The 57439-nt window shown below is 71.1% G+C and carries 47 protein-coding genes, 1 tRNA gene and 1 pseudogene (2 of these 49 running past the window's edge); 29 read left to right on the top strand and 20 right to left on the bottom strand.

Going from position 1 to position 57439, the window contains the following annotated elements:
- Positions 1-725: the 3' portion of a pentapeptide repeat-containing protein gene (locus tag ACZ56E_RS30095; protein WP_471218918.1), read on the top strand. 172 nt of this gene lie to the left of the window's left edge; only the last 725 of its 897 coding nucleotides appear in the window; its start codon lies off the left edge, out of view; the stop codon is at positions 723-725.
- 27 nt (positions 726-752) lie between these two features.
- Here ACZ56E_RS30095 and ACZ56E_RS30100 read toward each other — a convergent pair whose 3' ends face one another.
- The gene (locus tag ACZ56E_RS30100) at positions 753-1646 is read right to left on the bottom strand and encodes a zinc ribbon domain-containing protein (protein ID WP_362992299.1); all 894 of its coding nucleotides are present in this window, start codon (positions 1644-1646) and stop codon (positions 753-755) included.
- A 259-nt stretch (positions 1647-1905) separates the two neighbouring features.
- On the opposite strand from ACZ56E_RS30100, the gene ACZ56E_RS30105 reads away from it, so the two are divergent.
- Positions 1906-2682: a S1 family peptidase gene (locus tag ACZ56E_RS30105; RefSeq protein ID WP_471145205.1), complete on the top strand. Its 777-nt coding sequence runs from the start codon at positions 1906-1908 to the stop codon at positions 2680-2682.
- Between the two features lie 199 nt (positions 2683-2881).
- On the top strand, positions 2882-5986 hold the full coding sequence (locus ACZ56E_RS30110; protein ID WP_471218921.1) for an endo-alpha-N-acetylgalactosaminidase family protein: 3105 nt from the start codon (positions 2882-2884) through the stop codon (positions 5984-5986).
- A 40-nt stretch (positions 5987-6026) separates the two neighbouring features.
- Here ACZ56E_RS30110 and ACZ56E_RS30115 read toward each other — a convergent pair whose 3' ends face one another.
- On the bottom strand, positions 6027-7775 hold the full coding sequence (locus ACZ56E_RS30115; protein WP_471218923.1) for a glycoside hydrolase family 35 protein: 1749 nt from the start codon (positions 7773-7775) through the stop codon (positions 6027-6029).
- 187 nt (positions 7776-7962) lie between these two features.
- Here ACZ56E_RS30115 and ACZ56E_RS30120 point away from each other — a divergent pair, with 187 nt between their 5' ends.
- The 5 genes from ACZ56E_RS30120 to ACZ56E_RS30140 all read left to right on the top strand — a co-directional run bounded on the left by ACZ56E_RS30120 (position 7963) and on the right by ACZ56E_RS30140 (position 14904).
- Positions 7963-8871, top strand: a complete 909-nt coding sequence (locus tag ACZ56E_RS30120; RefSeq protein WP_468609768.1) for a helix-turn-helix domain-containing protein — start codon at positions 7963-7965, stop codon at positions 8869-8871.
- Positions 8872-8882: 11 nt separating this feature from the next.
- On the top strand, positions 8883-9254 hold the full coding sequence (locus ACZ56E_RS30125; protein ID WP_471218926.1) for a chorismate mutase: 372 nt from the start codon (positions 8883-8885) through the stop codon (positions 9252-9254).
- Between the two features lie 75 nt (positions 9255-9329).
- Positions 9330-11864 (top strand): aminopeptidase N, encoded by a 2535-nt coding sequence (gene pepN / locus ACZ56E_RS30130; protein ID WP_471218928.1) that lies wholly within the window; start codon positions 9330-9332, stop codon positions 11862-11864.
- A 185-nt stretch (positions 11865-12049) separates the two neighbouring features.
- Entirely contained in the window at positions 12050-13459 is a 1410-nt protein-coding gene (locus ACZ56E_RS30135) for a pyridoxal phosphate-dependent decarboxylase family protein (RefSeq protein ID WP_471218930.1), read from the top strand.
- Entirely contained in the window at positions 13456-14904 is a 1449-nt protein-coding gene (locus tag ACZ56E_RS30140; protein ID WP_471218932.1) for a lysine N(6)-hydroxylase/L-ornithine N(5)-oxygenase family protein, read from the top strand. Before ACZ56E_RS30135 ends, ACZ56E_RS30140 begins: the two co-directional genes overlap by 4 nt.
- An 8-nt stretch (positions 14905-14912) precedes the next feature.
- Here the strand turns inward: ACZ56E_RS30140 and ACZ56E_RS30145 are convergent, their stop codons facing one another.
- On the bottom strand, positions 14913-15143 hold the full coding sequence (locus ACZ56E_RS30145; RefSeq protein WP_471218935.1) for a hypothetical protein: 231 nt from the start codon (positions 15141-15143) through the stop codon (positions 14913-14915).
- A 115-nt stretch (positions 15144-15258) separates the two neighbouring features.
- On the opposite strand from ACZ56E_RS30145, the gene ACZ56E_RS30150 reads away from it, so the two are divergent.
- Positions 15259-16440 carry a GDSL-type esterase/lipase family protein gene (locus tag ACZ56E_RS30150; RefSeq protein WP_471218937.1) on the top strand — a complete coding sequence of 394 codons (1182 nt, stop codon included), beginning with the start codon at positions 15259-15261 and terminating at the stop codon, positions 16438-16440.
- On the opposite strand, the gene ACZ56E_RS30155 is transcribed toward ACZ56E_RS30150, so the two are convergent.
- Complete coding sequence (locus tag ACZ56E_RS30155) at positions 16437-18242, bottom strand: bifunctional metallophosphatase/5'-nucleotidase (RefSeq protein ID WP_471218939.1); 1806 nt, start codon at positions 18240-18242, stop codon at positions 16437-16439. The genes ACZ56E_RS30150 and ACZ56E_RS30155 overlap by 4 nt on opposite strands.
- 173 nt (positions 18243-18415) lie before the next feature.
- On the opposite strand from ACZ56E_RS30155, the gene ACZ56E_RS30160 reads away from it, so the two are divergent.
- Positions 18416-19144, top strand: coding sequence for an SIMPL domain-containing protein (locus tag ACZ56E_RS30160; RefSeq protein ID WP_471218941.1), 729 nt, complete (start codon positions 18416-18418; stop codon positions 19142-19144).
- 7 nt (positions 19145-19151) lie between these two features.
- Here the strand turns inward: ACZ56E_RS30160 and ACZ56E_RS30165 are convergent, their stop codons facing one another.
- Positions 19152-19964, bottom strand: a complete 813-nt coding sequence (locus ACZ56E_RS30165; protein WP_471219327.1) for an SDR family NAD(P)-dependent oxidoreductase — start codon at positions 19962-19964, stop codon at positions 19152-19154.
- Between the two features lie 123 nt (positions 19965-20087).
- Between ACZ56E_RS30165 and ACZ56E_RS30170 the strand changes: the two genes are divergently transcribed.
- Positions 20088-20948, top strand: a complete 861-nt coding sequence (locus ACZ56E_RS30170) for a helix-turn-helix transcriptional regulator (RefSeq protein WP_471218943.1) — start codon at positions 20088-20090, stop codon at positions 20946-20948.
- Between the two features lie 129 nt (positions 20949-21077).
- Positions 21078-22511: a pyruvate kinase gene (pyk, locus tag ACZ56E_RS30175; protein WP_468609750.1), complete on the top strand. Its 1434-nt coding sequence runs from the start codon at positions 21078-21080 to the stop codon at positions 22509-22511.
- A gap of 79 nt (positions 22512-22590) precedes the next feature.
- On the opposite strand, the gene ACZ56E_RS30180 is transcribed toward pyk, so the two are convergent.
- Positions 22591-22663: transfer RNA gene (locus tag ACZ56E_RS30180), tRNA-Leu, on the bottom strand.
- Between the two features lie 103 nt (positions 22664-22766).
- Between ACZ56E_RS30180 and ACZ56E_RS30185 the strand changes: the two genes are divergently transcribed.
- Positions 22767-23426 (top strand): ANTAR domain-containing response regulator, encoded by a 660-nt coding sequence (locus ACZ56E_RS30185; protein ID WP_365356649.1) that lies wholly within the window; start codon positions 22767-22769, stop codon positions 23424-23426.
- A 78-nt stretch (positions 23427-23504) separates the two neighbouring features.
- On the opposite strand, the gene ACZ56E_RS30190 is transcribed toward ACZ56E_RS30185, so the two are convergent.
- The 5 genes from ACZ56E_RS30190 to ACZ56E_RS30210 all read right to left on the bottom strand — a co-directional run bounded on the left by ACZ56E_RS30190 (position 23505) and on the right by ACZ56E_RS30210 (position 29172).
- Complete coding sequence (locus ACZ56E_RS30190; protein ID WP_468328134.1) at positions 23505-24221, bottom strand: ABC transporter ATP-binding protein; 717 nt, start codon at positions 24219-24221, stop codon at positions 23505-23507.
- Complete coding sequence (locus ACZ56E_RS30195; RefSeq protein ID WP_471218946.1) at positions 24218-25042, bottom strand: ABC transporter ATP-binding protein; 825 nt, start codon at positions 25040-25042, stop codon at positions 24218-24220. The genes ACZ56E_RS30190 and ACZ56E_RS30195 overlap by 4 nt, the downstream gene beginning before the upstream one ends.
- Before the next feature lie 3 nt (positions 25043-25045).
- Positions 25046-26884 carry a branched-chain amino acid ABC transporter permease gene (locus ACZ56E_RS30200; RefSeq protein ID WP_471218949.1) on the bottom strand — a complete coding sequence of 613 codons (1839 nt, stop codon included), beginning with the start codon at positions 26882-26884 and terminating at the stop codon, positions 25046-25048.
- Positions 26885-26889: 5 nt separating this feature from the next.
- Complete coding sequence (locus ACZ56E_RS30205) at positions 26890-27819, bottom strand: branched-chain amino acid ABC transporter permease (RefSeq protein WP_468609744.1); 930 nt, start codon at positions 27817-27819, stop codon at positions 26890-26892.
- A 102-nt stretch (positions 27820-27921) separates the two neighbouring features.
- Positions 27922-29172, bottom strand: coding sequence for a branched-chain amino acid ABC transporter substrate-binding protein (locus tag ACZ56E_RS30210; protein ID WP_471218952.1), 1251 nt, complete (start codon positions 29170-29172; stop codon positions 27922-27924).
- A 523-nt stretch (positions 29173-29695) separates the two neighbouring features.
- Between ACZ56E_RS30210 and ACZ56E_RS30215 the strand changes: the two genes are divergently transcribed.
- A complete protein-coding gene (locus ACZ56E_RS30215) occupies positions 29696-29899 on the top strand; it encodes a hypothetical protein (protein WP_471218954.1) in 204 nt (67 codons plus the stop codon).
- A gap of 154 nt (positions 29900-30053) precedes the next feature.
- Here the strand turns inward: ACZ56E_RS30215 and ACZ56E_RS30220 are convergent, their stop codons facing one another.
- From ACZ56E_RS30220 to ACZ56E_RS30230, 3 genes are all read right to left on the bottom strand, one after another.
- Entirely contained in the window at positions 30054-30497 is a 444-nt protein-coding gene (locus ACZ56E_RS30220) for a hypothetical protein (protein WP_471218956.1), read from the bottom strand.
- A gap of 628 nt (positions 30498-31125) precedes the next feature.
- Positions 31126-31605 (bottom strand): PaaI family thioesterase, encoded by a 480-nt coding sequence (locus tag ACZ56E_RS30225; RefSeq protein ID WP_468609736.1) that lies wholly within the window; start codon positions 31603-31605, stop codon positions 31126-31128.
- 56 nt (positions 31606-31661) lie between these two features.
- A complete protein-coding gene (locus ACZ56E_RS30230) occupies positions 31662-33941 on the bottom strand; it encodes an FdhF/YdeP family oxidoreductase (RefSeq protein WP_471218959.1) in 2280 nt (759 codons plus the stop codon).
- Between the two features lie 124 nt (positions 33942-34065).
- Between ACZ56E_RS30230 and polA the strand changes: the two genes are divergently transcribed.
- The 5 genes from polA to pgfA all read left to right on the top strand — a co-directional run bounded on the left by polA (position 34066) and on the right by pgfA (position 41838).
- The gene (gene polA, locus ACZ56E_RS30235) at positions 34066-36819 is read left to right on the top strand and encodes a DNA polymerase I (RefSeq protein ID WP_471218961.1); all 2754 of its coding nucleotides are present in this window, start codon (positions 34066-34068) and stop codon (positions 36817-36819) included.
- Between the two features lie 772 nt (positions 36820-37591).
- Positions 37592-38542, top strand: a complete 951-nt coding sequence (locus ACZ56E_RS30240) for a serine hydrolase (RefSeq protein ID WP_471218963.1) — start codon at positions 37592-37594, stop codon at positions 38540-38542.
- Between the two features lie 200 nt (positions 38543-38742).
- Positions 38743-40503, top strand: a complete 1761-nt coding sequence (locus ACZ56E_RS30245) for a lytic transglycosylase domain-containing protein (RefSeq protein WP_471218964.1) — start codon at positions 38743-38745, stop codon at positions 40501-40503.
- A gap of 156 nt (positions 40504-40659) precedes the next feature.
- The gene (locus ACZ56E_RS30250; RefSeq protein WP_471218966.1) at positions 40660-40794 is read left to right on the top strand and encodes an SPW_0924 family protein; all 135 of its coding nucleotides are present in this window, start codon (positions 40660-40662) and stop codon (positions 40792-40794) included.
- Positions 40795-40839: 45 nt separating this feature from the next.
- Complete coding sequence (gene pgfA / locus ACZ56E_RS30255) at positions 40840-41838, top strand: cell envelope lipid trafficking protein PgfA (RefSeq protein ID WP_471218968.1); 999 nt, start codon at positions 40840-40842, stop codon at positions 41836-41838.
- A 21-nt stretch (positions 41839-41859) separates the two neighbouring features.
- Here the strand turns inward: pgfA and hrpB are convergent, their stop codons facing one another.
- On the bottom strand, positions 41860-44397 hold the full coding sequence (gene hrpB, locus ACZ56E_RS30260) for an ATP-dependent helicase HrpB (protein ID WP_471218970.1): 2538 nt from the start codon (positions 44395-44397) through the stop codon (positions 41860-41862).
- 4 nt (positions 44398-44401) lie between these two features.
- Complete coding sequence (locus ACZ56E_RS30265) at positions 44402-45226, bottom strand: class I SAM-dependent methyltransferase (protein WP_471218972.1); 825 nt, start codon at positions 45224-45226, stop codon at positions 44402-44404.
- A 363-nt stretch (positions 45227-45589) separates the two neighbouring features.
- On the opposite strand from ACZ56E_RS30265, the gene rpsA reads away from it, so the two are divergent.
- Positions 45590-47101, top strand: a complete 1512-nt coding sequence (gene rpsA, locus ACZ56E_RS30270) for a 30S ribosomal protein S1 (RefSeq protein ID WP_358588030.1) — start codon at positions 45590-45592, stop codon at positions 47099-47101.
- 160 nt (positions 47102-47261) lie between these two features.
- Here the strand turns inward: rpsA and ACZ56E_RS30275 are convergent.
- Positions 47262-47798, bottom strand: a pseudogene (locus ACZ56E_RS30275) (right-handed parallel beta-helix repeat-containing protein); the annotation flags it as partial.
- Positions 47771-47896, bottom strand: coding sequence for a hypothetical protein (locus ACZ56E_RS30280; RefSeq protein ID WP_471218973.1), 126 nt, complete (start codon positions 47894-47896; stop codon positions 47771-47773). The gene ACZ56E_RS30280 and the pseudogene ACZ56E_RS30275, both read right to left, overlap by 28 nt.
- 226 nt (positions 47897-48122) lie before the next feature.
- On the opposite strand from ACZ56E_RS30280, the gene ACZ56E_RS30285 reads away from it, so the two are divergent.
- From ACZ56E_RS30285 to ACZ56E_RS30295, 3 genes are all read left to right on the top strand, one after another.
- Positions 48123-49061, top strand: a complete 939-nt coding sequence (locus ACZ56E_RS30285; RefSeq protein WP_468609717.1) for a PAC2 family protein — start codon at positions 48123-48125, stop codon at positions 49059-49061.
- A gap of 51 nt (positions 49062-49112) precedes the next feature.
- On the top strand, positions 49113-49712 hold the full coding sequence (gene coaE, locus ACZ56E_RS30290) for a dephospho-CoA kinase (protein ID WP_471218975.1): 600 nt from the start codon (positions 49113-49115) through the stop codon (positions 49710-49712).
- 222 nt (positions 49713-49934) lie between these two features.
- Positions 49935-50297: a tetratricopeptide repeat protein gene (locus tag ACZ56E_RS30295; RefSeq protein WP_468609713.1), complete on the top strand. Its 363-nt coding sequence runs from the start codon at positions 49935-49937 to the stop codon at positions 50295-50297.
- Positions 50298-50345: 48 nt separating this feature from the next.
- Here ACZ56E_RS30295 and ACZ56E_RS30300 read toward each other — a convergent pair whose 3' ends face one another.
- Positions 50346-50606: a DUF6343 family protein gene (locus ACZ56E_RS30300; protein ID WP_471219328.1), complete on the bottom strand. Its 261-nt coding sequence runs from the start codon at positions 50604-50606 to the stop codon at positions 50346-50348.
- Positions 50607-50735: 129 nt separating this feature from the next.
- Between ACZ56E_RS30300 and ACZ56E_RS30305 the strand changes: the two genes are divergently transcribed.
- The 3 genes from ACZ56E_RS30305 (at position 50736) to ACZ56E_RS30315 (ending at position 52976) form a co-directional block, all read left to right on the top strand.
- Positions 50736-51653: an acyltransferase domain-containing protein gene (locus ACZ56E_RS30305; protein WP_471219330.1), complete on the top strand. Its 918-nt coding sequence runs from the start codon at positions 50736-50738 to the stop codon at positions 51651-51653.
- 43 nt (positions 51654-51696) lie between these two features.
- Positions 51697-52401: a class I SAM-dependent methyltransferase gene (locus tag ACZ56E_RS30310; protein ID WP_471218978.1), complete on the top strand. Its 705-nt coding sequence runs from the start codon at positions 51697-51699 to the stop codon at positions 52399-52401.
- Positions 52402-52529: 128 nt separating this feature from the next.
- Positions 52530-52976, top strand: coding sequence for a DoxX family protein (locus tag ACZ56E_RS30315; protein WP_471218980.1), 447 nt, complete (start codon positions 52530-52532; stop codon positions 52974-52976).
- 152 nt (positions 52977-53128) lie between these two features.
- Here the strand turns inward: ACZ56E_RS30315 and ACZ56E_RS30320 are convergent, their stop codons facing one another.
- Positions 53129-53569, bottom strand: a complete 441-nt coding sequence (locus ACZ56E_RS30320; RefSeq protein WP_471218982.1) for an RNA-binding S4 domain-containing protein — start codon at positions 53567-53569, stop codon at positions 53129-53131.
- Positions 53570-53711: 142 nt separating this feature from the next.
- Here ACZ56E_RS30320 and ACZ56E_RS30325 point away from each other — a divergent pair, with 142 nt between their 5' ends.
- The 3 genes from ACZ56E_RS30325 to ACZ56E_RS30335 all read left to right on the top strand — a co-directional run.
- Positions 53712-55070, top strand: coding sequence for a M20/M25/M40 family metallo-hydrolase (locus ACZ56E_RS30325; RefSeq protein WP_471218984.1), 1359 nt, complete (start codon positions 53712-53714; stop codon positions 55068-55070).
- 86 nt (positions 55071-55156) lie between these two features.
- Positions 55157-56629: a YfcC family protein gene (locus ACZ56E_RS30330; RefSeq protein ID WP_471219332.1), complete on the top strand. Its 1473-nt coding sequence runs from the start codon at positions 55157-55159 to the stop codon at positions 56627-56629.
- Positions 56630-56746: 117 nt separating this feature from the next.
- A protein-coding gene (locus ACZ56E_RS30335; protein ID WP_468610055.1) for a uracil-DNA glycosylase crosses the window boundary here: on the top strand, positions 56747-57439 show its 5' portion. It continues 30 nt past the right edge of the window; only the first 693 of its 723 coding nucleotides appear in the window; the start codon lies at positions 56747-56749; the stop codon falls past the right edge of the window.

Raw genomic sequence — 57439 nt, forward strand, 5'->3', positions numbered from 1 at the left:
CCGACTTCCGCTGCGGCATCCACCGCGACCTCCGGGACAAGGGCTACCGGGGCTGCACGGTCTACGACTGCTTCGGGGCGGGGCAGCGCGTCTCCCAGGGCACCTTCGAGGGCCGCGACTGGCGTCGGGATCCGGCCACCGCGCGTCAGATGTTCGAGGTCTTCCCGGTCATGCGGCAGCTCCACGAACTGCTCTGGTACCTGACGGAGGCGCTGTCGTTCCCGCAGACCCGGCCGATCGCCGCCGACCTGGAGCGCGCGCTCGCCGAGACGGAGCGGCTGGCCACGGGCACCCCCGACGCCGTCGCCGGAGCCGACGTGGCCGGCCACCGCCAGGACGTCAACCTGCTCCTCCTGCGCACCAGCGAACTCGTCCGCGCCGAGCACCTCGGCCAGGACAGGGGGAAGGGCAAGGGCGGCAAGCGGGGCAAGGGCGGCGCGAAGAAGGACCGCCGCGGCGCCGACCTCATCGGCGCGCGGCTCCGGGGCGCCGACCTCAAGGGCGCCGACCTGCGCGGTTCGTATCTCATCGGCGCCGATCTGCGCGACGCGGACCTGCGGGCCGCCGACCTGATCGGCGCGGACCTCCGCGACACGGACCTGCGCGGCGCCGACCTGACCGGCGCGCTCTTCCTCACCCAGTCGCAGGTCAACGCGGCCAGGGGCGACGACCGCACGCAGCTGTCCGGCTCCCTCGACCGCCCCGCGCACTGGTCGCAGGACTGACCGGATGGCGGCCCCGGCCCGGGTCCGCTACGTATCGCACTCCGCCACCGTCCGGCACAGCGTGCACCGCACCCGCACGCGCCCCCGTGCCGGCACCCGGATGCGCTGGTGGCAGGTGGGGCAGGGGAACGTCACCCGCAGCGTCCCGGCGTCCAGCGAGAACGAGTAGGGCCCGCCCGCCTCGACCGCGCCGCGGTGGTCCCGCGCGTACCGCCGGTCCTTCGCGTACCGCCGCCGCCCCGCCCACCCCGCGGCCGTCAGCGGCGGCTGCTGCTCGTCACGGCGGGCCTGGGCGAGCCCCTTCGTGTACGCCGTGTACGCCTGCGCGCTGGTGAACCACGTCTCCGGGGCCTCGCCGAACGCCAGCGCCCGCTTGGCCAGGACGTAGCCGAACTCCTCCGGTGTGAGATAGCCGAGCTTCTGCGACGATGCGCCGTCCTCGCGGTAGGCGTCGAGCAGCAGCCAGCCCGCGCCCAGATAGGCGGTGGCGGTGTCGGTCAGGATCTCGTTGTCGCGCGTGCCGGGGAACGACAGGTCGAGCCGGTGCAGATACACATGCATGACCTCGTGGGCGAGGGCCGCGCCGATGTCCCTGCGATGCGTGCGGAAGCGGTCGTTCAGCTCGATGAAGTACTCGGGGCCCGCGGCCAGTTCGACGTACGCGGCATGCTCCATCTCGCGGAAGCTGACGATCATCCGCGCGTCGGGGAGCCGCAGGTGCCGCACCATCTCGCGCGCCACACGCTGCACGCCGAGGTACAGGTCGTCCTGGTCGCCGAAGGCCACGTCGGCGGGGGCGACGCTGGTCTCGAAGGTGTGCACGGTGTCGTACGAGAGGCGTCTGTAGAGCGCGGTGATGGCGGCACGCACGGTCTCCAGGTGGGGGTAGCCGTGCACGACTGGACCGCCGCCGACCGTCACGTCCGCACCTCCTGACGCCACCCACCGGGCCGCACAACTCCCTTCCACTGTACGGGCGCCGGCACCCCCCGGGGTGCTCCGGAAGAGGGCCGGACGCGGGCCGACGCGTCACGCCGTGGCCGGAAACCGCCCCTTGTCCTGAGCGGACACCGATCTCCATAATCCGGGGCAACGCTTTGGCGGGCTCATGCCAGCCATGCGTGAATCCCCCCACGAACCCCCCACGAAGGGAAGTCAGTTGAAGACCAAGCTGCGTGGAGTGAAGAGAGCCGCCACCCTCGGCGCCATCGCTCTGGCCACCGTCAGCCTTCAGCCCGTGGCCGCTCAGGCGGCTCCCCACCCGGGCCCGAAGCCGGGCGAGCGCGTTGTCGGCGGCACCCCCGCCGAACAGGGCGAGTTCCCGTTCATGGTCCGTCTCTCGATGGGCTGCGGCGGTGCGCTGTACGCCAAGGACATCGTGCTGACCGCCGCCCACTGCGTGGACGGCTCCGGTGACAACACCGGCATCACCGCCACCGCCGGCGTCGTGGACCTGGAGAGCCCCGACGCGATCGAGGTGAAGTCCGCCAAGGTCCTCCAGGCCCCCGGCTACAACGGCAAGGGCAAGGACTGGGCGCTCATCAAGCTCCAGAAGCCGATCGACCAGCCCACGCTGAAGATCGCCAAGGACACCAAGTACAACGAGGGCGAGTTCGACATCGCCGGCTGGGGTGCCGACAAGGAGGGCGGCGACCAGCAGCGCCACCTCCTCAAGGCGAAGGTCCCGTTCGTCAGCGACGCCGACTGCGAGGCCGCGTACGGCGCCGACCTCACGCCCGGCGAGGAGCTCTGCGCCGGCAAGCTGAACGTGGGCGGCACGGACACCTGCCAGGGCGACTCCGGCGGCCCCATGTTCCGCAAGGACGAGGCCGGCGAGTACGTCCAGGTGGGCATCGTCAGCTGGGGCAACGGCTGCGCGCAGCCGAAGTACCCCGGGGTCTACACCGAGGTGTCGACCTTCGCGGGCGACATAGAGAAGGCGGCGTCGGAGCTCTGATCCGGAGCTGATGCCGTGACGTTCCGGCGGGGGGTCCGCGGTCGCGGGCGCCCCGCTGCGGCATGCGGTGGCCCCGGCGGCGCCGTCCGGCGGTTAGTCCAACACCTGTCCCTCCTTTGTCCATGGGCGCGTTCACACCCCGGGGCGCATGGTGAGCGGCACGAATTCCGTCCGCCGTCGTCCCATGGAGGGGTGCCGCATGCCGCCGTCAGAGACATCCGGGCCGAGCCGCAGAGCAGTGGTCGCGACGGGCGCGATCGCCGGGTTGGGGGTCGCGGTGGGGGCGGGCGGCAGCGCCTTCGCCACGGGCGCCCAGGCCGGGCCCCGCGCCGACGAGGTGGTCCTGCGCTCGGCAGAGCTGGACGTGTGCGTCGCCACCGCCTTCCCGCGCGTCGTCTCGTACACAGACCGCGCGAGCGGCGCCGTGCTGCACGGCCGCGCGGACGCCGTCACCACCGTCCTGATCGACGAGACCGAGCACACGCCGAAGGTCACCGCCACGGCGGGCAGGACGCGCGTCGCGTACGTCCTCGCCTTCGACGGCGGCACCCGGATCGACGTCGAGATCTCCGTCGAGGGCCGGCGGGTCCACTGGCGCGTCACGCGGATCGCGGACACCGCCGCGCTGCGGGTCGGCACCCTGCGCGTCCCCGGGCTCGCCCTTCTCTCCGTACGCAGCGACCAGCCCGGCGCCGCACTCCTCGCCGCGAAGGTGCAGCTGGACAAGGCCAAGAGCGGCGACACCCTCGTCCGGCCGGCCGCCGACACCCCGGCCGAGCGGCCCACCGGCTGCGCGTACGCCGTCGTCGCGCACGACACACTCGGCGGCGCCATCGAGACGAACACCGTCTACGACAAGCCCACCTCCGAGGCGGGCACCACCTGGGAGAACGGCCGCCTGTGGCGCGAGACGGTGCGACCCACCGAAAACGCCGACTACGTAGAGGCCCGTTTGTCGCCCGGACAGTGGACCCACCGTGCCGCGACCTCACCCGTCGACGCCACCGAACCCCTCCCGTACGCCACCGTCGTCATCACCGGCGACCGCAACGGCGACGGCAAGGTCGACTGGCAGGACGCCGCGATCGCCTTCCGCGACATCATGGTGACCCCGCTCGGCGCCGACGAGCAGCATCTGCGGGTCGTCCCGCACATCCCCTTCAACTTCGCCTCGCAGGCCACCAACCCGTTCCTCGCCACGCTCGACAATGTCAAGCGGATCCACCTGGCGACCGACGGCCTGCGCCAGTACACCCTCCTCAAGGGCTACCAGTCCGAGGGCCACGACTCCGCCCACCCCGACTACGCGGACAACTACAACACGCGCGCGGGCGGCCTCGACGACCTCAACACCCTGGTCCGCGAGGGCAAGAAGTGGAACAGCGACTTCGGCGTGCACGTCAACGCCACCGAGTCCTACCCCGTCGCGAACGCCTTCTCCGAGAAGCTCGTCGACAAGAGCAACGAACAGTGGGACTGGCTCGACCAGAGCTACCGCATCGACCAGCGCCGCGACCTCGTCTCCGGAGACATCGTCAAACGCTTCGCCGACCTGCGCGCCCAGACCCACGACGGCCTGAACGCCCTCTACATCGACGTGTTCCGCGAGTCCGGCTGGACCTCCGACCGGCTCCAGCGCACCCTGCGCGAACAGGGCTGGACGGTCACCACGGAGTGGGGCCACGGCTTCGAGCGGTCGGCGGTCTGGTCGCACTGGGCCACCGAGCCCGACTACGGCGGCGACACATCGCGCGGCATCAACTCCCGCCACATCCGCTTCGTCCGCAACCACCAGAAGGACGTCTTCGCCGACAAGTGGCCCACCCTCCTCGGCATCGCCCGCATGGGCAACTTCGAGGGCTGGGTCGGCAAGACCGACTGGCACGCCTTCTACGACCTCATCTGGACCCACTCCCTGCCCGCCAAGTACCTCCAGGCGCACCCCATCAAGAGCTGGGACGAGCACGAGATCACCTTCTTCGGACGGACGCCGACGGCGGTGTCCGACGCCTCCGGCACGCGGCGCATCACCACCGACGGAAACGTCGTCTACGAAGACGGCCGTTACCTCCTCCCCTGGGAGCCCCGCAAGGCACACGATCCCGCCAAGCTGTACCACTACAACCCGACGGGCGGCAGCAGCAGTTGGCGGCTGCCGCGCGCGTGGGCACGCCGCTCCCGGGTGGCTCTCCACCGGCTCACCGACCAGGGCAGGGTCTTCGAGTCGTACGTCTCCGTAGTGGGCGGAAAAGTCACTCTCAAGGCGGAGCCGAAGCAGCCCTACGTCCTCTACCGCGAGCGCGCCGCGTCCCTGCCGGATCCGAAGTGGGGCCAGGGCACCCCGCTGCACGACCCGGGCTTCCACTCCGGCTCCCTCAAGGGCTGGCAGGTCAGCGGCCCCGCCGAAGTGAAGCTCAGCGCACTCGGCGACCACGAGCTGGTCATCGGCGCGGGCGGCGCCGCGTCCGTCGGGCAGCGCCTCGCCCGCCTGAAGGCCGGCACCTACGTCGCGTCCGTACAGGTGGAGGTCGGCGAGAAGCCGGGGGAGCGGCGCAAGGCCTCCCTGGAGGTGCGCACCGCCGACGGCATCACCGCCGCCACCTTCACCGAGACGTCCACCGCGGGCAACTACGTGGCCGCCGACCGCAAGCACGGCACCCGCTTCCAGCGCATGTTCACGTACTTCACCGTCCCCGACGGCGGCGGCACGGCCGAACTGACCCTGCGCGCCGGGCCGGGGGACGCGCGCGTGCGCTTCGACAACGTCCGCGTCGTCGCGACCCGCCGCCCCACCAGGCGCCCCCGCGCCACCCTCGTCCACGAGGACTTCGAACACGTCCCCCAGGGCTGGGGCCCCTTCGTGAAGGGCGACGCCGGCGGCGTCACCGACCCGCGCACCCACATAGCCCAGCGCCACGCCCCCTACACGCAGCGCGGCTGGAACGGCAAGGCGATCGACGACGTCGTCGACGGCACGAACTCCCTCAAGTCCCGGGGCGAGAACAAGGGCCTCGTCCACCGCACGGTCCCGCACACCGTCCGCTTCACCCCCGGCAAGCGGTACCGCGTCTCCTTCCGCTACGAGAACGAGAAGGCGGACCAGTACGCGTGGATCACCGCGGTCGACGAACCCGCGCCCCGCGAACTCGACCGCAAGACCCTCCCGGTCGCCACCGAACCCACCACCCTCACCTACGAGTTCACCGCCCCCGCGGAGGGCGAGGCCTGGATCGGCCTGCGCAAGACCGGCAGCGACGGAAAGGCGGAGTTCGTCCTCGACACCTTCGAAGTCAGCGAGGTGTGATTCGAAGACAGCGAGGTGTGAGGGGACTCCTGGGATCCCCTCACGCCAGGCCGACCCGCTCCCCGCCCGCCTCCAACTCCAGCACCCACACCTCGTTCGCCCCCGCCCGGAGCACAGGACCGGGCACGTACAGCGACGTCTGCGGGCCCGCCGACCAGTAGCGGCCCAGGTTGAAGCCGTTCACCCACACGAAGCCGCGTGTCCAGCCGGGCAGGTCCAGGGAGGCGTCGCCGGGGGAGCCGACCTCGATGACGCCCCGGTACAGGCCGGGGCGTCCCGAGCCCGCCTCCCCCGTCGACGGAACGGCCCCCACCGCCGAGGGCACGTCGAACGCGTCCAGACGCAGCCCCCGCGCGCGCACCCCGTGCAGGTACTGCCGCTCGTGCAGGATGCCGCCGGTGATGCCCTTCGGCTCGCCCGTGCGGGGGCCGTAGTTGACCCGGCCGAGCGACTCCACCCACAGCTCCACGCGCGCGTGCCCGGCGACCGGCGCGAGCAGGGTCGGGGTGCCCTCCGTGAGGACCCCCGCCCGGTCGCCGTCGACATACACCACCGCCCGGTCCCGAAGGCCCCGCACGCTCAGCGGGTACGGTTCGCGCGGGCCCGGCACCGTCACCGTGTAGCGGACCAGACCGCGGTCCACGTCCAGCTCCTCGAAGGTGGGCGGGACCGCGTGCTCCGACTCCGGGGTGCCCAGGAAGTCCAGGACCGCGTCCAGGGAGGACCAGGCCGGGAGGGCCGCTGACGCGGGCGCGCCCAGCGAAGGCGGCGGCGGGGGCGGCTCCGGCAGGGGAGCGGCCGCGTACTCGGCGAGGACCTTCCTGAACGCCCAGAACTTCGGCGTGGCACGGCCGGACTCGTCGACGGGCGCGTCGTAGTCGTACGACGTGACGTCCGGCTGCAGCTCCCCGTCGTGCAGCGAACCGCCGCCCCGGTTGGCGCCCGCCCAGCCCGCGAAGTTCGTGCCGCCGTGCGCCATGTACAGGTTCACCGACGCCCCGCACTCCAGGATCTCGCGCAGCGCCGCCGCCGCGTCGTCGGCGTCCCGTACGACATGCTCCGCGCCCCAGTGGTCGAACCAGCCGCACCAGAACTCCATGCACATCAGCGGCCCCCCGGGGCGGTGCGCGCGCAGCTTGTCGAACGCCGCACGCGCCCCCGACCCGAAGTTGGCGGTCGCCAGGACACCCGGGATCGAGCCGCCGGTCAGCATGTGGTCCTCGGGGCCGTCCGAGGTGAACAGCGGGACGCGTACGCCCTCGGAGCGGAGCAGGTCGGCCAGGTGGCGCAGGTACACGTGGTCCGAGCCGTAACTGCCGTACTCGTTCTCGACCTGCACCATGATCACGGGGCCGCCCCGGCTCTCCTGGCGCGCCACGACCTGCGGCAGCAACCGGTGGAACCAGCGGTTCACATGCCCGAGGTACTCCTCGTCCCTGGTCCGCGCGCGGGCCCCCACCGCGCCCGTCAGCCAGTGCGGCAGACCGCCGTTCTCCCACTCGGCGCAGATGTAGGGGCCGGGCCGGACGATCCCCCACAGGCCCGCATCGCGCACCGCGTCCAGGAAGCGGCCCACCGCCTCCACGTCGCGGTAGGTGCCCGGGCGCGGCTCGTGCAGGTTCCACGGGACGTACGTCTCCACGCAGTTGAGCCCCATCGCCCGCAGCATCGCGAGACGGTGACCCCACTGGGCCTCGTGCACCCGGAAGTAGTGCAGCGCGCCGGAGAGCAGCCGCACCGGGCGCCCGTCCAGCTCGAAATCGTCCTCGCCGACCCTGAACCCGTTCATCGCGTCCTCTCGCTCACGTCCCGCCCACGATCACCTCTGGCGGGCGACGGGGTCCATGGACAAAGATCGAGCCCGGTTGGACGCAAGGAGCGGGCCGCGCCCGTACGAAAGACGCGAGGAGCGGGCCAGCGCCCGTACGGAAGACGCGAGGAGCGGGCCAGCGCCCGTACGAAAGGGGCGGAAGCGGATGTACCACACGTGGATGCGGTATTTCACCCCGAGCCCGGCCCACCACAGACTCGGCCTCGCCTGCCTCGGCGTCGGCCTTCAGCACGGGCAGCTGCCCACCGTCGGCCCCCGCACCCTCGACCACCACGTCGCCGTCGTCATCAGCTCCGGCGGCGGCTGGTTCCGCGCCCCCGACGGACACCGCACCACCGTGACCGCGCCCGCTCTGATCTGGCTCACCCCGGGCGTACGCCACCACTACGGACCCGACCCCGACACCGGCTGGGACGAGTGCTTCGTCGACTTCACAGGACCCGCCACTGCCACGTACACCGAACTCGGCTACATCGAACCCACCCGCCCCGTCGTACCGCTCTCCGACGCCGCGGGCGCCCGCGGCGTCGTCGCCCGCATCGCCCGCGCGGCCCGCCGCGGCAACCCCCTCCTCGAAGTGGAGACCGGCGCCGCCGTCCACGAACTCCTCGTCGCGCTCCGCCGCGCCCGCGCCGACATCGCCCCCGACGGCGACCCCGTCCTCCAGTCCCTCGCCCGCGACGCCTTCCAGCCCCTGTCCGTCGCCGAGCACGCCGCCCGGCACGGCATGACCCCCGCCGAGCTGCGCACCGCCGTGCGGCGCGGCGCAGGCTGCAGCCCCAAGGACTACCTCCTCGGCATCCGCCTGGGCCGCGCCAAGGAACTCCTCGCCGCCACCGAGCTGCCCGTCGCCGCCGTCGCCCGCCGCGTCGGCTACGACGACCCGGCGTACTTTTCACGCCTTTTCACCCGCCGCGTCGGCATGGCCCCCGTCCGCTTCCGCGACCAGCAGGGAAGGGCCGTCCCCGGCGGCTGGTCGCACCGGATACCCGACCCCGACCACCCACCCGTTTTGCGCTCTTCCGCCGGTGGCGGCCCCGGAGCGGCAACGTAGGCTCGTGGACCATGACCACCAGCCACACCAGTGACGACAACAGCACCAACGGCACGCACCCCGCCCCGGCCCCGGCCCCCGCCACCGCCCCGGACGACGCCGTGCGCGCCGAGCTGTCCCGGCTGCGCGACAGCATCGACAACATCGACGCCGCCGTCGTCCACATGCTCGCCGAACGCTTCAAGTGCACCCAGCAGGTCGGCCACCTCAAGGCCCAGCACCACCTGCCGCCCGCCGATCCCGGCCGCGAGTCCCGTCAGATCGCCCGCCTGCGCGAACTCGCCGAGAACGCCAAGCTCGACCCCGCCTTCGCCGAGAAACTGCTCAACTTCATCATCGCCGAGGTCATCCGCCACCACGAGACGATCGCCAAGTCCGCCTAGGCCCGTCCGGCCGGCGGTGCGTGCCTGAGATGTGAGTCCTACGCCGATCCTCCCGGCATCGGGCAGCATGGGCCCATGCCCGTACTGACGCGCGACGAAGCGCAGACCCGTGCCCAGCTCATCGACGTCCACCGGTACACGGTCGAGCTCGATCTGTCCCGGGCGGCCGACCCCGCCCACGACACCTTCGACTCCCGGACCGTCATCCGGTTCAGCGCCCGCACCGAAGGCGCCACCTTCGTCGAGCTCAAGCCCGCCGAGCTGCGCTCCGTCACCCTCGACGGGCACCCGCTCGACCCGGCGGGCCTGACCGGCAACCGCCTCGCGCTCGACGGCCTCACCGCGGGCGAGCACGAACTCCGCGTCGACGCCGCGATGCGCTACTCCCGCACCGGCGAGGGCATGCACCGCTTCACCGACCCCACCGACGGCGAGACGTACACGTACACCCAGCTCTTCATGGAAGACGTGCAGCGCGTCTTCGCCGCCTTCGACCAGCCCGACCTGAAGGCCGTCTTCGAGCTGACCGTCACCGCCCCCGACAGCTGGACCGTCCTCGCCAACGGCGTCACCGAACACCTCGGCGGCGGCACCTGGCGGGCCGCGGCGACCCCGCTCATCTCCACCTACCTCGTCGCCGTCGCCGCGGGCCCCTGGCACTCCGTCCGCACCGAACACCGCGGGCTGCCCTTCGGCATCCACTGCCGCCGCTCCCTCGGCCCCGCCATGGACGCCGACGCCGACGAGATCCTCGACATCACCCGCGCCTGCTACGACCGCTACCACGAGAAGTTCGAGGAGCCCTACCCCTTCGACTCCTACGACCAGGCGTTCGTCCCCGAATTCAACGCGGGCGCGATGGAGAACCCCGGACTCGTCACCTTCCGCGACGAGTTCGTCTACCGCTCCGCCGTCACCGACACCGAGCGGCAGACCCGCGCCATGGTCATCGCCCACGAGATGGCCCACATGTGGTTCGGCGACCTCGTCACGCTGCGCTGGTGGGACGACATCTGGCTCAACGAGTCCTTCGCCGAGTACATGGGCTTCCAGACCACCGCCGAAGCCACCCGCTTCAAGGACCCCTGGACCGACTTCGGCGTCGCCCGCAAGTCCTGGGGATACGACGCCGATCAGCGCCCCTCCACCCACCCCGTCGCCCCCGACCCCGACGCCGTGCCCGACACCGCGTCCGCGATGCTCAACTTCGACGGCATCTCGTACGCCAAGGGAGCCAGCGCCCTGCGCCAGCTCGTCGCCTGGCTCGGCGAGAAGGACTTCCTCGCCGGCATCAACACCCACTTCGCCCGCCACAAGTTCGGCAACGCCACCCTCGCCGACTTCATCGACTCCCTCGCCCACGCCACCGACCGCGACGTCCACGCCTGGGCCGAGGCCTGGCTGCGCACCACCGGCGTCGACACCCTCACCTCCAAGGTCACCCACGCCGGACGCGAGTGGACCCTCACCGTCGACGGCGACGGCGGCCGGGGCCGGGAAAGCGGGCGTCCCCACCGCATCGCCGTCGGCGTCTACGACCGCGACCTCGCGGGCGGCCCCGGCCTCGTCCTGCGCGAACGCTTCGAGACGGACGTCCCCGCCACCGGCCCCGACACCCCGCGCGACGGCGGCCGCCCCGCCCTGATCGTCCCCAACGACCAGGACCTCACCTACGCCAAGATCCGCCTCGACGACCACTCCCAGGAAACCGCCCTGCGCGGCCTCTCCGGCATCCCCGACGCCCTCACCCGCGCCGTCCTGTGGAACAGCCTCCGCGACATGGTCCGCGACGGCGAGCTCGACGGCACCACCTACCTCCGGGCCGCCCGCACCCACCTCCCCGGGGAGACCGACCTCGCCCTCGTCCAGGGCGTCCTCGGCTTCGCCACCCTCCACATCGCCGACCGCTACACCACCCCCGACCAGCGGCCCGCCGCCCTCGCCCTGCTCGGCGAGCTCTGCCGCGACCTGATCCGCCGCACCGAGGACGGCTCCAACCCCGGCCTGCGCCTCACCGCCGTCCGCGGCTTCATCGACGTCGCCACCCAGGAGGCACCCCTCCAGGCCTGGCTCGCCGAGGGCACCGTGCCCGGCGGCCCCGAACTCGACCCCGAGTTGCGCTGGCGCATCCTCGCCAGGCTCGCCGTCCTCGACGCGACCGACGAGGACGCCATCGCCGCCGAACTGGCGCGCGACCCGAGCGCCACCGGCCAGGAAGGCGCCGCACGCTGCCGCGCCGCACTGCCCGACGCCGCCGCCAAACGGGCCGCCTGGGACGCCATGTTCGGCTCCGACGACCTGTCCAACTACCTCTTCACCGCCACCGCCCAGGGCTTCTGGCAGCCCGAGCAGGCCGACCTCGTCAGGGAGTACGTCCCCCGCTACTACGAAGACGCCGTGGCCCTCGCCGCACGCCGCGGGCCCGCCATGGCCGAAGCCGCGGGCCGCTACGCCTTCCCCGCGCCCTTCGTGGACGCCGAGACACTCCGCCTCGGCGAGCGGTGCCTGCGCGACGCCGAACCCACCCCGGCCCTGCGCCGCAAGCTCGTCGACCAACTCGACGACCTGGCGCGGGCCCTGCGCGTCCGGCAGAGCACGCGCCAGGACTGACGGGGTAGCCGGAGGGGTCCCGTCCAGCCTTGGGGCCCCTCTAGCACCCGAGGCCACCCCCACACGTTTTCTCCGCACGGCAGTACCACTTTCGGGTTCGGTTCGCCGAGGTATTCGGACGCGCCGTCCGCGCGCCGTACAGGCTGGTGCCCCTGTACGCGCGCACCCGAAGGACTCCCTCTCCGATGAGCACCCCGAGCACGCCGAGCACCTCGCGCACCCCGCCGCCCCTCGCCGGCGGCGCCCAAGGCCCGGACGCCCTGCGGCCGTTGCTCGCCGCCGCGCTCGACGCCCTCCGCGAAGGAGCCGCCGCCCGCGGCGGGCCCCTCCCCGCCGGCGGACCCGGAGCGGTCACCGACCGCGTCCGCGCCGCCGCCGACCCGGTCCTGCCCGAACACGGCACCGACCCCGAAACGGCCCTGCGCACCGTCGTCCGCGCCCTCACCGAAGGCGCCGCCGACCCCGCGGACCCCCTGTGCGCCGCCCACCTGCACTGTCCGCCCCTCGCCGTCGCCGTCGCCGCCGACCTGGCCGCGTCCGCCCTCAACCCCTCCATGGACTCCTGGGACCAGGCACCGGCCGCGACGGCACTCGAAGGCCTCGTCACCCACGCGTTCGCCGCCGAGATTTACGAGGGTGGCGACGCCCTCGTCACCACCGGCGGCACCGAGGCGAACCAGCTCGCCGTCCTCCTCGCCCGCGAAGGCGCCCCACACGGGCCCGTACGCCTCCTCACCGGCGAGAACGCCCACCACTCCCTCACCCGCGCCGCCTGGCTCCTCGGCCTGCCCGAACCCGTCACCGTGCCCGCCCCCGCGGGCATCCTCGACCCCACGGCGCTCGACGCCGCCCTCACCGCACTCGGCGGCCCACCCGGCACCCACCTCGTCGCCGCCACCGCAGGCACCACCGACGCCGGCCTCATCGACCCGCTCGACGACATCGCCGACATCTGCGCCGCCCACGGCGCCCGCCTCCACATCGACGCCGCGTACGGCGGAGGCCTCCTCTTCAGCGACACCCGCAGAGAGCGGCTCCACGGCCTCCACCGCGCCGACACCGTCACCCTCGACCTGCACAAACTGGGCTGGCAACCCGCCGCCGCGGGACTCCTCGCCGTCCGCGACCCGCGCGACCTCCGAGCCCTCGACCACCGCGCCGACTACCTCAACGCCGACGACGACACCGAAGCAGGCCTCCCCGACCTCCTCGGCCGCTCCCTGCGCACCACCCGACGCCCCGACGTACTCAAGATCGCCGTCACCCTCAGAACCCTCGGCCGCACCGGACTCGGCGTCCTCGTCGACCAAGTCTGCGACCTGGCGGGCGAGTTCGCCGACCGGATCCGGGCCCACCCCGCCTTCGAGCTCTACGACACCCCCACCATCAGCACCGTCCTGTTCCGCCCCACGGGCGCCACCGACGACCACATCGCCCACGTACGGAGGCGACTGCTCACCGAAGGCACCGCCGTACTCGGCCGCGCCGACCTCGACGGGCGCCGCTGGCTCAAGACCACCCTCCTCAACCCGCACACCCGGCCCGAAGACCTCACCGCGCTCCTCAAGCTCGTGGAAGGAACCACCCCCCGATGACCGGCACACCCGACCACCCCGGCCCCCGGCCGCTCACCACCCCCGAAGACCCCCGCGACCTCGTCGGCATCGGCATCGGCCCCTTCAACCTCTCCCTCGCCGCCCTCGCCCACCCCCTCGGCGGCCTCGACACCGCCTTCTACGAACAACACCCCGCCTTCCACTGGCACCCCGGGCTCCTCATCGACGGCGCCGCCCTCCAAGTCCCCTTCCTCGCCGACCTCGTCACCCTCGCCGACCCCGCCAGCCCCTGGTCCTTCCTCAACTACCTCAAGACCCGCGAACGGCTCTTCCCCTTCTACTTCGCCGAGCGCTTCCACATCCAGCGCGCCGAATACGACGCCTACTGCCGCTGGGTCAGCGAGAACCTCCCCACCCTCCACTTCGGACACCAGATCGACGCCGTCCGCTGGAACCCCGAACGCGACCTCTTCGAAGTCGACTACACCCAGCTCGACACGGACGGCGAGGCCGAAGCCCTCGGCCGCACCTACTCCAAGAACATCGCCCTCGGCATCGGCACCGCCCCCTACATCCCCGAACCCCTCAAACCCCTCGCCGAAGCCCCCACCGTCCCCGTCATCCACTCCGCCGACTACCTCGACCACCGCGAAACCCTGCTCACCGCCGACCACATCACCGTCATCGGCTCGGGCCAGTCCGGCGCCGAGATCTTCCTCGACCTGCTCCGCGCCCGCCCCGTCGGACGCGAGAAGATCCACTGGCTCGCCCGCACCGAGGCCTTCGCCCCCATGGAGTACTCCAAGCTCGGCCTGGAGCACTTCACCCCCGACTACACCCGCTACTTCCACGCCCTCCCCGAAGCCGTACGCGACGGTCTCGTCCCCCACCAGTGGCAGCTCCACAAAGGCATCGACGCCGACACCATCGCCGCCATCCACGACGAGCTCTACCGCCGCACCCTCCACGGCGGCTGGCCCGACGCCGTCCTCACCCCCGGCGTCTCCGTCCGCACCGCAGGACGCGTCGCCACCACCCGCGTCGAACTCCACCTGGAACATCTGCAACAAGGCACCCGGTCCCGCCTCACCACCGACGCCGTCGTCCTCGCCACCGGCTACCGCGAGCGCCCGCTCGACCAGATCATCGGCGCCCTCGACCCGTACATCCGCAAGGACTCCTCCGCCCGCCCCCGCATCGACGAGCAGTACCGCCTCGTCCTGGACCCGTCCATCACCGGCGCAGGCAGCAACATCTACGTACAGAACGCCGAGCGCCACACGCACGGCGTCGGCGCCCCCGACCTCGGCCTCGCCGCCTGGCGAAGCGCCACCATCCTCAACGCCCTCACCGGCAGCACCCCCTACCCACTGCCGCACCGCACCGCGTTCACCACCTTCGGACTCCACGGCCCGGCACAGCACACCGGCACCACCGGCCGCATCGGCGAACAGCGCGGAAACCTCGTACGCCTCAAGAACTGAGTACCGTCTCAAGAGCCGACGGGCCCGCCGAGTTCGCCGACCGCGGCAACCACCCGCCGCTCCGCCCCACCCGCACCGAACCGCTGCACGAGCCCCGAACCCGAACCGTCCGGCGCGTACAGCGCCACGTACTCACCGATCCCGTCGTCCCGCTCCTCCCGGACCACCGGACGCACCGCACACGTCGCGTCGAGATCACGGAGCACCGGGGCAAGAGCAGCGGCAAGTTCCTCATTCATGAGCGGAATTGTCCGCCCCCAAGCGCCCCGGCACCTCCGAATATTCCTTCGTATTTCTTCGTGCAAAAACGCCGTCCGCCGAAATAACCGCCCCCGCACCTCGGTTCGGACGATCATGATCACCGATTCCACGGCCTCCTGGACCGCAGCCTTCCGCTCCGCCGTCGTCAGCCCCCACGAAACCATCGACCTCTTCGAACTCCGTGGGTTCGCCGGACACACCCTCCGGCAGGTCATCCGCCTCGACGGCGGCGGCAGCGCCCTCCGCGTCCGCCTCACCAACCGCTACGGCAAGGAACCCCTCCACATCGGCGGCGCCCACCTCGCCAGACGCACCGAAGGCAGCGGCATCGAAACCGGCACCGGCACACCGGTCCTGCTCGGCGGCGCCGCGGAGTTCACCATCCCCGTCGGCGAAGAAGCCGTCAGCGACCCGATCGAGCGAGCCGTCACCGCCGGCGAAGAGCTCGCCCTCACCCTCTGGCTCCCCGACGACACCGGCCTCTCCACCTACTCCGCCGTCCCCCTGCGCACCGGCTACGCCGTCCCCGGCAACGCCCTCACCGCATCCACCCTCGACGGCACCGACGGCCTCGAAGAGCTCGCCACCCGGCACTTCATCAGCGGCGCCGACGTCCTCGCTCCCGCGGGCACCCGCGTCGCCGTCGCCTTCGGAGACTCCTGGTTCGAAGGCACCGGCACCACCACCGACACCGACCGCCGCTTCCCCGACCTGCTCAACGACCGCCTCCGCGCCGCGGGAAGCAACGGCTGGGTCGTCAACCAGGGCCTCTCCGCCAACCGCCTGCTCACCGACGAGATCGGCGAACGCGCCCTCGCCCGCCTCGACCGCGACGCCCTCGACACCCCCGGCGCCACCCACGTACTGATCCACTTCGGCCTCAACGACCTCGGCATCCCCGGCCAGGAGGCCCACCCCGACCCGGCGCCCATCCCCACCGCCGCCGACCTCATCGCGGGCCTCACCGCACTCGCCGACCGCATCCACGCCGCTGGCCTCACCGCGACCGTCACCACCGTCGGCCCCTACAAGGACACGGTCTTCGAGGGCTACTCCACCCCGGAAGGCGTCGCCGTCGCCCGCGAGGTCAACGACTGGATACGCGGCACCGACAGCCCCTTCGACACCTACGCGGACTTCGCCGCCGCCGTCGCGGACCCCGCCGACCCCGACCGGATCCACGACGACTACGACAGCGGCGACGGCCTCCACGTCAACGACGCGGGCGCCCGGGCCCTCGCCGACACCGTCGACCTGACGAGCCTGGGGCTCTAGAACACCGGCGTACCGTCCCGGGTCAGCTTCCAGTCCACCGACGCGAACCGGCCCGGGTCGACCGTCCCCTTCGCCTTCACCCAGCTGATGATCGTGTTCCGGATCTCCTCCGAATTCGCCCACAGCTGCTTGGCACCGGCGATGTGCGGGAAGTTCCCGCCGCCGCTCGCCCGGTAGTTGTTCACCGCGAGCACGAACTCCGCCTTCGGGTCGATCTCCTTGCCCTCGAAGGACAGCTTCACGATGCGCGACCCGGCCGGCTTCGCGATGTCGATCTCGTACGTCAGACCGAGCACCGCATCATAGTTGTAGTCCGGGATGTTCCCCGCGTTCGTCAGCTTCGCCGGGTCGACCGGACCACCCGCGGGGGTCTGCACGTAATAGCGCGCGGAGAACTCCAGGTACTCCTTGACCTGCGCACCCGTGAGCAGCCGCGCCTCCAGGGTGTTCTCGAAGGGGTAGAGGCCCGCCGCGTCCCTGATCGTCACGTCGCCCGCCGGGATCTGCGCCGTGCGCGAGAAGCAGGAGGCCTGCGACAGCACCGGCAGCGCCGCGTACGCGCCGCCCTTCAGCGCCTCCGCCACGGTCTCCTTCTGCACCTGGTTGATCAGATCGATGATCGCGACATCCTTGTACGGGCCCTCGGCCGTGCTCATCGCCGCCGTCGACGTACCGATCACCTGGTTGACGTACGCGACGACCTTCCTGTGCTCGTCCGCGAGGAGCCGCGTCACCTTCTTGTCCTCGGCCACCGTGTTGGAGTTCAGGACCTTCGCCCCGACCTTCTCGACCGTCCAGCGGCCCTTCGCCCACACCAGATCGAAGTCGAACAGCGTGAGGCGCTGCCCCCACTTCAACGGCTCGGACAGCACGACCTTCTTGCCGGTCTTCTTGTTCTCCATGAAGTACTCGGGAATCTCCGTGTGCGCGTGCCCCACCAGAATCGCGTCGATCCCCGGCACCTGCTCCGCCACCAGGCCCGCCGCGTTCTCGACATACGGCAACTGGTCACCGTACGAGGACGTGCCGCTGGAGCCGGAGTGCGCCGACACGATCACGACGTCCGCACCCATCGACCGCAGCTTCGGCACCCACTTCGCCGCCTGCTCCTCGAGACCCGGGAACGTCATCTTCCCCTGCACGTTCGCCTTGTCCCAGATGGCGATCCCCGGATTGGTGAGACCCAGCACCGCCACCTTCACATCACGGCCGTGCGGCGTGCGCAGCCGCTTCATGAAGTACGGCGGGAAAGCGGGCTTCTGCGTCTTCGCGTCCAGCGCGTTCGCCCCCAGGAGCGGAAAGTCGCACTGCTCCTCGAACTTCCGCAGCACCGGTATGCCGTAATTGAACTCGTGATTGCCCAGCGCCGCCGCGTCATATCCGATCGCGTTCATCGCCTGCGCCATCGGATGCACAGGACCGTGCTTCGCCGTGATCGGGTCCACCTTGGCGTAGTAGTACGACAGCTGCGTGCCCTGAATCGTGTCGCCCGCGTCGATGAGCAGCGTGTTCCCGCGGCCCTTCTCCTTACGGATCCGGTTCACCAGCGTGGAGATCTTCGCCAGACCCACATCGTTGTGGTCCTTGTCGTCGAACTCCTTGTCCGTGAAGTAGTCCCAGTTGAAGACGTTCCCGTGCAGATCCGTCGTGCCGAGCACCGTGAACGAGTACCGCTTCGCGCGCCGCCCGCCCCTCCCGGACTCGCCCGCCCGCGCCGCCGGGGCTGCGGCCGCGCCCGTCAGCGCCGCCCCCACACCCGTGACAGCAGACGTACCCAGGAACTTCCGGCGGTTCAGCGGCATATCCGTACTCCTCGATCGACCGAAGCGACGCGTGCGACACGTAGGACGCGTGCAACGCGGGTGATGCATGTAACGCGCGTAGATTCTGGCCCCGGCCACCGCCCCCGCAACAGACCCCCCAGGTTTCGATCCGATGACTGTCCGGTGCCACACCCCGATGCGAAAGTGGCGCCATGGACTCCGCCACCCCCACCCCGACGCCCGCGCCCTACGGCACCCCCGACGCGCCCCGCCTCGCCGTCCGCGGCGAAGCACACCTCGAAGCCGACCCCGAAATCGCCCGCATCACCGTCACCGTCACCGCCCGTGGCACCGACCGCCGCGACACCCTCAACGACCTCACCCGCCGCAACACCACCGCCCTCGACCTCATCAAGACCTACGGCGAAGCCGTCACCATCCTCGAGACCGGCACCTTCACCATCAACCCCGAACTGACGAAACACGGCCGCGGCGAACGCGTCCGCGCCTACCACGGCCGCGTCCACACCACCGCCGAACTCACCGACTTCACCGCCCTCGGCGAACTCACCACCCGCCTCGCCGACCTCGACCTCACCCGCGTCGAAGGCCCCTGGTGGGCCCTGCGCCCCGACTCGCCCACCCACCGCGACGCCCGCCGACAAGCGGTCCGCGAAGCCGTCCAACGCGCCCGCGAATACGCCGAAGCACTCGGCACCGACCTCGCCGCCCTCGTCGAACTCGCCGACATCGACGCCGAGCAACCGGCCCCCCTGCACGGCTACGGCGGCCCCGCCGGCGGCATGCGCGCGGCCGCCGCCTACGGAGGCGCACCCGACTTCGAGGAGGACGCGGCCCCCCTCGACCTCGAACCGCAACGCCAGCACGTCTACGCCCAGGTCAACGCCCGCTTCACCCTCGTGCCGCCGCGCCTGGCATGAACGGGCCTCAGGCCAGCATGCCCCCGTCGACCCGCAGGACCACGCCGGTGACATAGGAGGCGCGGTCGCTCAGGAGCCACGCGGCGGCCTCGGCGATCTCCCGCGGCTCGGCGGCACGGCCCAGCGGCGTCCGCGCGTTGAGCGCGTCGACCGTGCCGGGAGCCCGCTCGTCCCACTCGAACAGCAACTCGGTGAGCGTGGTGCCGGGCGCGACGGCGTTCACACGGATCCCCTCAGGGCCGTACGTGGCCGCCGCCGACTCCGTCAGACTGTTCAACGCCCGCTTCAACGCCCCGTACGCGGGCAGCTGCGGATTGGCCATCAGAGCGCCCACGCTGGACGTGTTGACGATGGCCCCGCGTCCCGCCGTCGCACGCATCGCCGCGATCTCGGCCGACATCGCCACCCACGGGCCCTTCAGGTTGACGGCGTACAGACGGTCGAAATCGGCCTCCGACAACTCGTCCAGCGGGCCGGGCGGCTGGCCCGTCGCGGCATTGTTGAAGGCGACGTCGAGCCGGCCGTACAACTCGACGGCGCGGTCGACCGCGCCCCGCACGCTCGCCGGGTCGGCCAGGTCGCACACCGCGTGGTCCGCGACGCCGCCCGCCGCCCGGATCTCCTCGGCCACCGCCTTGAGCTGGTCCTCCGAGCGCGCCGCGAGAACCACCCGGGCACCCTCCGCGGCGAACAGCCGCGCCGCGGCGGCACCGATGCCGCGACCGGCCCCGGTGACGAAGGCGACCTTCCCGGCGAGCAGCCCCGAGGCCGAGGCGGACGGGTCTTTTCTGGTGGCGTCGTTGGTGATGATGTCGTTCATGGTGTGGTCCACGGCGTTGTTCATGGCGTTGTTCATGCCGTCGAGCCTGCGGCCGTCCGGCCCGCCCAGCCAGGCACCAGCAGTGCCTGGCTGGGCGCCGCGGCACCGGTACACACTGGTCACGTGGACCGACGAGTACGAGAAGAGCTTGGCGACTTCCTGCGCAGCAGGCGCGCGCGGATCACCCCCGCCGACGTGGGACTGCCCGCGGGGACACGCCGCCGCACCCCCGGCCTGCGCCGCGAGGAGGTGGCACAGCTCGCCTTCATCTCGCCCGAGTACTACGCGCGCCTGGAACAGGCCCGCGCCCCGCACCCCTCCCGCGAGGTCCTGGCCCAGATCGGCCGCGCCCTGCGCCTGTCGGACGTCGAGCGCGACCACCTGCACCACTTGGCCGGACTGTCGCCCGCCCCGCCGCCCGGGCCCTCCCGGGAGGTGCGGCAGAGCATCGTCGACCTGCTGCACCGGCTGCCGGAGGCCGCGGCGGTCGTCCTCTCGGCGACGTACGAGGTCATCGCCTGGAACCCGCTGGCGGCCGCCCTCATGGAGGACTTCTCCGCCCTGCCTCCGCGCGAGCGGAACCTCATCCGGCGCACCTTCCTCACTCCCCACCGGCACGGCCGACGGCTGTACGGCGTCTCGGACGCCGAGGAGTTCGCCCGGACCTCCGTACAGCACCTGCGCGCGGCCGCGGCCCGCTACCCCGACGACCCGGAGGTGACCGGCCTGGTCGAGGAACTCCTCGCGGGCAGCGAGGAGTTCGCCCGGCTGTGGGCCGCCCACGACGTGACCGACCGCCCCACCCTGTGCAAGACCTTCGAACACCCCCTCGTCGGAACGGTCGCCGTCAGGTGCGACGTCCTCGACATCGCCGACCGGGACCAGCGCGTCGTCATCTACACCGCCGTCCCCGGCTCACCGTCCGAGGAGGCACTGCGCCTGCTCTCGGTCGTCGGCACGCAGCGCATGGACGTGCCCGGGTGACGCCCGGAATCGCTCATCGGAGCGGCGCCCCGCACAATTCAACACTTGTCAATAACCCTTCATGCAAAGGTTGTTGAGTAGTCACCCCCGACCAATTCTCTACCGGCCGGTAAGCCCTAGGCTCGAACCATGCGCCGAGCAAAAATCGTCTGCACCCTGGGACCCGCCACCGACTCGTACGACCAGATCAAGGCACTGGTCGAAGCCGGAATGGACATCGCCCGCTTCAACCTCAGCCACGGCACCCACGCCGAACACGAGGAGCGCTACCAGCGCGTGCGAAAGGCCTCCGAGGAGACCGGCCGCAGCGTCGGCATCCTCGCCGACCTTCAAGGCCCGAAGATTCGCCTCGGCCGCTTCCGCGAAGGACCCGTACTACTCGAACGCGGCGATGAGTTCACCATCACCGTCGAAGACGGCATCGAAGGCGACCGACACCTCTGCGGCACCACCTACGACGGCCTCGCGGCCGACGTCACCACCGGCGAACGCATTCTCGTCGACGACGGCAAAGTGACGCTCGAGGTCACAGCGGTCGACGGGCCCCGCGTCACCACCACCGTCATCGAGGGCGGCATGGTCTCCGACCACAAGGGCCTCAACCTCCCCGGCGTCGCCGTCTCCGTCCCCGCCCTCTCCGACAAGGACGAGGAAGACCTCCGCTGGGCCCTGCGTTCAGGATGCGACGTCATCGCCCTCTCCTTCGTCCGCAGCGGACGCGACATCGAAGACGTCCACCGCATCATGGACGAAGAGAGCCGCCGCCTCCCCGTCATCGCCAAGGTCGAAAAGCCGCAGGCCGTCGACAACATCGAGGACATCGTCGCCGCCTTCGACGGCATCATGGTCGCCCGCGGCGACCTCGGCGTCGAAATGCCCCTCGAACAAGTCCCCATCGTCCAGAAGCGCGCCATCAAACTCGCCAAGCGCAACGCCAAACCCGTCATCGTCGCCACGCAGATGCTCGACTCGATGATCGACAACTCCCGCCCCACCAGGGCCGAGGCGAGCGACGTCGCCAACGCCGTCATCGACGGCACCGACGCCGTGATGCTGTCCGGCGAGACCAGCGTCGGCAAATACCCCATCGAGACGGTCAAGACGATGGGCCGCATCGTCGAAGCGGCGGAGGAGGACATCCTCGCGAAGGGCCTGCCCCCGCTGACGGAACGCAGCAAGCCCCGCACCCAGGGCGGCGCCGTCGCCCGCGCCGCCGCCGAGATGGGCGACTTCCTCGGCGCCAAGTTCCTGGTCGCCTTCACCCAGTCCGGCGACACGGTCCGCCGCCTCTCCCGCTACCGCTCACCCATCCCGCTCCTCGCCTTCACCCCCGACAAGGCCACCCGCTCCCAGCTCAACCTCACCTGGGGCGTGGAAACCTTCCTCGGCCCGCACGTCGACTCCACCGACGCGATGGTCGACCAGGTCGACGAGCTGCTCCTGAAGATCGGCCGCTGCGAAAAGGGCGACGTGGTCGTCATCACGGCCGGCTCCCCACCGGGAGTCTCGGGCTCGACGAACCTGGTGCGCGTCCACCACATCGGCGAGGACGACAGCGAATAACGGATGTCAGCGGGGAGCGGATCTTCACGAGAAGGAAGGGATCCAGGTCCGGAGCGTGACCTTCGAATCGTAGGAAAAGTGCCCCGGGTGGGATTCGAACCCACGCTGGATGGTGTTTGAGACCACTGCCTCTACCGCTGGGCTACCGGGGCATCCTTCAGAACGAAGGCTAACGGGGAGCCGCCGTGCCCTAAACATACAGGAGCTAGGTAGGCTCAGGGCAAGCAGTAGCCTGCCCCGCAACGAGGAGCCCCCGTGACCGCCCCCGAGTCGCCCCAGCCCACCGACGCGTCGGACGACGACGACCAGTCGCACGTGCCTCCGGTGACGACCCGTGTCGTCATCGCCGAGGACGAGGCCCTGATCCGGCTCGACCTCAAAGAGATGCTGGAGGAAGAGGGCTACAGCGTCGTGGGCGAGGCCGGTGACGGTGAGAAGGCCGTCGAGCTGGCCCGCGAGCACCGGCCGGACCTGGTGATCCTCGATGTGAAGATGCCCGTCCTCGACGGCATCTCCGCGGCCGAGAAGATCGCCGAGGAGTCCATCGCCCCCGTCCTCATGCTCACCGCGTTCTCGCAGCGCGACCTCGTCGAGCGGGCCCGCGACGCCGGCGCGATGGCGTACCTCGTGAAGCCGTTCAGCAAGAGCGACGTCGTCCCGGCGATCGAGATGGCCGTCTCGCGGTTCACGGAGCTGAAGGCGCTGGAGAAGGAGGTCGCGGACCTCTCGCAGCGCCTTGAGACCCGGAAGCTGGTCGACCGGGCGAAGTCGATCCTGCAGACGGAGTACGGCCTGACGGAGCCCGCCGCGTTCCGGTGGATCCAGAAGACGTCGATGGACCGCCGTCTTTCGATGCAGCAGGTCGCGGAGGCCGTCATCGAGGACGCCGAGGAGAAGAAGGCGTCGAAGGGCTGACCGCCCGCGACGGTGATACGAGGAGGCCCGCACCCTGCGATCGGGGTGCGGGCCTCCTCGTATGCCAGAGCGACGTGCTCAGTCCTCGCCCAGGTACGCCTTCCGCACGGACTCGTCGTGCAGGAGGTCGCCCCCCGTGCCGGAGAGGACGATCCTGCCGACCTCCATGACATGGCCGTGGTCGGCCAGCGACAGCGCGGCCTGGGCGTTCTGTTCGACGAGGAGGATCGTCGTGCCGTTGGCCTTGAGCTCGGCGATGGTCGCCATGATCTTCTGCATCATGATCGGCGAGAGCCCCATGGAGGGCTCGTCGAGCATGAGCAGCTTGGGCTGGGACATCAGGGCGCGGCCCATCGCCAGCATTTGCTGCTCGCCGCCCGACAGCGTGCCCGCGGCCTGTTTCTTCCGTTCTCCGAGGATGGGGAAGAGTTCGTACGCCCGCTGGATGTCCTTTTCGATGCCCGCCTTGTCGGAGCGGAGATAGGCGCCGAGGCGGAGATTGTTCTCGATGGTCATGCGGGGGAAGATGTGGCGGCCTTCGGGGGAGTGGGCGAGGCCCTGGGCCACGATCTGGTCGGCGCGGTATTTGCGCAGCGGCTTTCCGTTGAACTTGATCGAGCCGCCCACCGGCTTGAGCAGTCCGGACAGGGTCCGGAGCGTGGTCGTCTTGCCCGCGCCGTTCGTGCCGATCAGGGTGACGACTTCGCCCGCCTCGACCTTGAAGCTGATGCCTTTGACGGCTTCGATCTTGCCGTAGGCGACGCGGAGGTCCTCGACCTCAAGGAGTGCGGTCATTTGTTGTTCTCCTCGAAGGGCTCGCCGAGGTAGGCGGCGATGACGCGGTCGTCCTGTTGGACCGTCTCACTGGATCCTTCGACGAGTTTCTCGCCCTGGACGAGGACGGCGACGCGGTCGCAGAGGTTGAAGATGAAGCGCATGTCGTGCTCGATGACGAGGACGGCGATGCCCATGTCGCGGATGGCGAGGACGAGTTCCTCGGTGGCGCGGGTTTCCTGGGGGTTCATGCCGGCGGTGGGTTCGTCGAGCAGGAGGAGTCCCGGCTCGCTCGCCAGTGCGCGGGCGATCTCCAGCTTGCGCTGCTCTCCGTAGGGGAGGTTGCGCGAGAGGTGTTCGGCTTTCTCGGCGAGGCCGACGAATTCGAGGAGTTCCATGGCGCGGGCCTTGGACGCGGCTTCCGCCTTGTGGAATCCGGGGCCGCGCAGGAGCGCCGACCAGAGGCCTTCCTTCGTCCGCGTGTGGCGGCCGACCAGCACGTTCTCCAGGACCGTCATATTGGCGAAGAGGCGGATGTTCTGGAAGGTCCGGGCGATGCCCGCGGCGGTGACCTTGAAGGATTTCGCGGGCAGGACGGTGCCTTTGTAGCGGACCTCGCCCTCGGTGGGGATGTACAGGCCGGTGAGGCAGTTGAAGAACGTGGTCTTGCCGGCTCCGTTGGGTCCGATGAGGCCGACGATTTCGCCGGTGTTGACGGTGAGGTCGACGGAGCGTACGGCGGTGAGGCCGCCGAAGCGCATGGTGACGCCGCGGGCGTCGAGGACGGTCTCGCCGGCCGGGGCGGCCGGTGTGGGGTCCTTCTTCGTCGTGTCCGTGGTCATGGGTCAGACCCCCGTCTTGCTGAGGACTGCGGGTGGCGGCGTCTCGCCGGGCGGGAGCTCGGATTCGTGGAATTCGAGCTGGCGGCGGCGGTTGGGGATGAGGCCTTCGGGGCGGAAGCGCATGAGGAGCGCGAGGGCGAGTCCGAAGGCGAACAGCTGGTAGTCGCCGAGGAACTGGAGCTTGTTCGGGATGAGGTAGAGCAGTGCGGCGCCGACGAGGGGTCCGCTGATGGTGCCCATGCCGCCGAGGACCACGGCCGCCAGGAGGAAGGCGGAGTTGGGTGGTACGGAGTTGGCGAACTGGTACTGCTCGGGCGTGACGGTGTAGGTCACGTGGGCCTGGACGGTGCCGGCGAGTCCGGCGAGGGAGGCGCCGAGGGCGAAGGCGATGAGTTTGACGCGGAAGCCGTTGATGCCCATGGCGAGCGCGGCGGTCTCGTCCTCGCGGATGGCGACCCAGGCGCGGCCGATGCGGGAGTCCCCGCTGCGGCGGAAGACGAGGACCACCACGAGGGTGATGAGCAGCATCAGGAAGAAGTAGTTCGCGAAGCGGCCGATGGTGAAGCCCGCGATGCTGTGTTCCAGTCCGAAGTCGAAGCCGAAGATCTTCAGGTTCGGGACGGACGAGATGCCGTTGGAGCCGTTGGTGATGTCGGGTCCGGAGGAGCCGTCGGAGTTGTTGGCGGCGATGCGGAAGATCTCGCCGAAGCCGAGGGTGACGATGGCGAGGTAGTCGCCGCGCAGCCGGAGCGTGGGGGCGCCGATGATGACACCGAAGACGAGGGAGGCCCCCGCGCCGACGAGGATGGCGGCCCAGAACGGCAGGTGGACGTCGAAGGGTGAGGCGGGGGATCCGGAGACCATGGACGCGGCGTAGGCGCCGACGCCGAGGAAGGCGACGTATCCGAGGTCGAGGAGGCCCGCGAGGCCGACGACGATGTTCAGGCCGAGGGCGACGGTGGCGAAGATCAGGATGTAGACGCCGATGGTGGCGTACTGGTCGTCGCTCTGGGTGAAGGGGAACGCGGCGGCGGCGAGGAACGCGCCGATGAGGGTGATGTTGCGGTGGCGTGCGGTGTAGACGGAGACCTGTGCGACGAGCCCTGCTTTGGCGAGTGCGGCGAAGCCGAGGCCGACGGTGATGAGGAACCCGATGAAGAGCTCGTCGTACTCGGTGCCGATGCCGTAGGTGAAGACGAGCAGGCCGGTGGCGAGGGCCGCGACGATGATCAGGATCTCGAGGTACGAGTTGAGCTTGCGGGGCGGGGCCGGGGTGTCCGCGGCGAAGGCGCCCTTGACGATGGTGCGGGCGTTGCGTGCGCGGTGTTTGAACTGTTCCCAGCCGCTGTCCTCTTCGTCGACCGGGTAGGTGTGCGGTCGGGTGAAGGGCAGGGCGAGGGCGCCGGTGAGGGCGACGAGGGTGGCGATGCCCGCGATCCAGCCGCCGGGTTCGAGGTTGGCGAGTCCGCCGAGCTTCTTGGCGATGGCGAAGATCGTGTACCAGGTGGTGGCGAAGGCGGCGAGCGCGGCGTATTTGAGGGCGGCGTCGGCTCCGGCGGGGGCGAGGGCGCGCAGGCCCTTGGTGCCGTAGGAGGCGAGTCCGTAGAGGGTGGTGAGGGCGCCGGCGATGAGGACGAGCCATTGGAGGCCGCCGGGGTAGCCGTAGACGGTGAGGTCGCCGGGGAACCGGGCGGTCCAGGTCCAGGCGAGGAAGGCGGAGACGATGGTGAGGATGCCGCCGCCGGTGGCGAGGGCGCGGGCGGGGCCGACCGGGATGGGGAGGAGGCCGGTGGCGGGCTTGTCCTTGTGCGGCTGGTCGGCTGCTGTGGTGTGTGTGGTCATGGTTGTCACGCCCTGTCCGCGACGCGCTCGCCGAGGAGGCCTTGGGGCCTGACGAGGAGGACGACGATGAGGAGTACGAACGCCCAGACGTCGGCCCAGGACTGGCCGCCGAGCTTGTCCATGCCGGGTACGTCGTTGATGTAGGCGGTGGCCATGGATTCGGCGAGGCCGAGGACGACGCCGCCGATCATGGCGCCGTAGATGTTGCCGATGCCGCCGAGGACGGCCGCGGTGAACGCCTTGAGGCCGAGGATGAATCCCATGCGGAAGTCGATCTGGCCGTACTTGAGTCCGCGGGCGACGGCGGCGATGCCGGCGAAGGCGGCGCCGATGGCGAAGGCGACGACGATGACGCGGTCGGTGTTGATCCCCATGAGCTTGGCGGTGTCGGGGTCCTGCGCGGTGGCCTGCATGCCGCGGCCGATGCGGGTCTTCATGACGAAGTAGCCGAGGGCGACCATGCAGATGGGTGCGGCGACGAGCAGGAAGACGTCACCGGGCTGCATGGTGACGGAGCCGATGTGGATGGAGCCGCCGGGCAGTTCGGGGAAGGAGCGGGCGGACTTCGCCTCGGGGTACCAGGCCCAGACGGCCTGCTGGAGGGCGAGGGAGAGTCCGATGGCGGTGATGAGCGGGGCGAGGCGTGGCGCTTCGCGCAGGGGCCGGTAGGCGAAGCGTTCGGCGCCGACGGCGATGGTGGTGGAGACGAAGATGGCGCCTATGAGCATGAGGGGGACGGCGGCCCACATGCTGGTGTCGGCGGGGAGCCAGATCCAGACGGTGAGGGCGCCGAATCCGCCGGTCATGAAGATCTCGCCGTGGGCGAAGTTGATGAGCTGGACGATGCCGTAGACCATTGTGTAGCCGATGGCGATGAGGCCGTACATGGATCCCAGTAGCAGGCCGTTGACCAGCTGTTGCGGCAGTTCGTGCACCGCAGGTCCTCCGAGTCTTTCGAGCGACGGATGCGACGCCGCGCGGGGCGCTTGTCTGCGGCGCCCCGCGCGGGTTGTCGTGTGGGCTACGGGCCGGGAGGGTCAGTTGCTCCCGGTGTATGTGCCGGATTCGACGGGCTTCCAGCCGGTCTTCGGGTCGGTGGTCTTGACCTGGTAGACGGTGAGCTGCTTGTTGGTGGCGTCGCCGAATTCGTCGAAGGAGACCTTGCCGGTGACGCCGTCGAAGGAGACGCCCTTCATGGCGTCGATGACCTTGGCGCGGGGCTCGTCGGGGAGTTTGCCGTCGTTGTCGTCGACGACCTTCTTGACGGCTTCGATGATGGCCCAGGCGCTGTCGTAGGAGTAGCCGCCGTAGGCTTCGTAGGCCTCCTTGAAGCCGGCTTTCTTGTAGTTGGCGATGAACTCCTTGGCGGAGGGGAGTTCCTCGACGGGCTGGCCGACGGAGGTGGCGTAGTCGCCGATGCCCTGTTTGCCGGAGAGTTTGATGAAGTCGGCGCTGTAGATGCCGTCGCCGCCGACCAGGGGAGCTTTGGAGCCGGCTTGCTTCATCTGCTTGCTGAGGGGTCCGGCCTGCGGGTATTCGCCGCCGTAGTAGACGAGGTCGGCGTCCGAGTTTCGGATCTTGGTGGCGACGGCGCCGAAGTCTTTGGTGTCCGGATTGATGTGTTCGGTGCCGACGACCTTGCCGCCGAGTTTGGTGAACTCGTCCTTGAAGGTGGCCGCGAGTCCGGCCCCGTAGGTCTTCTTGTCGTCGACGACGAAGACCTTCTTCTTCTTGGCCTTGTTGTACAGGTACTGGGCCGCGAAGGGTCCTTGGATCGCGTCCGTGGTGGCCGTACGGAAGTAGGACTTGTACGGGCGTTCCTTCTTGCCGCCGTTCCAGTCCGGGCCCTGGGTGAGGGCGGGGTTGGTGTTGGCGGGCGAGACCTGGACGAGTTTCGCGTCGTCGAAGACCTTCTGCATCGATTCGGCGACAGAGGAGTTCAGAGGGCCGACGGCGCCGAGGACGTCCTTGTCGGCGACGAGCTTGGTGGCGTTCGTCTGGCCGGACGAGGGCTGGCCCTGGTCGTCGAGGGCTTCGATCTTGAACTTGACGCCGTCGACGTAGTTCTTCTCGTTGGCCTGCTTGGTGGCGAGGTCGACGGAGTTGCGGATGCCGAGGCCCAGCGCGGAGAGCTCGCCGGTCAGTGGCGCGTCGACGCCGATGACCACGGTGGTGCCGCCGCCACCCTCGTCCCCGTCGTCCTTGTCGTCGCGCGAGCCACAGGCGGTGAGGGTGAGAGCCCCCGCGGTGAGTGCAGCGGTGATGGCTATGAGCGAACGTTGACGCACGATCAGTCCTTTCCCCTGGCACGGCTGTCCCTTGTTGGGATGCCGAGTCGAGCGCGGAACCGAACTGACAGGAATCCGGTGGGCGCGGTGACTGGCCGTGACTCTAAGGGCGGCTTTGTTCTTGGTGGAGTGGTCGGACCAAGGCTGTGACGCTCTTGTTATGCCACGGAGTATTCCGGGCTGGAACACGGGGGGCGGTTGGGGCTGAATATGGCCTTGTTCGGTGGATCTCGACGTATCCGCATGCTGAGAATCCCCAGCGCAACCTGCAGGACTGTAATGCTGTTTCACTCATGACAGTGGTGCTCGAGGGCATGCGGCCGTGAGGGCGCCGGAAAGATCATTCGCGTATTCCGGACCCAGGATGTAACTCTGCCTCTCGTTTGCACGCGTATTACGCAGTGTTACTTCCAGGAAAGGGAGTCCGGCGTTCCGGGGCACTTCTCCACATTCGCGAATGTGCATCCTGATGATCAACTTCCGGGGTGATCCCGTTTTGACCGCGAAAGGGGTGGGCGGAGAGGTGCTGATCGAAAGGGCCGCGGAGGGCTGGCCGACCCGGCGGACGGTCACCGGCGGTCCGGACTCCTGGGTGAGCGTCACGGCGAAAGTGAAGTTCCGGTCCCCGGCCGCGGGGCGCGACATCTCGCCCGTGTACGTCACCGACACGCTCTGCGACGGCCAGGGCGGGGGCGGTGCGGGCGGGGGTTCCGGACGGGTGAGGTAGAGGCTCAGGCCGGCGGCACCGGTGAGCGCGGCCGCGGTACCGGCGAGTGTGATGCGACGGTGGCGGAGCCTGCGCGGGTCCGGCCGGGCCGGGCGCGGCGGGGCGGACGCGTGGTCGTAGGTGTCCTCGCCCGGCTCCACGGGACCGATGGCGTTCACGTCCACGGCCCGCCGCTCGGCCCGCCGTCGCGGTGGCGCTCCGCGCACCGCTCGCGGACCTGACGCACGATCAACTCCCGTCCGGCAGCGGCCGATTCGCGTCTGCGCTCGGCGCGCGCGGCGTCCAGGACGTCGCGCAGGATCATGTACTGCCCGTTCGACAGACCCATCGACTGGTAATCGCCGTAGGTCGTGTCACCCGAGTCGTAGATCTGCCGGGCCCACTTGGTGATGATCGTGGTGCAGAGGTCGGCGGGGGAGGTGGTGCCGGGGGCCGCGCCGGGGCTGCCGGAGCTGTCGGGGCTACCGGGGCTACCGGGGCTGCGGGAACCGACGGAGGCGGCGGGACCGTCGGAGGCGGGGCTTCCGCATCCGGTGGCGGCGGGGGCGGTGAGGGTGGTGGCGAGGGCGAGCGCACAGAGCGATATCCGGTGCCTCATGCGCCGACGCTAGACCGGAGCCCCACACTCCGACAGTGCACGGGCCCACCTTGTCGACGCGCCTTCGCCCAGGCCTCCCTTTCCAGCGCCCTGGTCCGGGCGCCGCGCGTTGCGTGTGCCCTGGTCCGGGTGCCGCGCGTTGCGTGCGCCCTCGTCCGAGGCCTCGCGTCGCGTGGGTACCGGTCTGAGCGCCGTGCGTTGCGTGTGCCCTGGTCCGAGTGCCGCGCGTTGCGTGTGCCCTGGTCCGGGCGCCTCGCGTCGCGTGCGCCCTTGTCTGAGGGCCCCGCCTCGCGTGCGCCCTCGTCCGAGGACCCCGCCTCGCGTGGGCCCCCGTCCGAGTGCCGCGCATTGCGTGTGCCCTGGCCCGGGCGCCTCGCGTCGCGTGCGCCCTCGTCCGAGGACCCCGCCTCGCGTGGGCCCCCGTCCGAGTGCCGCGCATTGCGTGCGCCCTGGCCCGGGCGCCTCGCGTCGCGTGCGCCCTCGTCCGAGGACCCCGCCTCGCGTGGGCCCCCGCCCGGGTGCCGCGCGTCGCGTGCGCCCCCGTTCGAGCGCCGGCCTCGTCCGAGCACCCCCGGTGGAGCGCCCTCGACCGGCCCGCGTGCCCTCCCCGCCCGCCGGACCCTCTGGGTCAGCCCGCCGCGCCCGCGGCCGCGGGGCCGGCGTCCCGCAGCATGCACGTCAGGCGTGCGCTGCACACCCGCTTGCCCTGCTCGTCGCTGATCACGATCTCGTACGTCGCCGTGGAGCGGCCCCGGTGGACGGGCGTCGCCACGCCGGTGACCAGGCCGGAGCGGGCGCCGCGGTGGTGCGTGCAGTTCAGGTCGACGCCGACGGCGAGCTTGTGCACGCCGCCGTGCAGCATCGCGCCGACCGAGCCGAGGGTCTCCGCGAGGACCGCGGAGGCGCCGCCGTGCAGCAGGCCGTACGGCTGGGTGTTGCCCTCGACCGGCATCGTGCCGACGACGCGCTCCGCCGAGGCCTCCAAGACCTGCACGCCCATGCGGGTGCCGAGGTGTCCCGCCGAGAACAGGGAGGGCAGATCGACCCCCAGCGAGGCGTACTCGTCGATGACCTCCTGCGGGAACTTCACGCTGTGCTGCTCACCCATGGGGCCCGGCTCCGTTCGTTCGTCGTCACACGCGTCACCTGTCGCTGAGCAAACGCTCAGTCGAGCGGTGATTGTTCCAGGCGTACGACGACGGACTTGCTGGCAGGGGTGTTGCTGGTGTCCGCGGTGGCGTCCAGCGGCACCAGGACGTTGGTCTCCGGGTAGTACGCGGCGGCGCAGCCGCGGGCTGTCGGGTAGTGCACGACGCGGAAGCCCGGCGCGCGGCGCTCCACGCCGTCCTGCCACTCGCTGACGAGGTCGGTGTACGTCCCGTCGGCGAGGCCGAGCTCCGCGGCGTCGTCCGGGTGGACGAGGACCACGCGGCGGCCGTTCCTGATGCCGCGGTAGCGGTCGTCGAGGCCGTAGATCGTGGTGTTGTACTGGTCGTGGGAGCGCAGGGTCTGCAGCAGCAGCCGTCCCTTCGGGACGGCGGGGTATTCGACGGGGGCCGCGGTGAAGTTGGCCTTGCCGGTGGCGGTGGGGAAGCGGCGCTCGTCGCGCGGGGCGTGCGGCAGGGTGAAGCCGCCGGGGCGGGCGATCTTCGCGTTGAAGTCCTCGAAGCCGGGGACCACGCGCGCGATGCGGTCGCGCACGGTGGAGTAGTCCTTCTCGAACTCCTCCCAGGGCGTGCGCGAGGCGCTGCCGAGGACGCGGCGGGCCAGGCGGCAGACGATGGCGGGCTCGGAGAGCAGATGCTTGCTGGCGGGCTCCAGGCGGCCGCGTGAGGCGTGCACCATGCCCATGGAGTCCTCGACGGTGACGACCTGCTCGCCGCTGCCCTGGAGGTCGCGCTCGGTGCGGCCCAGTGTGGGCAGGATCAGGGCGCGGGCGCCGGTCACGGCGTGCGAGCGGTTGAGCTTCGTCGAGACGTGCACGGTGAGGCGTGCGCGGCGCATGGCGGCTTCGGTGACGTCCGTGTCGGGGGAGGCGGCGACGAAATTGCCGCCCATCGCGAAGAACACCTTCGCTTCGCCGTCGCGCAGGGCCTTGATGGCGCGGACGACGTCCAGGCCGTGGTGGCGGGGCGGCGCGAAGCCGAACTCCTTCTCCAGGGCGTCGAGGAAGGCGGGCGCGGGGCGCTCGAAGATGCCCATCGTGCGGTCACCCTGCACGTTCGAGTGGCCGCGCACCGGGCAGACGCCGGCGCCGGGGCGGCCGATGTCGCCGCGGAGCAGGAGGAAGTTGACGACCTCGCGGATGGTGGGGACGGCGTGCTTGTGCTGGGTGAGTCCCATCGCCCAGCACACGACGGTGCGCTTCGAGGCGAGGACCATGGCGAGGGCTTCCTCGATGCGGTCGCGGTCCAGGCCGGTGGCCTTGAGGGTGTCGTCCCAGTCGGCGTCCCGGGCGGCCCGGACGAACTCTTCGTAGCCATGGGTGTGTTCGCGGACGAACTCCTCGTCGACGGCGCCCTCCGTCTCCAGGATGAGTTTGTTGAGGAGGCGGAAGAGGGCCTGGTCGCCGCCGAGGCGGATCTGCAGGAAGAGGTCGGTGAGGGCGGTGCCCTTGAGCATGCCCTGTGCGGTCTGCGGGTTCTTGAAGCGCTCCAGGCCGGCCTCGGGCAGCGGGTTGACCGTGATGATCTTCGCGCCGTTGTTCTTGGCCTTCTCCAGGGCGGAGAGCATGCGCGGGTGGTTCGTGCCCGGATTCTGCCCGGCGACGATGATCAGGTCCGACTTGTAGAGGTCCTCCAGGAGGACGCTGCCCTTGCCGACGCCGAGCGTCTCGGTGAGCGCCGAGCCGGACGACTCGTGGCACATGTTCGAACAGTCGGGGAGGTTGTTCGTGCCGAGCTCGCGGGCGAACAGCTGATACAGGAACGCCGCCTCGTTGCTGGTGCGGCCCGAGGTGTAGAAGACGGACTCGTCGGGGGAGTCGAGCGCCGCGATCTCCTCGGCGATGATGTCGAAGGCCCGCTCCCAGGAGACCGGCTCGTACCGCTCGGCGTCCTCCGCGAGATACATGGGGTGGGTGATGCGGCCCTGCTGTCCCAGCCAGTACCCACTGCGGGTGGCGAGGTCGGCGACGGGGTGCGCGGCGAAGAAGTCGGGGGTGACGCGGCGCAGGGTGGCTTCCTCGGCGACGGCCTTCGCGCCGTTCTCACAGAACTCCGCCTTGTGGCGGTGGTCCGGCTCGGGCCAGGCGCAGCCGGGGCAGTCGAAGCCGTCCTTCTGATTGACGCGGAGCAGGGTGAGGGCGGTGCGGCGCACGCCCATCTGCTGCTGTGCCGCGCGCAGGGTGTGACCGATGGCGGGCAGTCCCGCGGCCGCGTGCTGGACCTCGGCGACCTGCGGCGCGTCCTGGACCGGATCGCCCTTGGGCGGCTTGCTTGCCATGGTCGGCTCCCCTTCGAGCACGTACGTGAGCTACGTCTCCGATCCTCCCACGCGACGGTGACAACGCCGGGGGGCGGGGCCGCGTGGGACCGGACTGTCGGTGGGGCGTGGCAGGATCGGGGACGTGGCAGAAACAGCATCGAAGAAGAAGTCCGAGACCGCGGCGACGAAGGGCAGGACGGCGGGCGGTGAGCAGCGCCCGCGCCTGATGCTCATGGACGGGCACTCCTTGGCGTACCGGGCGTTCTTCGCGCTGCCCGCGGAGAATTTCACGACGGCGACGGGCCAGCCGACGAACGCGATCTACGGCTTCGCGTCGATGCTGGCGAACACGCTGCGCGACGAGGCACCCACGCACTTCGCGGTGGCGTTCGACGTGTCCCGCAAGACGTGGCGCTCCGAGGAGTTCCCGGAGTACAAGGCGAATCGCTCCAAGACCCCGGACGAGTTCAAGGGCCAGGTCGAGCTGATCGGAGAGATGCTCGACGCGATGCACGCGGTGCGCTTCGCGGTGGACGGCTTCGAGGCGGACGACGTCATCGCGACGCTGGCCACGCAGGCGGAGGCGGCCGGCTTCGACGTGCTGATCGTCACGGGCGACCGTGACTCCTTCCAGCTGATCACCGACCATGTGACGGTGCTGTATCCGACGAAGGGCGTCTCGGAGCTGACGCGCTTCACCCCGGAGAAGGTCTTCGAGAAGTACGGCCTCACCCCCAGCCAGTACCCCGACTTCGCGGCGCTGCGCGGCGACCCGTCCGACAACCTCCCGGGCATCCCCGGTGTCGGTGAGAAGACGGCCGCGAAGTGGATCAACCAGTTCGGTTCGTTCGCCGACCTCGTCGAGCGGGCCGAGGAGGTCAAGGGCAAGGCCGGGCAGAATTTCCGCGACCACCTGGAGGCGGTCAAGCTCAACCGCCGCCTGACCGAGATGGTGCGCGACGTCGAACTGCCCAAGACGGTCACCGACTTGGAGCGCGCGGCATATGACCGTACGGCGCTCGCGATGGTCCTGGACACCCTGGAGATCCGTAACCCCTCGCTGCGGGAGCGGCTGCTCGCCGTCGACCCGGGCGCCGAGGAGGCCGAGCAGACCCCGGCCGAGCCCGGTGTGGAGCTGGACGGCGCGGTGCTCGGTGCGGGTGAGCTCGCCCCGTGGCTGGCCGAGCACGGCAAGGCGGTCCTCGGGCTCGCCACGGTCGACACCTGGCAGCTCGGGACGGGCACGGTCACCGAGGTCGCCCTTGCCGCCGCCGGCGGAGCGGCCGCCTGGTTCGACCCGGCGACACTGGACGAGGCCGACGAGAACGCCTTCGCGGCCTGGATCTCCGACCCCACCAAGCCGAAGGTCATGCACAACGCCAAGGGCGCGATGCGGGTCTTCCCCGAGCACGGCTGGACGGTGGACGGCGTCACGATGGACACGGCCCTCGCCGCGTATCTCGTGAAGCCGGGCCGGCGCTCCTTCGCCCTCGACGCGCTGTCCCTGGAGTACCTGGGCCGTGAGCTGGCGCCCGCCTCCGCCGCCGACGGACAGCTCGCCTTCGGCACGGAGGAGGACGACCGGGCCGAGGCCGACTCCCTGATGTCGCAGGCCCGCACCATCCTCGACCTGGGCACGGCCTTCGGCGAGAAGCTGACGGAGGTCGGCGCGAGCGACCTGCTCGCCGACATCGAGCTGCCCACCTCCGCGCTCCTGGCCCGCCTGGAGCGGCACGGCATCGCGGCGGACCGCGCGCACCTGGAGTCGATGGAGCAGCAGTTCGCGGGCGCGGTGCAGCAGGCCGTGAAGGAGGCGCACGCCGCGGCGGGCCACGAGTTCAACCTGGGCTCGCCCAAGCAGCTCCAGGAAGTCCTCTTCGGCGAGCTGAACCTCCCCAAGACGAAGAAGACGAAGACCGGGTACACCACGGACGCGGACGCGTTGGCCTGGCTCGCCGCCCAGACGGAGAACGAGCTGCCGGTCATCATGCTCCGCCACCGCGAGCAGGCGAAGCTGCGCGTCACCGTCGAGGGCCTGATCAAGGCGATCGCCGCGGACGGCCGCATCCACACCACCTTCAACCAGACGGTGGCGGCGACGGGCCGGCTCTCCTCCACCGACCCGAACCTGCAGAACATCCCGGTCCGCACGGACGAGGGCCGGGCGATCCGCCGCGGCTTCGTCGTCGGCGAGGGCTTCGAGTCCCTCATGACCGCGGACTACAGCCAGATCGAGCTGCGCGTGATGGCGCACCTCTCCGAGGACGAGGGCCTCCTCGAGGCGTTCACGTCCGGCGAGGACCTGCACACGACGGTCGCCTCCCAGGTGTTCAACGTCGACGGTTCCGCCGTCGACGCGGAGATGCGCCGCAAGATCAAGGCGATGTCGTACGGCTTGGCGTACGGCTTGTCCGCGTTCGGCCTCTCCCAGCAGCTGAACATCGAGGCGGGCGAGGCGCGCGCACTGATGGACACGTACTTCGAACGGTTCGGCGGAGTCCGGGACTACCTCCGCCGCGCGGTCGACGAGGCCCGCGCCACGGGTTACACCGAGACGATGCTCGGTCGCCGCCGCTATCTCCCCGACCTCAACAGCGACAACCGCCAGCGGCGCGAGATGGCCGAGCGCATGGCTCTGAACGCGCCGATCCAGGGCACGGCGGCGGACATCGTCAAGATCGCCATGCTGAACGTGCACGGGGCGCTCACCGCGGCGAAGCTCGACTCCCGCATGCTGCTGCAGGTCCACGACGAAATCGTCCTGGAGATCGCTCCGGGCGAGCGGGACCGGGTGGAGGAGCTGGTCCGCAGGGAAATGGCGGGGGCGGTGGCCCTGCGGGCGCCGCTGGATGTTTCGGTGGGTGTGGGGCGCGACTGGGAGTCGGCGGCGCACTAGCCCTGGCGGGCGGCGGAACGGGGGCCTTCCCGGCGAGTGCCGGGGGCCTTCCTGCTTGCGCAGTTCCCCCGCGTCCCTGGGGGAGAGGGCGTGGGGCTGCCGGTGTGTGCCTGCGGGCCGCTGGGGGTTGTTCGCGCAGTTCCCCGCGCCCCTGGAGACAGCCGGGGTCTGCCGGTTCGTGTCTGCGGGCCGCTGGTGGTTGCTCGCGCAGTTCCTCGCGCCCCTGGGGGGAGTGCGTGGGCCTGCCGGTGTTTGCCTGCGGGCCGCTGGGGGGCTGTTCGCGCAGTTCCCCGCGCCCCTGGGGAGAGTGCGTGGGTCTGCCGGTTTCTACCTGCGGGTGCGGGGTGGTGCTCGCGCAGTTCCCCGCGCCCCTGAGACAGCCGGGTGCTGCCGGTTTGTGTGTGCGGGTTGGTGGTGGTTGCTCGCGCAGTTCCTCGCGCCCCTGTCCCGGGGGCTGAGCCTCGTGGTCAAGGGCGGGTGCGGGGGGTGTTTTTAGGGGCGCGGGGAACTGCGCGAGCAACCACCGACCCGCCGCAGCCGCAACACAACCGTCCAACCCCCGCGCCCCGCGCCGCGCAGCGGCGTGTGCCCCACGCAGCCCCGCGCAGGGGCAGGAACCCGCTCAAGCCCCACGCAGTGGAGTCCGCTCAGGCCCCCGCGCAGCGGCGTGCCCCCACGCAGGGGAGTCCGCCAAAGCCCAGCGCCGCGCCCCCTCACTCGCGTGGCCCCCGGCAAAGCGACCCCCGGCCGAGCCTGGGGTCAGGATGAGCGCATGGTCTCTCACCTGCGAAAGTGCCGGACGGCTGTCGCCGCGGCGATCACCACGGCCCTCCTGGTGCCCATACCGGCGACCGCCGCCGCAGCCGGCGACCTGCAGGGCGCGGACCTCTGCACGGCAGGCCGTGACCCCACCCTCGCCGCCCGGATGTCGAAGGACATCAGGGCGGCTTTGTCGTCCAGAGCCGGCACCGTTTCCCTGTCCGTGCGCGACTCCCGCACCGGCCTCGTCTGCGAGCTGGCGAGCCGGCGCCGCTACGACGCGGCGAGCGTCGCCAAGGTCCTGGTGATGGAGGCGGCGCTGCGCCGCGCACAGGAGTGGCGCCGCGGTCTCACCGGCTGGGAGCGCCGACGGATCCGCCCCATGATCACCACTTCGGACAACCACGCGACGCAGCGCCTGTGGAACGACCTCGGCCACCACTACCTCTCCCGTTTCCTGCGCCGCGTCGGCACCACGGCCACCACCCTCGGCACCTACGGCCGTTGGGGCCTGACCGGCACCACCGCGGCCGACCAGTCCCGGCTGCTCGACGTGTTGACCGGGGTGCGGGGCATTCTCGGCCCGAGTGCGCGGGCGTACGGGCTGCGGCAGATGGCCGAGGTGCGGCGCGACCAGCGCTGGGGGGTGCCCGCGGGGATGCCCCGCGGCGTCCGCGCCCACCTCAAGAACGGCTGGCTGCCGCGGGCCACGCACGGCTGGCGCGTCCACAGCGTCGGCGTGTTCACCGGCGGCGGCCGCACCTACCGCATCGTCGTCCTCTCGCACGACAACCCGTCGATGGCGTACGGCGTACGGACCATCGAGCGCATCGCGCAGGCCGTGCACCGGGGCCTCCACAAGGGCCGGGCGATCGGCCAGGAGCTGACCCCGGAGAGCGAGATCAGCGAGGTTCCGGACGGCTCGGCGCCCGCCGAGGACGACGACCCGGGCCCCGCCGCGTAACAGAGCTGTCGCGGCGTCCTGGCCAACTGGTAAAAACCGGGCACGAACGGGTGCCTGGTCGTGCCAAGTTGTCGTAGTGTCGCCTGAGCCGACCCACTCGGTGTACGTGCGTGCGACGGTAGGCGTGTACGCGCGGCAGAGCGTGTACGAGGGTGGGGGCGGCGCGCGACAGTTTTCAAAAGGGGAGGGGTGGCTCGGTCATGGCGCCGGTATTCGGCAGGCGGCTGCGCAGAGGAACGGTGACCGCCGCGGTGGCAGCGGCGGCGGTGGCGGCCCTCGCCGCGTCGCAGGCCCCGGGCGTGACGGACGTACCGCGTGACGGGCAGGCGGCGGGCGCGTCCGACACCCCGCCGCCGTCCGGTGACTCCGCGACCGGCGACTCCCCGTACTACACCGACCTGCCTCCCCTGCAGAGCCCCGTCCCGCCGAGCGGCGGCGACAGGAAGGCCGAGGCGGGCGTCCCGGCCACGGTCCTCGACGCGTACAAGAAGGCAGAGACCGCGCTCAACACCGATAAGCCGGGCTGCAACCTGCCCTGGCAGCTGCTCGCCGCGATCGGCAAGGTCGAGTCGGGCCACGCCCGCGGCGGCCGCGTCGACGCGAGCGGCACGACGCTCAAGCCGATCCTCGGCCCGGTCCTGAACGGCAACGGCTTCGCGAAGATCACCGACACCGACAAGGGCGCGTACGACGGTGACGTGACGCACGATCGCGCGGTCGGGCCGATGCAGTTCATCCCGTCGACGTGGGCCACCTCGGGCCGGGACGGCAACAACGACGGCAAGAAGGACCCCAACAACATCTACGACGCGGCGCTCGCCGCGGCCCACTACCTGTGCGCGAACGGCCGTGACCTCTCCGTCGAGGCCGACCTGCACAAGGCGATCCTGAGCTACAACCGCTCCACGGAGTACCTGAACACGGTCCTGTCGTGGCTGGAGTTCTACCGCAAGGGCACCCACGAGGTTCCCGACGGCAAGGGCGTGCTGCCCGACGAGCGCAGCGACAGCCGCTTCCCGGGCGTCAGCCCGAGCCCGATCACGCCGAGCACCCCGTCGTACACGCCGCCGTCCAAGCCGGAGAAGGAGAAGCCCGGGAACAACGGCGGCGGCAACAACGGTGGCAACAACGGCGGCAGCGACAAGCCCGACCCGCCGAACGGCGGTGGCGATCCCGAGCGCCCCGACCCCTCGCCGGCCGACCGTGTCGCCGACCTGGCGAACGCCGGGACCGGCACGCTCACCGCGACCGCGGGCGACGCCTTCGCCGAGCGCGTCGAGGTGCGCGCGCTGTCCAAGTCGGGGTCTTTCGTGTCCGGGGTCAAGGTGAAGTTCACGATCGCCGGTGCCACGGACACCCGCTTCGACGGCGGCGCGAGGAGCGTCACCGTCACCACGGGCTCCACCGGCAAGGCCACCGCCCCGGTGCTCGAAGCGGGCGAGCAGGCCGGCAAGTTCACCGTGCGGGCCACGGTCGTGGGCCGCTCGGTGCAGGGCGTCGACTTCGCCGCGGAGGTCACCGCGCGCCAGGCCGACGCGCTCGCCAGGACCAGCGACAAGCCGCTCGTCTGCGAGGCGGGCAAGGAGTTCGCCGACAGGGTCGAGGTCAAGGCGACGTACAAGGGCAGGGCCGCCGGCGGCGTCTCGGCCTCCGCCATGATGGTCACGTCGGCGTCGGACGCGACGGCCAACGACAAGGGCCCCTACTTCAAGGGCGCGGACGGCAAGCCGATCCGCATGCTCAAGGGCCTGAAGACCGACGCGAACGGCCTGCTGAAGCTCCCGAGGATCTACGCAGACGACGCGGCGGGCACGTATCTGCTGCGCATCGCCACGGCCGGCGGCGGCATCCTCACCGTCGAGCTGAAGGTGAACGCGGCGGAGCCCGACACGACACCCACCCCGTCGGACTCGGCGAGCGCCTCGCCGAGCACCACCCCGAGCGCGTCTCCCAGCGCCTAGCGCCCGGTACCGCACATCCCGACCGCCCCTCCGCCACCCACGGCGGAGGGGCGGTCGGTGTTTGTGCAACGTGTTCTCATCTCGCCCGTCCGTTGCTACGGTGCCCGCCCTGACGCCCTATCAGTTCCGGCCGCAAGCCGAACCGGGAGGCCCCGTATGCGCGCCCTCATCGCCGCCGTTACCGGCCTCGCCGTCGCGTTCGCCCTGGTCCTGACGGTCACGGCGATCGGCGCCCCGTCCGGCGAGACGTCCCCCGAGCCGCTGCTCACCACCGTCCCCGCACACCCATAGACGTACGGTCCCCAAGCACCCACAGACGTAGGGAGGGCCGCAGCGATGCGCCGCAAGGCCAGCCTCGTCCTGCTCGCCTTCGCCGTGTTCTTCACGGCCATGTCTCCGCTCATGCGCTGGTACGCCTTCCCGCGGCTCGCGAAGATCCCGCCGAGCCAGTACCAGGAGACGGTCCTCGAGGCGGACGACCCGACCCTCATCGACTACGGCTCCATGAAGGCCAAGAAAATCGACAAGGTCACCATCGTGCAGACCCTCAAAGGCAACGTGGAGGCCTCCGAGAAGGTCGAGGAAAGTGCCGACCGTGACGTCGTCGTCTGGGACACCCTCTCCTACGTCCAGGACGACAAGGGCAAGATGGTCTCCAAGATCCCCGAGCGCTACATCTTCGACGCGCACAGCCAGGAACCCGTGCACGCCACGGGCGAGGCGGTCGACGGGGACCCGGTCAAGCGCGAGGGCATCGAGTTCAAGTGGCCCTTCCTGACCGAGAAGCGGGACTACGAGTACTTCGACGCGCAGGCCCGTATCACCCGGCCCATCCACTACAAGGGCACCCAGAACTTCCGCGGCCTGAAGGTCTACTACTTCGAGCAGACCATCCCCTGGACCAAAGTGCCCTTCCCGAAGACGATGCCCGTCAAGGGCATCACTCCGGAGTCCCTCGCCAAGACCGGCACCACCCGCTGGTACACCACGGTCCGCAAGTTCTGGGTCGAGCCGACCACCGGGGCACCCGTCTACGGCGAGGAGATCCAGAACAACGAACTGCGCGGCGGCACGCTCCTGGGCGACCGCGACAAGGTCACCGTCTTCTCCGGACACGTGAAGATGCGCGAGGACTACATCAAGGACACCGTCGACCTGGTCAAGTCCCAGCGCGTCCTCGTCCTCCTGCTGACCTCGTACCTCCCCTGGGGCTTCCTCACCCTCGGCATCCTCCTGCTGGCCCTCTCCCTCTGGCTGGAGGCCCGCAGCCGCAGGCCCGACGACCCGACCCCGACGACGGAGAACGACCCGGAACCGGAACCGGTCAACGCCTAGAAGCCCGGAACCGGTCGACGCCTAGGAGGACCGGCCCGCCTGGCGGGCCTTGGTGTAGCGGGTCGGCTCGGCCGTCGCAGGGTCCTCCGGCCACGGGTGCTTCGGGTAGCGGCCGCGCAGGTCCGCGCGGACCGCGCGGTAGCCCGACTGCCAGAACGAGGCGAGGTCCGCGGTGACGGCGACGGGGCGCCCGGCGGGGGACAGCAGGTGCACGAGCACCGGTACGCGGCCGCCCGCGATCCTCGGCGTCTCGGCGAGCCCGAACATCTCCTGCAACTTGACGGCGAGCACCGGCTGTTCGGGGTCGGAGTAGTCGAGCCGGACCCTGGACCCGCTCGGCACCTCGAAGCGCTCGGGGGCGAGCTCGTCCAGGCGGCCGGCCTCGCCCGTCGCCCACGGCAGGAGCCGTCCCAGCGCCTGCCCGGCGTCGATCCCCGCCAGGTCGGCCCGGCGCCGCGCCCGGGAGAGCTCGGGCTCCAGCCATTCGTCCACGCGCGCGTGGAGAGCGTCCTCGGATACGTCGGGCCAGGGCACCCCGAGATGGCGGTGCAGGAACGCGAGCCGCTCCCGCAGCTCCCGCGCACCCCGCGACCACTTCAGCAGTGCGGTGCCCTCCTCCCGCAAACCGGTCAGCAGCGCCTCCCGCACCAGACGCGGATCGGGCTTCTTCAAGGGACGCACCGTCAACTCCACGGCGCCAAGACGCTCCACGTGCCGCGCCACGAGCTCGCCGTCGCCCCAGGCCACCTCGTCGCCCTCGGAGTACAGCGGCGCGGCGGCGCCGCGGGCGACGTCCTCGTCGATGTGCCCGGCGAGAAGCACGCGCGCGTGCCCCGCGCCCACCGGCCGGTCGGCCACGGCCACGGCCAGCCACCGCGCACCGGACAGCGCGGACCCCTGCCGCGCCTCCGCCCGGGTCCCGCCCGCCATGAGATACGTCCCGCCGCCCACGCTCCGGGCCACCCGCTCCGGAAACGCGAGGGCCGCCACCAGACCGGCGACGAACTCGTCGCTCCCCTCGCCGCCGCCCTCGGCCGGTCCACCGGGCGCCGCCGAGGCGAGGCGCCGGGCCTCGGTCCGCCACCGCGCCCCGTAGGCGTCCTGGCCGCGCCGCGCCGCACGCCAGGCACCCGCGAGGTCGTCGCCGTACTCACGGGGCGGCTCCTCGCTCAGCAGCGCCACCGCCTCCGCCGCCCGGCGCGCACCGACGCGCGGCGCCGCGTCCAGCAGGGCCCGCGCCAGGCGCGGATGCAGACCCACCCGCGACATCCGCGTGCCGCGCTCCGTCGCACGGCCCGACCCCGCGTCCACCGCGCCCACCGCCACCAGGACGTCCCGCGCCGCCGCCATCGCGCCGCCCGGCGGGGGATCGAGGAGAGCGAGCCCGGAGGCGTCAGGATCGCCCCAGCACGCCGCCTGCAGCGCGAACGCCGCGAGGTCGGCCACCTTGATCTCGGGCGCGGGAAAGCGCTGCAGACGCCCGTCCTCCGCCTCCGCCCAGCACCGGTACACCGCCCCCGGGGCCTCCCGCCCCGCGCGGCCCGCCCGCTGCCGCCCGGCCGCCTGCGAGGCCCGCACGGTCGCCAGCGCGCTCAGCCCGCGCGCGTGATCGACCCGCGGCTCCCGCGCGAGACCCGAGTCCACGACGACCCGCACCCCGGGCACCGTCAGCGAGGATTCCGCCACGGAGGTCGCGAGCACCACCCGCCGCCCGTCCGGCCCGGCGAGCACCGCGTCCTGCACCGCGGCCGGGGCCCGCCCGTGCACCTGCAGCACCTCCACCCCGCCGAGGCCCGTCAGCTGCCCCGCGACCCGCGCGATCTCACCGACCCCGGGCAGGAAACACAGGACGTCGCCGTCCCGCTCGGCCAGCGCCCTGCGCACCACCGATGCCACATGGGTCAGCAGCGCCGGATCGACCCGCATCCCGTGCGGCGGCCGCACCGCGCGCGGGGGCGGCGCCCACACGACCTCCACGGGGTGCGCGACGCCCCGCGCCTCCACCACGGGCGCACCCCCGAGGATCCGCGCCCAGCCCTCCGCGTCGGTCGTCGCCGACGCCGCCACCAGACGCAGCTCGGGCCGCAGCGCGGCCCGCACGTCCACCAGGAACGCCGCCACCGTGTCCGCGTCCAGATGCCGCTCGTGGCACTCGTCCAGGATGACGACGTCCACGCCGGCCAGCTCCTGGTCCCGCTGCAACCGCTGCAGCAGCACACCCGTCGTCACGACCTCCACGCGCGTGCGCGCGCCCACCACGCGCTCACCACGCACCGTGTAGCCGACGCTCTCGCCCACCTGCTCGCCGAGCAGCCACGCCATGCGCCGCGCGGCGGCCCGGGCGGCGATGCGGCGCGGCTCCGCGACGACGACGCGACGTACGCCGTCATGGGCACCCGGCACGTCGACCAGGCCCGCGAGCGCCAGCGGCACCAGCGTCGTCTTGCCCGTGCCGGGCGGCGCGCAGAGCACCGCGCTGCCCGGCCCCTCCAGAGCGGCGGAGAGACCGGGCAGCGCGTCACGTACGGGAAGGTCCAGAGCTGCGTGGTTACGGATCACCCGCTCAGTCTCGTACGCATACGTAGATGGCCGTCCCCGGGATCAGGTTTCCGCGCAGCGGGGACCAGCCGCCCCACTCCTGCGTGTTCCAGGCGGGCCACTCCGGCTCCACGATGTCGACGAGCCGGAACCCGCCGGCCACGATGTCCCGCACCCGGTCGCCGATCGTCCTGTGGTGCTCCACGTACACGGCGTTGCCCTCGTCGTCCTGCTCCACATAGGGAGTGCGGTCGAAGTAGGAGGCCGCTACGGAGAGACCCTCCGGACCCGGCTCGTCCGGGAACGCCCAGCGGATGGGGTGGGTCGCCGAGAAGACGAACCGCCCGCCGGGCCGCAGCACCCGGCGCACCTCCTTGAGGACCTGCACGGGATCGGCGACGAACGGCATCACGCCATAGGCGGAGCAGACGAGGTCGAAGGAGCCGTCCCTGAAGGGCAGTACTCCCGCATCGGCCTGGACCAGAGGAACGTTCCCGCCGATCCGCAGCGCGTGCTGGAGCTGGCGGTGCGAGAGGTCGAGGGCGACGGGGCGCGCGCCCTGCGCGACCAGCCAGCGCGAGCACTGCGCGGCACCGGCGCCGATCTCCAGAACGTCCTTGCCCTTGAGCTCCTCGGGCGGACCGAGCAGCTCCGCCTCCACCTCGTCGAGCCCCTCGGGGCCCCACACGAAGCGGTCGTCCCCGAGGAACGTGCCGTGCTCGATCTGGTACTCGTCGGCGTTCCGGTCCCACCAGCCGCGGTTGGCGCGACTGCTCTCCGTGACATCGGCGTCACGCCGGGTGGCCTCGGGCTCGGGCGGCAGTGCGGACTCTTGGATGATGGGCTCCATCGTCGTAATCTTCCGTATCTTCCGCGGCCCCCGCCGAAATCTCGGCGCGAAGGGGCGCGGTGCGGCCCGTGTGGCCTCAGGCGACAGGTTTTGTGCCGGGTATGCGGCGTTACGCCCCGGGTGTGCGCCTTCGCGCATTGACCCTGTCCGGCTGCCCCCGTATGCTACAAGTTGCGCTGCGAGCCTGCGCTCCTCAGACATAGCAGGCTGCGCTCGCGTCTGTTGTATGTCCCCTCGGTTGTCGAGGCGCCTTCCCTTGCCGGAAGCCGCGCCTCCTAGGCTGTCCGGCTTCTGCAGAGCGAAATCGGCTCCCGGCGTTGCAGTACCTACGACTTCAATGTCCGTACCGGAGCCCTAACCCACATGACGAGCAGCACCGAGACCACCGCCACCACCCCGCAGGTAGCGGTCAACGACATCGGTAACGAGGAAGCCTTCCTCGCCGCGATCGACGAGACGATCAAGTATTTCAACGACGGCGACATCGTCGACGGCGTCATCGTGAAGGTCGACCGGGACGAGGTCCTGCTCGACATCGGTTACAAGACCGAAGGCGTCATCCCGAGCCGCGAGCTCTCGATCAAGCACGACGTCGACCCGAACGAGGTCGTCAAGGTCGGCGACGAGATCGAGGCCCTGGTTCTCCAGAAGGAGGACAAGGAAGGCCGTCTGATCCTGTCCAAGAAGCGCGCTCAGTACGAGCGTGCCTGGGGCACGATCGAGAAGATCAAGGAAGAAGACGGCATCGTCACCGGTACCGTCATCGAGGTCGTCAAGGGTGGTCTCATCCTCGACATCGGCCTCCGTGGCTTCCTGCCGGCCTCCCTCGTCGAGATGCGCCGCGTCCGCGACCTCCAGCCCTACGTGGGCAAGGAGCTCGAGGCCAAGATCATCGAGCTGGACAAGAACCGCAACAACGTGGTCCTGTCCCGCCGTGCCTGGCTCGAGCAGACCCAGAGCGAGGTCCGCCAGACCTTCCTCACGACCCTGCAGAAGGGCCAGGTCCGCTCCGGCGTCGTTTCCTCGATCGTCAACTTCGGTGCGTTCGTGGACCTGGGTGGCGTCGACGGTCTCGTCCACGTCTCCGAGCTCTCCTGGAAGCACATCGACCACCCCTCCGAGGTTGTCGAGGTCGGCCAGGAAGTCACCGTCGAGGTTCTCGACGTGGACATGGACCGCGAGCGTGTCTCCCTGTCGCTCAAGGCGACGCAGGAAGACCCGTGGCAGCAGTTCGCCCGCACGCACCAGATCGGGCAGGTTGTTCCCGGTAAGGTCACCAAGCTCGTTCCGTTCGGTGCGTTCGTGCGCGTCGACGAGGGCATCGAGGGCCTGGTCCACATCTCCGAGCTGGCCGAGCGCCACGTAGAGATCCCGGAGCAGGTCGTCCAGGTCAACGACGAGATCTTCGTCAAGGTCATCGACATCGACCTCGAGCGTCGCCGGATCTCGCTGTCGCTGAAGCAGGCCAACGAGTCCTTCGGCGCCGACCCGTCGGCCGTCGAGTTCGACCCGACCCTGTACGGCATGGCCGCGTCCTACGACGACCAGGGCAACTACATCTACCCCGAGGGCTTCGACCCCGAGACCAACGACTGGCTCGAGGGCTACGAGACCCAGCGCGAGGCCTGGGAGACCCAGTACGCCGAGGCGCAGCAGCGCTTCGAGCAGCACCAGGCTCAGGTCATCAAGTCCCGCGAGGCCGACGCCCAGGCCGAGGCCGAGGGTGCGGCGGCTCCGGCCGGCGCCGCTCCGGCCGCGTCCAGCGGTGGCGGCGGCGGTTCGTACTCCTCGGAGTCGGACGACAACTCCGGCGCGCTGGCTTCGGACGAGGCGCTTGCCGCGCTTCGCGAGAAGCTCGCCGGCGGCCAGAGCTGACGCTCGCCTCTAGGCGGTAGCTGAACACTGCGGGCCCGCATCCCTTCGGGGGTGCGGGCCCGCAGTGCGTTTTGGTTCGGGTGCGGGTCTGTGGGGGCTGGGCGCGCAGTTCCCCGCGCCCCTGAACGGCTCGTCCCTTCGGGACGTTGCCCTAAGAGGGTTAGGGCGTGACCGGGATGTTGGTCAGGCCCTTGCCCCCCGTCACCGTGTTGCTCGCGTGCACCGTCGTCCTGCAGTCGGCGCTCTGGTTCGTGACGTTGATGGCCAGCTGCTTGTCGCCCGTCGCGCCCGTCAAAGTCGACTTGTTGCCGCGGAAGACCGTGCCGCAGCCCCAGCCGGGCTGCTGGGTGTGGGTCTCGTAGCCGTTGTTGAGGGTGTTCTTGCCGGTGTTGTTCTCGATGACGTAGCCGTTGCCCTTCACGTCGACCCACGAGTCGTCGTAGTGGTTGCCGGTGAGGCCCCTGCCGTCGAAGGTGTTGCCCGAGACCTTGCCGCCCGTCGTGCCCTCCTTGAGGTCGATCGCCTCGCCGCCGACGTCCGGGCCGATGGTGTTGCCGATGATCTGGACGTTGTCGCTCTTGTCGGAGAGCGTGTTGGCGGTGCCTACGTAGACGCCCTCTCCCATGCCGCGGCCGTCGTTCCCCGTGTCGTGGATGCGGGAGTTCCTGATCACGCCGTCCCTGCTCGACTTCCGGAAGTCCGCGCGGGCGTCGCGGCGGAGGCGGTCGCGGCCAGGGCCGTGGAGGCGGTCGCCGCCGTGAGCAGGGTCGCCAGCAGGGTTCGTCGGGTGCGCATGTGGGGGGTGACCTTCCCGTCGGGAGCGTGGCGCTCTTGAGGGTTCCTGTACGTGAACTCAAGGTGTGCATATGAACGTTGAGAACGTAGAGGTGGGTCATGTGCGCGTCAAGGTATGGACCAGGGGTGGTCGGCCGTCGCCGAGAAGGAGGTGCGGGGCGGATGGCGGGAATGCGCGTGTCGCCGCGTGCGTTCTCCGTTACGAACACGAGGAGGAGCGGTCACAGTGCTTGATCCGCAGGGTTTGTACGCATGGGAGCCGAAGGGCCTCGCCGTCGTAGACATGGCGCTCGCCCAGGAGTCGGCCGGACTGGTCATGCTCTACCACTTCGACGGATACATCGACGCGGGCGAAACCGGCGACCAGATCGTCGAGCGGCTCACGGACGGCCTTCCCGGGCAGGTGGTGGCGAGATTCGACCACGACCGGCTCGTGGACTACCGCGCCCGCCGCCCGCTGCTCACCTTCCGGCGCGACCGCTGGAGCGAGTACGAGGAGCCGACGCTCGACGTCCGCCTCGTGCAGGACGCCACCGGCGCGCCCTTCCTGCTGCTCTCCGGGCCCGAGCCCGACGTCGAGTGGGAGCGGTTCGCCAAGGCCGTCCAGCAGATCGTGGAGCGGCTCGGGGTGCGCCTGTCCGTGAACTTCCACGGCATCCCCATGGGCGTCCCGCACACCCGCCCCGTGGGCCTCACGCCGCACGGCAACCGCACCGACCTGGTGCCGGGCCACCGCAGCCCGTTCGACGAGGCCCAGGTGCCGGGCAGCGCGGCCTCCCTGGTGGAGTACCGCCTCCTGGAGGCCGGCCACGACGTGCTGGGCGTCGCGGCGCACGTCCCGCACTACATCGCGCGCTCCACCTACCCGGACGCGGCCCTCACGGTCCTGGAGGCGATCACCGCCGCCACCGGCCTGGTGCTGCCCACCGTCGCGCACGGGCTGCGCACCGAGGCGCACCGCACCCAGACCGAGATCGACCGGCAGATCCAGGAGGGCGACGAAGAGCTGGTGGCGCTCGTCCAGGGCCTGGAGCACCAGTACGACGCGGCGGCGGGCGCGCAGGACCGCGGCAACATGCTCGCCGAGCCGACGGACATCCCGTCCGCCGACGAGATCGGCCGCGAATTCGAGCGCTTCCTCGCGGAGCGGGAGGGCGACGCGTGACGGCGGGACCGCCCGGGGCCAGTCCGCCCGCCAGGCCCTAAGCTGCCGGTCATGCTGAAAGTGGGCCTGACCGGCGGTATCGGCGCCGGCAAGAGTGAGGTGTCGCGGCTGCTCGTCGCGTCCGGTGCGGTGCTGATCGACGCGGACAAGATCGCGCGTGAGGTGGTGGCGCCGGGAACCGCAGGGCTGGCGGCGGTCGTCGACGCCTTCGGGCGGGAGGTGCTCGCTGCGGACGGCTCCCTGGACCGGCCGAAGCTGGGCGCGATCGTCTTCGCCGACGCCGAGAAGCTGGCCGTCCTGAACTCCATCGTGCATCCGCTCGTGGGCGCCCGTTCCGCCGAGCTCGAAGAGTCCGCGTCCGACGACGCGGTGGTCGTCCACGACGTGCCCCTGCTCGCGGAGAACGGCCTCGCACCGCTGTACGACGTCGTGGTCGTCGTCGACGCGAGCCCCGAGACCCAGCTGGACCGCCTGGTGCGGCTGCGCGGCATGAGCGAGGCGGACGCCCGCGCGCGGATGGCCGCGCAGGCGACCCGCGAGAAGCGCCTGGAGGTCGCGGACATCGTGATCGACAACGACGGCCCGCTGGACGGACTCGCGGAGCGGGTCGCCGAGGTCTGGACAGACCTCACACGAAGGGCCCACGCCTGAGGGCGGCAGTGGTGCCCCTGGGGCAGCGCCCCTCAAGGGGCGCGGGAAACTGCGCGAGCAACCGAAACCGAGCCCGCACCCGCCGCCGAACCGTCGTGGGCAGACGCGTCCGCGGCCCGTAACGGCGCGCTGAGTGATCACCTCGCGCGCGTGGGACAGCTGTGCGGAATAGGCCAGGGTGCGACGCGCGTTGACCCGGGGAAGCGAGGGAAGGAGTCCGGCGTGCCCGACATCACCCCGGAGACCCATGTCATCGATTTCCGCGCGGCGGAGCAACTCCTCGCCGCCCGGGACCCGCGCGGCGCGGTGAAGCTGCTCGACACGGTCATCGCCGCCCACCCCGAGAACACGGCGGCCCGCCTGCTGCGGGCGCGCGCCTTCTTCGCCGCCGCGCAACTGCGCGCCGCGGAGCTGGAGTTCAGCATCGTCCTGGAGCGGGAGCCGGACAACGCCTTCGCGCACTTCGCGCTCGCCCGCACCTACGAGCGCGCCTCACGGCCCGAGCAGGCACGCCGCCACTTCCGGCTCGCGGCCGCCCTGGACCCGCAGCCGGAGTACCTGGCGGCGGCCCGCTTCGACGACTGAGACCGGAGGGGCCGGCCCAGGGCCGGCCTGCCGCCAGGGGACATCCGGCTAGGGGACGTCCGGCGGATCGTAGGGCGGGATGTTCCTGCCCGGCTGGTAGTGCGGGCCCTGACGCATCCGGTGCACGACCCACGCCAGATCGGCGGCGACCACCACCAACAGCACCCCGCACGCCACCGCCCACCCGGTCCGCCCGGCGAGCGCGAAGGCGACGGTGCCGAAGGCCGCCCAGACCAGGCCCCATACGCTGAACCAGAAGCGCATGCGCAGCGGACTGCGCGCGGTCACCGGTTCACTGCCTGTGCGCATCATGAAGGGTCATCTCCTCCTTTCCAGGATAAAGAGGGTGGGAACGTGCTGGAAGCGCTCAGGTCCGACGAACGGCTTGCCGCCTGGCTCCGCGAGCTGGAGAGCGCGGGGGAACCGCGCTCCGAGGCGGTGCTGCCGGACGCCGACGAGCTGCCGGACGTGCTCCTCGACCTCGCCGTGCCGCACGAGGACATCAACGGGCTCGTCGCCCTGCGCGGCCGGCTGTGGGCCGACCCGGAGGCGCGGTGGCTGCTCGACCGCTGTGTGGACGCCGTCGTGCGCGACATGGGGGCGGTCGGCCGCGGCGGCCGTCTCCTGGAGCTGCCCGAGGCGTGCGGTGAGCTCGGGCGCTGCTTCTACGTGTACGTGTTCGTGGCGGCGCTGGAGCACGTGCGCGCGTACCACCGCGACCGCGGCATCCCCGCCGACGTCTCCCGCCGCACCCTCGCCGACCTCGGACGCCACATGGCGGTGCACCGCAGGGCACACGGCAGCAGCGGCCTCCTCGTGCCCGGGTGGCACGCTCTGCACTTCCGGGGCGAGCTCTACCAGTTGGGGCGCCTGCAGTTCCAGCGGGCCGTGCTGGGCGGGCGCATGGGCGGCGCGACCACCGCGGCCGGGCATCGGGCCGGCCCTGGCGACCCCTGCCTGAACCTCCACATCGCCGACTTCCGGGGGCCGTTGACGCCCGAGTCCTGCGACCGGTCGATGGCCCGGGCGCGGGAGTTCTTCGCCCGGCACTTCCCGGACGAGCGATATGAGACAGCCGTCTGTCACTCCTGGCTGCTCGACCCGCAGTTGGGCGACCGCCTGCCCGAGGATTCGAACATCGTCCGCTTCCAGCGGCGATTCCACCTCGCCGAGGGGTACGGGACGGAGCCGGAGGACGGCGACCCCGTCTCCTTCGTCTTCGGTGACCGGGACCTCCCCGTGGCCGAACTCCCCAGGCGGACCAGGCTGGAGAGGGTCGTGGGCGACCATCTGCGGGCGGGCGGCCACTGGTACATCGGACATGGCTGGTTCCCGCTGGCGGCGGCGGGGTCGTGAGGGTGTTCGGGAACGGGGCCGGGGCGGCCTTCGTTGGCCGGGCATGAGCGTGGAGATGCGTGAGGGATACGAGGGAACGGGACCCGGCGCGATCACGCCGGACGGCTGCGCGGTCGAGCTGTACACGCGCCTGTCCGTCGGGGACGAGCCGGACGTCATCGAGGGTGCCGTGCCGGCCGGGGCGCACATCCTGGAGCTGGGCTGCGGCGCGGGCCGGGTGACCCGCCCGCTCCTGGAGCGCGGCTTCCGGGTGACCGCCGTGGACGAGTCCGCCGAGATGCTGGAGAAGGTCGCCGCGCTCGACGGCGGGGTGCGGACGGTGCTGAGCCCGATCGAGCGGCTCGACCTGGACGAGAAGTTCCCGGTCGTGATGCTCGCCTCGTTCCTCGTGCACAACGGCGACAGGGCGGTGCGGCGCCGCATGCTGCGGGCGTGCCGTGCGCACGTCACGGACCAGGGCTGCGTGCTGATCCAGCGGGAGGGCGCGGACTACCACACGAACCTCCCGAGGGAGCGCGTCGACCCGGGCGGCTATACGGTCCGGATCGTCTCGGCCGAACCGGTCGGCGACGGCGTGAACGAGGTGCACGCGGAGTACGTCTTCCCGGACGCCGTATGGACCCAGACGTTCCGCGCCCGCCCGCTCACTCCGGAACAGTTCGAGGAGGCGCTCGCGGAGGCGGACCTGAAGGTCGACAAGTACCTCACGGAGGACGGCACTTGGGTGCGGGTGGTCCCGGCGGGCTGAGGAGCCGGCGAGGAGCCGCCTGGTGGAGCGATGAAGTTCCTGGTGGAGCGATGAGTTTCGCGTGGGTGGCCGGTCTGTATCGGTGACAGCGCAACGGCCCAAGGGCCCCGCCCGCCGAGGAGATCACGATGTCCACCACCACCGCCCCAGTGCACACCCCGAGCGCCCCGAGCACCCCGGCCGCCCCCGCCACGCGTGGCCGCGGCGCCCGCGTCACCCTCCGCACCCTCCAGGTGCTGCTCGGCGTGTTCTTCGGTGCCGCGAGCGGTGCGCCCAAGCTGATCGCGCACCCGACCGCCGTCGAGGCCTTCGACAAGCTCGGCTGGGGCGCGCCGGGGATGTACACCATCGGGGCGCTGGAACTGCTCGGCGGGATCGCGCTGTTGCTCCCGCTGCTCTCGTCGATCGCCGCCACGGCGTTCATCGGCCTGATGACCGGCGCGTTCATCGTGTCCGTCACCGCGCTCGACGGTGAGAACGCGGCCACGCCGCTGATCCTGATCCTGCCGCTGGCGTGGATCGCGTGGGCGAGGCGGGAGGAGACGGCGAAGCTCGTCGCCCGCGTGCGGCGGTGACGCGCCCGGCCCGCGCGGTGCGGGTCAGTGGTGCGGGCCAGCTGCATCGGCTGCGGAGAGGCCTCAGCAACACGTCGACGTACACGGCGTGTTGCTGAGGCCTCTCCGTGTTCCGCGCCCGTTTCCGCAGGCGGCGCCCGTTACCCGGCCGGTCAGGCCTTCGGCGTCCGGAGGCGTTCCATCTCGCGGCGGTCCCGCTTCGTGGGGCGGCCCGTGCCGCGGTCGCGGATGCCCGCGGGGGCGACCGCCTCGCGGGGCGGCGGGGGCGGCGAGTTGTCGACGTAACACTCGACGGCGACCGGCGCGCCGACGCGCTTGCGGATGAGGCGCTTGACGATCACGACGCGCTCCCGGCCGCCCGCCTGTCGCAGCCGCACCTCGTCGCCCACATGTACGCCGTACGAGGGCTTGACGCGCTCGCCGTTGACCCGGACGTGCCCGCCCTTGCACGCGGCGCCGCCGGCCGAGCGGGTCTTGACGAGGCGGACCGACCAGATCCAGCTGTCGACACGCACCGACCCCCCACCCGCCGACCCGCCGCCCGAACTGCCTCCCGGCGCGCCGCCCCCTGTAGCTGAAGTCTCCGAAGCCATGTGTCGACCTTAGTCCGGCTCCGGCCCGGCATGCCGGGCTCCCGGCGAGCCGTCCGGAAACCGCTGAAGCCCGCCACCCATAATCCGGACGAATCACGGTAATCGGTCCGAACGCGACGTACGACTCCCAGGGGTGCTGTTCATGATGTCTTTCGAAGCCACCGTCGACGCGCTGATGGACGGGTTGCGGGCCGACCTCGTACGGCTCGCCTCGATTCCCTCGATCGCCTTCCCGGGATATCCGCCCGAGCCGGTCGAGCAGGCCCACGACCTGGTGGCAGGGCTGTTGCGCGACGCCGGTGTCCCGCGTGTGGAGCGGCTCGACCTGCCGGACACCGCCCCGGTGGTCCTCGGTGAGATCCCGCCCCCCGAGCCCGGCGCGCCGACCGTCCTGCTCTACGGCCACTACGACGTGCAGCCGCCGGGCGACGCGTCGCTGTGGCGGTCGCCGCCCTTCGAGCCGACCCCCGTCGAGGGCGGCCTGCGCGGCTGCGGCGTCGCCGACGACAAGGCCAACGTCATCGCCCACCTGGGCATGCTGCGGGCCTACGGAGGCCGTCCGCCGGTCGGCGTCAAGCTCGTCATCGAGGGGCAGGAGGAGTACGGCAGCGCCTTCGAGAACCACCCGCCCACCGACCCGGGGCGGTTCGCCTGCGACGCCATGGTGATCGCCGACCACGGCAACATCCGCCCCGGCACCCCCACCCTCGCCACCGGACTGCGCGGCGCCTGCGAAGTGGTCGTCGAGGTCCGCACCCTCGACGAGCCGCGCCACAGCGGCGAGTTCGGGGGAGCCGCGCCCGACGCGCTGCTCGTGCTGCTCAAGGCGCTCGGCACCCTCCACGACGTACACGGGGATGTCGCGGTCGAGGGGCTGCGACGCGAGGACTGGACCGGTACGACGTACACGGAAGAGGAGTTCCGCTCCCTGGCGGGCGTGCGCGAGGGGGTGCCGCTGATCGGCAGCGGCAGTCTCGGCGAGCGGCTGTGGAGCGGGCCCGCGATCACCGTGATCGGCCTGGACGCGCCGAGCGTCGACCATGGCGTGTCCGCCGTCGTGCCGTACGCCAGGGCCAGGCTGAACCTCCGCTTCCACCCGCAACAGGACCCGAAGGAAGCCCAGGGCCGGCTGGTCGCCCACCTGCGCTCGCTCAAGCCCTTCGGTATCCCGCTCACCGTCAGGCCCGGCGCCGCGGGACCCGGCTACCAGGCGGCCACCGGCGGCCCCGCCCACCGCGCCGCACGCGCCGCCCTCAAGGAGGCCTGGGGCACCGAGGCCTCGTACGTCTCGACCGGTGGTTCCATCCCGCTGGTCAACGGCCTCGCCAAGGCGGCCCCCGGCGCGGAGGTCCTGCTCTTCGGCGCCCAGGACACCATGTGCAACCTGCACGCGCCGAACGAACGCGTCCTCTTCTCGGAGCTGCGCAACACCGTCGTCGCGCTGTGCGCCTTCGTACGGGAGTACGCGGCGGACTTCCGGACGGCGGGCGGCGCCGCGTGAGCACGAGTCACGCGCCGGTCGGCGGCGACCCGGCCGAGGACCCCTCGGGCGAGCGGCGGAAGCGTACGTTCACCTTCCCCAGTGCCCTGACGGTCCTCGCCGTCGTCACCCTCGCGGTCTGGCTGCTCGCCTTCCTCGTCCCGTCGGGGCAGTACGACCGCGACGGCTCCGGCGCGCCCGTCGAGGGCACCTACCACCGCGTCGACTCCGGGCAGTCCTTCGTCGACCGTCTCAACGACCTGTTCCTTGCGCCCGTCAACGGCCTCTACGGCATCCAGGACGAGAAGACCTCGCTGGTCGCGCCCGACAACGTCGGCGCGCTGTACGGCAGCGCGGGCGTCTTCCTGTTCGTGCTGGCCATCGGGGCGTTCATCACCGTCGTCTTCGCGACCGGCGCCCTCGACCGCGGCATCGGGCGGCTCGCACACCGGCTGCGCGAGCGCGGGGCGCTGCTCATCGCCGGGGTCATGGCCGTCTTCTCCGTGCTCGGCACGGTCGAGGGCTTCGCCGAGGAGACGCTCGGTTTCTACGGCCTGATCGTGCCGCTCATGCTCGCCCTCGGCTATGACCGCATGACCGCCGTCGGCGTGATCATCCTCGGCGCGGGGGTCGGCGTGCTGTGCTCGACCGTCAACCCCTTCGCGACGGGCGTCGCCTCGTCCGCCGCGGGCATCTCGCTGGGCGACGGCATCGTGCTCCGCTTCCTCATGTGGATCGTCCTGACCGGCGTCACGGTCGCGTACGTCATCCGCTACGCCCAGCGGGTCCGGCGGGATCCGGAGCGGTCCCTGTCCGGGTTCCTGCCGGGCGACCGGGACCATGAGCGGGCGGCGGAGGGGACGAGCGAGGCGGCGGGCGAGGTGCCGGAGCTGACCCGGCTGCACAAGGCGGTACTCGTCGCCACCGGCCTGGTCTTCGCCTTCATGATTTTCTCCGTGGTGCCCTGGTCGAGCGCCCTCACGGGCAGGGCCGACGCACAGCCGTACGCCTTCGAACTCGGCTGGTCCTTCCCGCAGCTGGCGGCCCTGTTCCTGTGCGCGGCCGTCGGCGTCGGGCTCGTCGCGCGCATGGGCGAGCAGCGGCTCAGCTCCACGATCGTCCAGGGCGCGGCCGACTTCGTCTCGCCCGCCCTGGTCATCCTGCTCGCCCGCGGCGTCACGACGATCATGAACAACTCGAAGATCACGGACACCGTGCTGCACTCCATCGAAGGGCTGGTGAAGGGCACCTCGTCGGGGCTCTTCGCGGTCATCGTCTTCCTCGTGAACCTGCCGCTCGCCTTCCTGATCCCCTCCACCTCGGGCCACGCCACGCTCGCCATGCCGATCCTCGCCCCGCTCGCCGACTTCGCCGGCGTCTCGCGCGCGGTCGTCGTCACCGCCTGGCAGGCGGCCAGCGGCTGGATGAACCTGTGGGTGCCGACGACGGCGGTGACCATCGGCGGGGTGGCGCTCGCGAAGGTCGGCTACGACAGGTACCTGCGGTTCGTGTGGCCGCTCCTCGCCGTGCTCGCCGTCCTCGTCTGCGCGTTCCTGGCGCTGGGCGCCGCGCTGACCTGAGCAGGCGCCGGAGCGTGTGGACAGCGGGCGCCGGAGGGTGTGGAGAGCGGGCGCCCGGGCATGCGGACGACGAGGGCCGCAGACGGCGCCTACCAGGACATACGTACGGTGGAGGGCATGGACGGCCTGAGCGAACTGGACCAGCGGATCACCGGGTGCCGCGCCTGCCCCCGACTCGTCGAATGGCGCGAGGAGGTCGCCCGCACCAAGCGCGCCGCCTTCGCCGACTGGACGTACTGGGGGCGCCCGGTGCCCGGCTTCGGGCCGTCCGACGCCGCGCTCCTGCTCGTCGGCCTCGCCCCCGCCGCGCACGGCGCCAACCGCACGGGCCGCATGTTCACCGGCGACCGCTCGGGCGAATTCCTCTACCCGGCGCTGTACGACGTCGGCCTCGCCTCCCGCCCCACCGCAGAGAGCGCCGACGACGGCCTGACGCTGTACGGCACCCGCATCACCTCGCCCGTGCACTGCGCCCCGCCCGCCAACAAGCCCACCACGGAAGAGCGCGACACCTGCCGCTCCTGGCTGGTGAGCGAGCTGAAGCTGCTCGCGCCGACGCTCAGGTCGGTGGTCGTGCTCGGCGGCTTCGGCTGGCAGGCCGCGCTGCCCGCCTTCGCGGCCGCGGGCTGGCAGGTGCCGAAGCCGCGCCCTGCCTTCGGGCACGGCGCGCACGTGCGGCTCGCGGGCGGCCCCGGGCAGGAGCCGCTCGACGTCTTCGGCTGCTTCCACGTCAGCCAGCGCAACACGTTCACCGGGCGCCTCACGCCCGCGATGCTGCGGGAGGTGCTGCGCTCGGCGGCCTTCGAGGCG

The sequence above is a fragment of the Streptomyces sp. NPDC039480 genome (genome assembly GCF_055597165.1).

Coding starts and splice junctions, on each gene's coding strand:
- ACZ56E_RS30110 (WP_471218921.1), top strand. CDS start 2,882: ATGCCGCCGTCAGAGACATCCGGGCCGAGCCGCAGAGCAGTGGTCGCG.
- ACZ56E_RS30115 (WP_471218923.1), bottom strand. CDS start 7,775: ATGAACGGGTTCAGGGTCGGCGAGGACGATTTCGAGCTGGACGGGCGC.
- ACZ56E_RS30120 (WP_468609768.1), top strand. CDS start 7,963: ATGTACCACACGTGGATGCGGTATTTCACCCCGAGCCCGGCCCACCAC.
- ACZ56E_RS30125 (WP_471218926.1), top strand. CDS start 8,883: ATGACCACCAGCCACACCAGTGACGACAACAGCACCAACGGCACGCAC.
- pepN (WP_471218928.1), top strand. CDS start 9,330: ATGCCCGTACTGACGCGCGACGAAGCGCAGACCCGTGCCCAGCTCATC.
- ACZ56E_RS30135 (WP_471218930.1), top strand. CDS start 12,050: ATGAGCACCCCGAGCACGCCGAGCACCTCGCGCACCCCGCCGCCCCTC.
- ACZ56E_RS30140 (WP_471218932.1), top strand. CDS start 13,456: ATGACCGGCACACCCGACCACCCCGGCCCCCGGCCGCTCACCACCCCC.
- ACZ56E_RS30145 (WP_471218935.1), bottom strand. CDS start 15,143: ATGAATGAGGAACTTGCCGCTGCTCTTGCCCCGGTGCTCCGTGATCTC.
- ACZ56E_RS30150 (WP_471218937.1), top strand. CDS start 15,259: ATGATCACCGATTCCACGGCCTCCTGGACCGCAGCCTTCCGCTCCGCC.
- ACZ56E_RS30155 (WP_471218939.1), bottom strand. CDS start 18,242: ATGCCGCTGAACCGCCGGAAGTTCCTGGGTACGTCTGCTGTCACGGGT.
- ACZ56E_RS30160 (WP_471218941.1), top strand. CDS start 18,416: ATGGACTCCGCCACCCCCACCCCGACGCCCGCGCCCTACGGCACCCCC.
- ACZ56E_RS30165 (WP_471219327.1), bottom strand. CDS start 19,964: ATGAACGACATCATCACCAACGACGCCACCAGAAAAGACCCGTCCGCC.
- pyk (WP_468609750.1), top strand. CDS start 21,078: ATGCGCCGAGCAAAAATCGTCTGCACCCTGGGACCCGCCACCGACTCG.
- ACZ56E_RS30190 (WP_468328134.1), bottom strand. CDS start 24,221: ATGACCGCACTCCTTGAGGTCGAGGACCTCCGCGTCGCCTACGGCAAG.
- ACZ56E_RS30195 (WP_471218946.1), bottom strand. CDS start 25,042: ATGACCACGGACACGACGAAGAAGGACCCCACACCGGCCGCCCCGGCC.
- ACZ56E_RS30200 (WP_471218949.1), bottom strand. CDS start 26,884: ATGACCACACACACCACAGCAGCCGACCAGCCGCACAAGGACAAGCCC.
- ACZ56E_RS30220 (WP_471218956.1), bottom strand. CDS start 30,497: ATGAGGCACCGGATATCGCTCTGTGCGCTCGCCCTCGCCACCACCCTC.
- ACZ56E_RS30225 (WP_468609736.1), bottom strand. CDS start 31,605: ATGGGTGAGCAGCACAGCGTGAAGTTCCCGCAGGAGGTCATCGACGAG.
- ACZ56E_RS30230 (WP_471218959.1), bottom strand. CDS start 33,941: ATGGCAAGCAAGCCGCCCAAGGGCGATCCGGTCCAGGACGCGCCGCAG.
- ACZ56E_RS30240 (WP_471218963.1), top strand. CDS start 37,592: ATGGTCTCTCACCTGCGAAAGTGCCGGACGGCTGTCGCCGCGGCGATC.
- ACZ56E_RS30245 (WP_471218964.1), top strand. CDS start 38,743: ATGGCGCCGGTATTCGGCAGGCGGCTGCGCAGAGGAACGGTGACCGCC.
- ACZ56E_RS30250 (WP_471218966.1), top strand. CDS start 40,660: ATGCGCGCCCTCATCGCCGCCGTTACCGGCCTCGCCGTCGCGTTCGCC.
- pgfA (WP_471218968.1), top strand. CDS start 40,840: ATGCGCCGCAAGGCCAGCCTCGTCCTGCTCGCCTTCGCCGTGTTCTTC.
- ACZ56E_RS30265 (WP_471218972.1), bottom strand. CDS start 45,226: ATGGAGCCCATCATCCAAGAGTCCGCACTGCCGCCCGAGCCCGAGGCC.
- rpsA (WP_358588030.1), top strand. CDS start 45,590: ATGACGAGCAGCACCGAGACCACCGCCACCACCCCGCAGGTAGCGGTC.
- ACZ56E_RS30280 (WP_471218973.1), bottom strand. CDS start 47,896: ATGCGCACCCGACGAACCCTGCTGGCGACCCTGCTCACGGCGGCGACC.
- coaE (WP_471218975.1), top strand. CDS start 49,113: ATGCTGAAAGTGGGCCTGACCGGCGGTATCGGCGCCGGCAAGAGTGAG.
- ACZ56E_RS30300 (WP_471219328.1), bottom strand. CDS start 50,606: ATGCGCACAGGCAGTGAACCGGTGACCGCGCGCAGTCCGCTGCGCATG.
- ACZ56E_RS30310 (WP_471218978.1), top strand. CDS start 51,697: ATGAGCGTGGAGATGCGTGAGGGATACGAGGGAACGGGACCCGGCGCG.
- ACZ56E_RS30315 (WP_471218980.1), top strand. CDS start 52,530: ATGTCCACCACCACCGCCCCAGTGCACACCCCGAGCGCCCCGAGCACC.
- ACZ56E_RS30320 (WP_471218982.1), bottom strand. CDS start 53,569: ATGGCTTCGGAGACTTCAGCTACAGGGGGCGGCGCGCCGGGAGGCAGT.
- ACZ56E_RS30325 (WP_471218984.1), top strand. CDS start 53,712: ATGATGTCTTTCGAAGCCACCGTCGACGCGCTGATGGACGGGTTGCGG.